Here is a 51457-nt window from a genome sequence, read left to right on the forward strand (position 1 = left end):
GCCAGGTGCTCGACGGCCTCGGAGCGGTCACCACGGTCGGCGGCCGCGCCCGCCAGCGCGGCCGCGTCGTCGGCGCGCACCGCCAGCTCGAGGGTGACCGGTCGCAGCGACCGGTCGAGGGCCTCGGCCTCGGTGGCGTGGGCGACGGCGCGGGCGGCAGCACGGTCGGCCAGCACCAGGATCGGTCGGTCGATCAGTCCCATGTCGAGCTCCTCGGACGAGGTGTGTCCCCCCACCGCGTACGCCGGGCACGCTAGCGCGACGGGCGGGCGGTGTCCCGGGAACCGCGAGATCGACGGCCGAGTCCGCGCCGGAGCCCCGCCCGTGCGTCCGCTGTGGGTTCGCTACGGTCGGTTCACGACCTGCACACCGACGTTCGGGGGAGCGATGGCGGAGGACGGACGAGGGCTCGAGATCGACGGCGTCTCCAAGCGGTACGGCGAGGTGACGGCGCTGGCGGACATGACCTTCACGGTCGCGCCGGGGGAGCTGTTCGGCTTCGTCGGCAGCAACGGTGCCGGCAAGACCACCACGATGCGGATCGCGCTGGGGGTGCTGGCGGCCGACGCCGGGGAGGTCCGGCTGGGCGGGCGGCCGGTCGACCTCGAGGTGCGGCGCCGGATCGGCTACATGCCCGAGGAGCGGGGGCTGTACCCCAAGATGAAGGTCGGCGCGCAGCTGGCCTACCTGGCGGAGCTCCACGGGCTGATGCGCGCCGACGCCCGGGCCGCCGTCGCCCGGTGGACCGAGCGCCTCGACATCGCCCACCGCGTCGACGACGCCGTGGAGTCGCTCAGCCTGGGCAACCAGCAGCGGGTGCAGCTCGCCGCCGCCCTGGTCCACGACCCCGACGTGCTGGTGCTCGACGAGCCGTTCAGCGGCCTCGACCCCGTCGCGGTCGACGTGATGAGCGACGTGCTGGCCGAGAAGCGCTCCGAGGGGGTGCCGGTGATCTTCTCCAGCCACCAGCTCGACCTCGTCGAGCGCATCTGCGACCGCGTCGGCATCGTCGTCGCCGGCCGGATGAGCGCCGTCGGCACCGTCGAGGAGCTCCGCCACGCGGGCGCCGTCCAGGTCGAGGTGCACGCGCCGCAGGCGCCGCCCGGGTGGGTCGACGCCGTCCCGGGGGCCCGCGTCGTCCAGGAGACCGACGGCCGGACCCTCGTCGAGCTGGGCCCCGACGGCGACGACCAGGCCCTGCTCGCCGCGGCGCTGCGCACCGGTCCGGTGCACTCCTTCACCCGCCGCCGGCCGTCGCTGACCGAGCTGTTCCGAGAGGTGGTGTCGGCGTGAGCGCTCCCGCCAGCCTGACCGCGCGCCGCGCGATCGCCCTGGTCGCCCGGCGCGAGTTCGTCGTGCAGGTCGTCAAGAAGAGCTTCCTGGTCAGCAACGCCGTCGTCGTGCTCGCGATCATCGGCGGCATCGTCGCCTTCGGCGTCTTCTCCGGCGACGACGAGGGCGAGAAGGTCGGCCTGGTCGCCGAGGCCGGCGCGCTCGCCGGCCCGCTCGCCGCGACCGGGGAGTCGCTCGGCACCCCGGTCGACACCAGCGAGGTCGCCGACGCCGACGAGGCGCGCGCCCAGGTCGCCGACGGCGACCTCGAGGTCGCCCTGCTGCCCGCCCCGGACGGCTCCGGCGGCGTCGTCGCGGTGACCGAGTCGGAGCTCGAGCCCGAGCTGCGGGCCGTCGTCGAGACCACCGTGACGGCCCTGGCCCAGCGCGCCGCCCTCGACGAGGCCGGCGTCGACCCCGACGCGGTCGCCGCCCGCGTCGCGGAGGCGGGCGTGAGGGTCGACGCCCTCGACCCGCCCGAGCCCGACAGCGGCCAGCGCACCTTCCTCGCCTTCACGGCGGTGATCCTGATGTTCGGCCAGCTGATCGGCTTCGGGACCTACGTCGCCATGGGCGTGGTCGAGGAGAAGTCCAGCCGCGTCGTCGAGCTGCTGCTGTCGACCATCCGACCGCTCCACCTGCTGTGGGGCAAGATCCTCGGCATCGGCGCCGTCGGCCTGCTCCAGCTCGCCGTGTACGGCGTCGCGGGCATCGCCGCCGGCACCGCGACCGGCGTCCTGACGGTCACCGGCGCCGCCGTCGGGGTCTTCGTGTCGGTGCTCGGCTGGTTCGTGCTCGGCTTCGCGCTCTTCGCGGTGCTCTACGCCGCGGCCGGCTCGATGGTCTCCCGCCAGGAGGACGTCAACTCCACCACCGGCCCGCTGCTGCTGCTCATCCTCGCCATGTACGGCGTGGGGTTCGCCGCGGTCGGCGACCCCGACGGCACCCTGAGCGCCGTGCTGAGCTGGGTCCCGCCGTTCTCGGCGGTCCTGATGCCGCTGCGCGTCGCGGCCGGTGTCGCCCCGCTCTCCCAGGTGGTCGGGACGGTCCTGCTGATGCTCCTCGTCACCGCGGTCCTCGCCTGGGGCGCCTCGAAGGTCTACCAGCGCTCCGTGCTCCGCACCGGCTCCCAGGTCGCCTGGCGCGAGGCGCTGGGCCTGGCCCGGAGGACCTGATTCCTCGGGCGGAGCCGGGTAGTTGATCCAGAATCACTTTCCGACATTCGTGAATTGCCTTCATGATAGCGAAAGCCAGACATTCCGGAAAATGCGCAAGAATGTCGAAAGTCGGTGAGTGATCACTGGTCATGCCGCCCCTGTGCTGACATTTTTCAGCCAGGCACGAGCGGCATGGGGGCTGCACATGAACGTTGTCGGACGCTGGATCTCACTTTCCACCTCGACATTGGTGGTGACGGGACTGCTGGCCGGGGTTCAGGGCGCCGCCGCGGAGCCCGAACCAGTCGTGGCCGAGCCATCGACCCTGGCGGAGTCGTTCCCGACCTTGTTCGCACCGTCGACGGATCCGGCGAACGCAGCGACGCTCGGCACCGTGCTGCCGACGGGCGACGTGCCGATCCTCAACGCCCCGGGCGACGGATCGATCTCCCTCGACTCGGGGCAGGGGATGAGGTTCGAGCTCGCGACCGGGGAGACCATCGGGGTCACCCGCTCCGGTTCGGCCTCTCCTGGCATCGCCGGTGAGACTGCCGTGACCTACAGCAGCCCCCAGGGCGACTGGGCCGCGAGGCCCACGGCCGACGGTGGCGGCGAGATCATCGACGAGCTGCCCGCCGGCACCACCGAGACCACCTACGACTTCGACCTCCCGGAGGGCACCCGGTTGGTCGAGCTGGAGAAGGGTGACGTCGCCGTCGTCCGGGACGGCGCGACGCCCATGCCCGAGATCGCCGCTGCGGCACAGGAGCTGAGTGACGCCGAGGAGCAGGTGGTGGAGGCCTCGACGGACCAGCTGCTGGCGGCTGAGGAGGACGAGGCGCTGAACGACGAGCTCGAGGAGCTGAGCAGCGGGCCGGAGGACCTCCTGGCCTCGAGCGCCGAGGAGCCGGTGACCGATCTCCCCGCGGCCGACGACTCCCCGGCGTACCTGGAACCGGACGCTCCTCTCGACGTGCTCCGGGCGGCGGCCGACGACCTGGAGTCGGGTCTGCCCGAGAGCAGCTTCGTGGAGGCCACCCAGGACATCGTCAGCTCCGCACGGGCGAGCGCCGCGGACGCGCGGACCGCTGACGAGCTCGAGCCGGTGGCCAACGACGCTGCCGTGGAGTCGGCCAGCGCCGTCGACGCGAACCAGGCGCTGGAGGAGGTCTTCGGGACCGAGCCGCGGGAGGACACGGCCGCCGTACTCGCCGCTGAGCTCGACCTCGGCGACCCGTCGGCGGAGGTGGACCGGGCGGTGGACGCCGTGGTCGAGGCGCAGTCCGAGGTCGGGTCCGACGGCCGTGTGGAGGGCGTGTTCTCGGCACCCATCTCGAAGACCCTCGACACCCACGCCCCTGTCCCGTCGGTGATGAGCGTGTCGAGCCCGACCAGCGTCGACGTCACCGTCCCCGATACCGGCGAGGACGTCGTCGTCGATCCCTTCTTCGTCCCGGTCCTGCTCATCGTCGCTCGCGTCGCCGCCCAGCGGGTCCTGCCCGTGGTGGTCAAGGCAGCCGCCAAGTACGTCGCGAAGAAGGCTGTCAAGAGCGGGTTCAAGGCGGCCGTCGACCGCGCCCGAGCGGCCGCGGCGCACCAGCTCACGATGAGGGCGCAGCAGGCCGCCCGCGCCCTCCAGCAGGCTCGGATCTGGGCGGCCCAGCAGGCCAGGGCTCGGGTCGCCCAGGCGGCCCAGGCGGCCGCCCGCGCGCGTGCGCACGCGGCACGGCTGCGAGAGCTGGCACGGCAGAGCGCCATCCGGGCGCGGGAGCACGCGGTCAGCGCCGCGAGAGCGCTCGCGCAGCGGGCGGCAGTCCTCCGCAACGCGACCCGCGCTGCGGGTCGCGTCGTCGTGAAGCGCGCAGTGACGGCGGGTCGTGCGGTCGTCCAGAAGGTCGTGCGCGCCGTCCAGGTGGGGACGAAGGCGGTCGCCGACGCGAAGCGCGCCGTCTCCGAAGCCGTCCGGCGGGGGGTCGAACGCGCCCGTCGTGCGCTCGAGCGCGCCGCAGAGGCCGCGCGCAGGCGCCTGTCCGAGGCTTCACAGCGAGCACGGGAGACCCTGGAGCGCGCGGTCGAGCGAGCCAGGCAGAATCCGGACCTCGTCGACGACGTGTCGGGGGAGGCTGCCGATCTCCTGTTCGACGCGGTGACCGGCGCCGACCCCTGTGTGCCCTTCGACGAGGTGGATGTGCTGGACCCACCGACGACGCGGCAGCAGGTGATGGTCAAGGCGGTAGGCCTCGGTGTCCGCGCGGCGTGGTGCGTGGCGGACAGGGTGACCGACGGTGAACGGGACGAGCAGGGGGAGGAGCAGGCAGCGGCCGACGACGTCGACACCTACCGCAACGCCCAGGCCGAGGCACGGGATCGGGCGGTCGAGTTCGAGGTCTCTGCCAGCTCGGAGCCTTCCGCCGATCTCCTGACGGTCACGATCCCGTCGTCGTTCCCCGTGGGCAAGCAGCGCTTCATCCAGTTCCGGGCGTCCAACTTCGGCGCGGCGCTCCCGCTGTCCGAGACGTTCATCTACTCCGCGGCCGGCATCCCGGGCGCATCGAGCGGCACCCTGGACAGCGGCCGGAAGGTCGTGCTGACCGACGAGAACGGTGACGGCGTGTGGAGCAAGGGCGAGGTCGCGACGGGGATCGTCGGTGTGACACCGGCGGTGACGACGTCGAGGATCGAGCGGATGTCCACCACGTTCATCACCTCGGGCCGCGTCTTCGGTCCGACGGCGTCCTTCCAGCTCTCGGTCGCCGGCACACCGGAGCCCGTCCAGCCGACGGCCGGGTCCGGGACCTCCGGTGCCGTGAGGCTGACGTGGCCGGCTCCGTCCGCCGGCGGGGAGCCGATCTCGTCGTACGAGGTGAGGCGGTCCGACACGGGGGCGGTCGCGCGCGTGACGTCGACGAGCCACACGTGGTCGGGTCTGAGCAACGGCACGACCTACACGTTCACCGCGCGCGCCTGCAGCTCCCTGGGGTGCGGTCCGTGGTCGAGCGGTGTCAGCGGCAAGCCCTACACGGTCCCCGGCACGCCGGCGCGGCCGTCGATCTCCAGCCTCGACAACGCGGTGCGGCTCGCCTGGTCCGCCCCGAGCAACGGAGGTTCGTCCATCGTGCGTTTCGAGGTCGCTGGCTCGTTGTCGGGGTCGACCACTGGTACGTCCTACACCTTCGGGCGCGGCCAGAACGCCGACGCGCAGTCCATGAAGGTGAGGGCCTGCAACGCGGCCGGCTGTGGGCCCTACTCGTCCGCCTCGGCGTCACTGCGCCCCAAGGTCATCCAGTTGGTTCGCGGCACGCGGGCGAAGTACGGGTACCACTACGACACGAGGGTCTTCGGTCCCGCCGGCTGGCGGCCGACGATCACGTGCAACGACGGCCAGTACCGCAACTGGGCGGGCCTGACGATCACCCTCGACGGGAACGGCTACTGGCGCAGCGCCACGCGGTGCTACTCCGGGTTCGCCAACCCCCACTGGGTGAACGCCGGTGGTCTGAAGTCCAACAGCATCAGCTGGTAGCGGGCGGTCATCGCAGGAACACGACGGTCTGCTGGGATGTTCGCCCAGCAGACCGCCGTACCTCTGTGGAAGGACCCGCATGCTCGACCTGCCCGGCGCCGTCGCCGCGGACGCCCCCGACTCCGGGGTCGCCGCCCACTACGGCTCCTTCAACGGCGAGCAGCGGACGCTCGAGTCCGGCGGGGGCTTCGTCGACCTGTCGCACCGCGACGTGCTGCGCGTGACCGGTCCGGACCGGCTCACCTGGCTGCACTCGCTGACCACCCAGCACCTCGAGCAGCTGCCGCCCGGCCGCTGGACCGGCGTGCTCGTGCTCAGCCCGCAGGGTCACGTTGAGCACGCCATGACCGGTTACGACGACGGCGAGTCGTTCTGGGCCCACACCGAGCCCGGCGCGGGCGCGGCCCTGGTCACCTGGCTGGACCGGATGCGCTTCATGATGCGCGTGGAGGTCGCCGACGTCACCGCCGAGCAGGCCGTCGCGTGGCGCGCCTCCAAGGCCGTCGGCGCCGACGAGAGCGCCGAGAGCTGGTACGCCGGCTACGAGCTCGTGCCGCGCGACCAGCTCGCCACGTATGCCGAGGCCGCGGGCCCGGCCTGCGGGCTGTGGGCGTTCGAGGCGCTCCGCATCGCGCGCGGTGAGCCGCGCCACGGCCTCGACACCGACCAGCGCACCATCCCCAACGAGGCCGGCTGGATCGGCCCGGCCGTCCACCTCGAGAAAGGCTGCTACCGCGGCCAGGAGACCGTCGCCCGGGTCCACACCCTCGGTCGGCCCCCGCGGCGCCTCACCATGCTCCACCTCGACGGCTCCGAGAACCGCCTGCCGGCCCGCGGCACGGAGCTCCGGGTCGGCGACAGGACCGTCGGCTTCGTCGGCACCTCCGCCCGCCACCACGAGCTGGGACCGATCGCGCTCGCGATGGTCAAGCGCAACGTCGACCTGGGCCTGACCCTCGACGCGGACGGCATCCCCGCCGCCCAGGAGGTCCTCGTGGATCCCGAGGTCGGTCTGCACGTACGACCCAAGCTGCGCTGAGGGTGCCCAGGCTCGACGGGCCCGGCCAGTCGAGGCGGATCGGGCGTGGGAACCCCCGCTCACATCTACGCTGTCCCGCGGGCGTGGACGTGGGGACCGGGCCGGGGGGTGACGACGGATGACGGCCGAGGGACGTCAGGTGTCAGGAGCCCGCCCGGGCCTGCTGCGCCTCGCGCTGGTGGTGCTCGCGACCGCGCTGTCGTCCTACGCGACCCTGCTCAGCTTCTACGGACCGGAGCAGGTCGCGCTTGCGGCCCCGCTCGCCGGGGTGGCCGTGGTCGTGGCCCTCACCGCGACGCCGCGCTCGCTCCCCACGGACGCCGTCGCCGTCGCCGCGACCAGCCTCGTCACGATCACCCTGCAGGTGTCGGACTGGCGCCTGGGCACGGTCGGAGCGGTCACGACGTCGGTCCAGGGCGCGGCCGTCGTGCTCACCTACCGACTCGTCGGTCGGTGGCCGGGGCGCGGCCGGACCGCGATGCGCAGCCTCGGCGACGTGACGGTCCTCGGGCTGGCCGTCGCGGCCGCGGCGGTCTCGTCGTCCGCCCTGAGGTGGACCGGGCTGGGCCTGATCGATGTCTCGGACCTCGCCAACGTCGAGCTGCTCCTCGTCCGGACCGTGGTCTGGGCCTTCGTCGGTGGGGCCCTCGGCGCGCTCGCGCTCGCCGGGCTCGGCGCGCGGGCCTCGTCCGGCGTGCACGTCGTGCGCCCCCGTACGGCGGGGCCGGTCGAGGTGCTGCTGGGGCTGCTGGCCACGGCGACCGTGCTCGCGTTCGCGTTCGCGGGCGACGAGCCCCTGCCGGTGATCTTCCCGCTGTTCCTCGTGGTGGTCTGGGCCTCGCTGCGACTGTCGGCCCTCGGGGCGGTCGCGGTGACCTCGCTCGCGGGCGCGTTCGCCGTCGTCTGCACGGTCGTCGGGCTCGGGAGCTTCGCGCAGGTGGACGACGCCCGGGTCGCCGCGATCCTCGTGCAGGCCTTCTTCCTGTCGATGGTGGTCGTGGCGCTGACGCTGTCCCTGTCGGTCCAGGATCGCGACCGGTCGCTGACCCTGCTGCGGGAGGCGACCCTCGAGGCGCAGGAGCGGTCGCGGGAGCGCGACCTCGTGCTGGCCAACCTCGAGGAGGGGGTGGTCCTCCTCGGCGAGGACGGGACGACGCTGATGCGCAACGAGGCGGCCGGCCGCCTGTTGGGTGACGCCCTGCCCGCGGTCGCCGGCAGCGGGGCCGGCACGGTGACCGTGCAGGACGCCCGCGGGGAGCCGGTCGCCGACGACCTGTGGTCCCGGGCGGTCGCCGACCGTGGCTCGGGCCCTCGCCAGCAGGTGCTGGTGCTGCGTCCCGAGCACGGTGACGCCCGCACGGTCGAGATGCGATCGGTGGCGGCCGACGACTCGTCCGGCGGCGTCCTGGTGGTGGTGACGCTGCGCGACGTGACCGCGCAGCGCCGGCACACCGCCGAGCTTGCGGCGTTCGCCGGGGTCGTCGCGCACGACCTGGCCCGGCCGTTGACGGTGATCACCGGGTGGGCCGAGCTGCTGGACTCGGCGGCCGAGGACGGCGAGGCGGTGCCCGGCGAGCTCACGCGGCGCTACACGGGTCGGATCCTCGGCGCGGCGTCGTCCATGCGCACGCTGCTCGACGACCTCCTGACGTTGACGCTGGCCCCGGACCGTGACCTGCACCCGACCGAGGTGGACGTCTCGGCGCTCTGCGAGGCGTGGACGCGCGGACACGTCGGCCTGGACGCGGGCGTCGGCACCGGGCGGGTCCTCGGTGCCGCGTCGACGGCGAGGGTCGAGGTGGAGGACGGGATCGTCGCCCGCGGCGACGAGACGCTCCTGCGCCAGCTCTTCGAGAACCTGCTGGCCAACGCCGTCAAGTACGTCGCGCCGGGCACCACGCCCCGGGTCGTGGTGAGTCGCGGGCCGTCCTCGCCGGACCAGCTGGTGGTCCGGGTGACCGACAACGGCATCGGCATCCCGGAGGCCGAGGCCTCGCGGGTCTTCGACGAGTTCTACCGCGGTCGCGACGGCCGCGACTTCCAGGGCACGGGGATCGGCCTGGCGATCTGCCAGCGGGTGGTCACCCGCCACGGCGGCAGCATCCGGGTCACGCCGGGCCCCGACGGCACCGGTTCCTGCTTCGAGGTGCGCCTGCCGACCGGGACCGCAGGACCGCAGGACGCCGACGGGGCCGACGGACCCTGAGGTCCGCCGGCCCCGCCCGGTCGGTGCTGCGTCGTCTCAGCGTCGCAGCGTGCGCTCCCGGCTGGTCGCGGGGAGGTAGTCGCCCAGGCCGGACGACGTCGCCGTGACCTGCAGGCGCCGGGCCGAGGCCGGGACGGCGACGGTGAACGTCACCCGACCGCCCGCGCCGACGTCCTGGGTCACCGTGCGGCTGACGGCCCCGCGGATCCGGAGCGTGACCCGCCCGTCGGTGGGCCGGGCGTAGCCGGTCCCGCCGAGCTGGACCGCCGCGCGGACCTGGCGCCCGCCGTTGGCGAAGCCCAGGGAGCGGAACCCGGTGGTGCTGGGCCGGCGGGCGACGACGAGCGGCGCCTCCGCGGTCTCCGAGGGCGCGATGTCCTCGGTGCCGAGGTAGGTCGCGCCCACCGTGTAGGACCCCGCGGCCAGGCCGGCGGGCAGGGCGAGGACGGCGGTGCCGTCGTCACCGACGGCGACGGTGCGGGTCTGCGAGCCGTAGGTGATCTCGACCTCCCCGGCGTCGGCCCCCGGGACGTCCCCGGTGTCCACGGTCGCGGTGACCGTGGCGGGGGTGCCGTGGACGGGGGAGTCGCTGATCTCCAGCGCCACCGTCGACGCGCCTGGCGCCAGGGTGAGCGCGACCGGGGCCGAGGTCGACCCCGACGTGAGGTCGTCGCCGGAGTACGTCGCGCTCAGGGTGTGGTCGCCGGCCCCGAAGCCGCCCGGCACCTCGAGGGAGGCCACGCCGTCGACCACGTCGGCCGTGCCCACGACGGTCTCGCCGTCGGCGAACTCCACGGTGCCGTTCGCCTCGTCGCCTGCGGTGACGGTGGCCGTCAGGGTGACGGCCTCACGCAGGGCTGGGGCCTCCGGGTCCAGCGTCAGCGCGACCGCGCTGGTGCCGAGGACCGCGGTGGTGCCGGTGGCGACCCGCTCCGTGGCGAACCCGGTGGCGGTGACGGCGAGCTCGCCGAGCGCGGCGTCCGCCGGGACGGCGAGCTCCGCGGCGGCCAGGCCGTCGCCGTCGGCGACCGCGGTCACCGAGGTCAGGCCGGGGGCGGAGAACACGACGGCCTCGCCGGGGCGGAACCCGCCGGCGCTGACCGGGAGGGACCCCTCCGGCGCGACGTCGGCGGGCGCGGTGACCTCGCCGCCCGCCAGGAACGCGTCCAGCTCCTCGCAGACCGCGCCGGGGGTGCCGACGGGCGGCAGCTCCACGGCGGTGCCGGTGACGCCGTCGTCCTCACGCAGGACCGTGGTGACGATGGCCCGCTCGCCCATGACGGCACCGCTGGTGTCGACGACGCTGGCCTTCACCGCCGACCCGTTGGAGGCGCCGGCGACGCGGTCGCCCTGGACGGCGGCGGACACGACCCGGCAGGTCTCGCCCGGGGCGAAGGTGACCGGCTCCATCGTGGCGCCCGCGCGGCTGGTGGCCGAGCCGAGCAGCGAGACGTAGCCGGAGACGGCCTCGGCGGCGGGCTCGTCGAGGTAGACGGCGACGTCGACCGTGCCGGGTGCGCTGCCCTCGTCGGTCTTCGGCGCGAAGACCGACATCGTGGGCCGGGTCCCGGGGTCGGGGGTGCCGACCCCCGACCGCTCGAGGGCCAGGTCGGACAGGTGCACCCCGCCGGCGTTGCTGCCGTCGGCGTTGGGCAGGGAGGTCAGGCGGACCTCCCGCAGGTCGCTCACGTCGAGACCGGCGGCGACGAGGTCGGCGACGGGGACGTTGACCTGCTGCAGGACCACCTTCTTCAGCGTCGTCACGGCGGCGCTGCTCTCCGAGCTGGGCAGGCGGGTCAGCGCCAGCGGGTTGAACTCGGAGACCGGCGCGGCGTACGCGGTGCCGGCGCCGTCGGTGACGGTCACGGTCATGTCGACCGCGGTCGGCACGGTCTCGTCCGCGGCCAGCTTGATCGCCAGCCGGTCGTACGACGTGGCGTCGCGGCGCGCGGCCGGCAGCCCGACGCGCACCTCGGCGCTGGTGGTGGCCGAGGTCAGCGACCAGCTGAGGCGGCCGGTGGGGGTGGCGGGGACGTTGCCGGCGTTGGAGGCCGGGGTCCAGTGCGGGACCTGCGAGCTGGCCAGGGTGCTGGCGCAGGGGGTGAGGTCCTGCGGGGTGGTGCGGCCGGCGAGGCTGGCGCAGGTGACGAGGGTGGCGTTGGCCACCCGCACCAGCGACGAGCTGCGCTCGAACGAGGCGATCGTGGCCCGCTCCGAGGCGGGCGCGGTGGCGACGGTGCGGACGTCGACGTCCCCCAGCGCGGCGGGCACGCCGCCGGTGCCGTCGAACATCGGCGTGAACTCGTCCTGCCCGCCGAGGGTCATCAGGAACCAGGCCGCCATGTAGGAGGCGCCCTGCTGGTACTGCTCGGCGGGGCTCAGGCGGATCGAGGTCCCGGCGGTCGAGGGGGCGGTGCCGCAGGTCGGCTCGGTCGCGCGGGCGCTGGCCGGGTTGGTGCCGCTCCAGTCGTCGGAGACGCTGAAGGCGTACTCACCCGGGGTCCACACGGTGTTGTAGAAGTTGTGGTTGGCGCCCATCACCCAGGTGCCGGAGCGCAGGACGTCGTCGCCGAAGGCGTAGCGGGAGTCGTCGAGCATGTGCTGGCCCTGCTGGTTGGAGACGTCGCCGTCGCAGTAGGGGAGCACCACGTTCATCGGCACGTCGGGCACGGTCATGCGGCCGAAGTCGACGGGGGCCAGCGGCAGGACCGACTCGATGGCCCACGGGTCCTCGAGCGCCGCGTTGAGGGTGACGGCCGCGGTGACGCCCTCGCCGCCGCGGGAGTGGCCCATCATGCCGATGGTGCTGAGGTCGAAGCGCCCCACGAGGTCGGCCGCGGTCACGATGTCGAGCGGCGGGGCGCCGTTGACGAAGCCGTCGGAGCGGGTGCCGTAGGAACGGGTGCCCTCGACCAGGGCCTGGTCGAGGTCGAGGGTGCGGTCCCGCCAGGCGTCGTAGTACGACACGGGGCGGCCGGCGCTCGCGTCGTCGAGCATCTCGACGGTGTCGAGCATCAGCCGGCCGCGGGCGACCGCACCCTGGTCGGCGGCGAGCTGGTTGTCGTTGGAGTTGATCGCGTTGGCCGAGACCGAGACCACGGCGTAGCCGTTGCCGGCCAGGATCCGCGCCAGCGCGTCGTACCCGGCGTAGCTGGGGATGGAGCGGCGGTCCTCGAGGTCGGGGGAGACCGCGCAGGGCCAGCGGTTCGGGTTCGCCGTGCCGGGGCCGTAGCAGGAGGTGTGGCGGCCGTGGAGCAGCATCACGGTGGGACGGGCGCCGCCGGTGGTGGGCAGGTAGATCTTGCCCTCGAGCTCGCCGCGGACGCCGCCGATGGCTGAGAGCGGGACGGCCTGGTCGCCGAAGCGGTAGATGGACTCGGTCCACTCGTAGTCGCCGGGGGCGGCGGGGTCGACGTCGATCGGGTCGACCGCGCGCTCCTCGGGGACCTCCACGGCGGTGCCGGTGGCCGCGGAGCGGCCGGCGGGGGCCTCGGTCTGCGAGGCCCAGCCGGCGCGGACGGTCGAGGTGCTGGTGACCGTGGGGTCGGTGGTGAAGACGCTCAGCCCGAGGCCGTCGGCGTCCTCGGTGGCGATGCCGATGGTCTGGCCGTCGACGACGATCGTCGGGGCGTCGGACTTCACGGGCAGCGGCTCGGGGAGGCTCAGGGAGACCTCGTATCCGCCGGCGGCGCGGGTGACCTGCCACTCGCGGCCGGCGGTGCCGCCGGAGTCGAGCAGGGCGCTGCCGGCCGCGGCCGGGTCGTCGGGGGCGGCGAGCGCGGGGGCGGCGGCGGTGAGCGCGGCACCGGCGAGGACGGTGAGGCTGAGCAGCGTGGTGCCGAGGCGTCGTACGGCTCGGCGGCGGGGTGGTGGCACGGACCCTCCTGGGTCGGCGGGCCCCGTCGGGGATCGGGTCCCGACGCGGGCGTGGTGCAGGGGCGCGCCGAACCTAGGCAGCGCATGTTTCGCCGCTGTCGCCGTCGTGTGTCGACCGACGCTCCGGGCGGTCACGGTTCGGCATCGGGTGCGACGCGGTCGCCGGATCGGCTCGGGAGCGGGACCGAACGGGGCCCAGCCTTGCGGCTTTCCCCTGCCGCAGCAGAGATTCGGGACCTAGGCTCGTCGTGCGCGGCGGGCGAGCGACGGGAGGCTCATGGACGGCGTCGAGGTCTCCGACCGACTGTGGCGGCTCACTCTGGAGCACTCCCCGGTCGGCATGACGATCGTGTCTCCCGAGGGCCGGTTCCTCGCGGTCAACGCGGCGCTGTGCGCGATGCTCGGCCGCGACTCGGCGACGCTGCGCTCGACGACGTTCCAGGAGATCACCCACCCCGACGACCTCGCGCTCGACCTCCAGCTGCTCGCGCGCCTGCTCGCCGACGACGTGCCGTCGTACCGGATGGTCAAGCGGTTCCTACGGCCCGACGGCAGCGTCGTGTGGGGTGACCTGTCGGTCGCACTGGTGCGCGACGACGACGGCACCCCGCTGCACCTGGTCAGCCAGGTCATCGACGTCACCCAGCAGCACGACGACCGCGCGCGGCTGGCGGAGGCCGAGGCCCGCCTCGACCGTCAGCTGCGCCGCGCCGAGGCCATCTTCGACACCATCGACGTCGGCCTGGTGCTGATCGACGCGCACGGCCACTACGAGTCGATGAACCGCCACCACGAGGCCCTGATGCGCATCGCCTTCCCCGACGGTCATGCGGGCCGCGCCGGTCAGCTCGGGGAGGTGTACGGCGAGGACGCCCGCACGCCCCTGACCAGCGAGCAGATGCCGACCACGCGCGCCCACCAGGGCGAGGAGTACGACGACCTGCGGATCTGGATCGGTCCGCCCGGCGGCGAGCAGCGAGCCCTGTCGGTCTCGGCCCGCTCGGTCCACGACGCCGAGGGGCACTTCACCGGGGCGGCGCTGGTCTACAAGGACGTCACCGACTACCTGCGGGCCCTCGCGGTCAAGGACGAGTTCCTGGCCTCGGTCTCCCACGAGCTGCGCACCCCGCTGACCTCGGTGCTCGGCCACCTCGAGATCGCCGCGTCCCACCCGGAGGTGACCGACGAGCTGGCCCGGCGACTCGGGGTCGTCGAGCGCAACGCCCAGCGTCTCGACGCGCTCGTCGCCGACCTCCTCGAGGTCGCGCGGCAGCGCGAGGGCCGGATGCCGGTCGAGCGGATCGAGACCGACCTCACCCCGGTCGTGCTCCAGGCGGTCGAGGCCGCGCGGCCCGCGGCGGAGGCGCGCGGCCTGACGCTCGAGGCCGATCTCCCCCTGAGCGCGGTGGCCCGCGTCGACGCCGGCCGGATCCGGCAGGTCCTCGACAACCTGCTGTCCAACGCCGTGAAGTACTCCACCCCGCCCGGCAGCGTCTGCTTAGGTCTCGTCGACACCGGTGACGAGCTGGTGATCCGGATCGCCGACACCGGCCTCGGCATCGCCCCCGACGAGGTCGACCAGCTCTTCAGCCGCTTCTTCCGCGGCGCCGAGGCCCGCTCCCGCCAGATCCCCGGCACCGGCCTCGGCCTGGTCATCGTCCGCTCGATCGTCGAGGCCCACGGCGGCACCGTGGACCTCACCAGCGAGGTCGGCGCCGGCACCACCGTCACCGTCCGCCTCCCCACCTGACCCCCACCCCACCCGGTGGTCGAGGTGCTCCGCAGCCCTCGGAGGTCGAGGTGCTTCCCGTAGCGGCCCCCGGAGGTCGAGGTGCTCCGTAGCGACGCAGGAGCGGCGGAGCCACGAGACCCGGTGACCCGCAGCCCCGCGCCGACGGACCGTCAGCTCACGGCCGCAGCTCGGCCGGCACGTCGCTCTGGCCCCAGCGGTTGTCACCCCAGCACCGCACACCGCCGGCGGTGGTCACGACGCAGCCCGAGGCCACGCCGACCGCCACGGAGTCGACCGGCCCCAGGTCCTGCGGGACGTCGAGGACGTCGTCCTCCCGGTAGGTCGGGTCACCCCAGCAGCGGGTCTCACCGGCGACGGTGACCGCGCAGATGTGGGCCGTCCCGAGACTGCCCCCGGCGTCGAGGGACCTCACGGGTCCGAGGTCCGCGGGGGTCTCGCGCTGCCCGTCGCCGCCGTCACCCCAGCAGCGGGCCGAGCCGGCGGTCGTCACCGCGCAGGAGACGGGCCCGCCCGAGATGACCGACCGCACGGTGCCCAGGTCGGCGGGGGGAGCGGTGCGGCCGAAGAAGTCGGCACCCCAGCAGCGGGCCGCACCCCCGGTTGTGACCGCGCAGGTGTGGATCTCACCGGCATCGACCTGGCTGACGGGACCGAGGTCGTCCGGCACCGTGAACTGCCCGAAGTTGGACACGTTGCGCCGACCTCCCCAGCAGCGAGCCGTGGGGGTGCGGACCCCCGCGGCGCAGGTGTAGTTGTCGCCGGAGCTGATGGTGGTGACCTGACCGAGATCGGTCGGGACCACGGTCTCGCCGTAGCCGTCGGGACCCCAGCAGCGGGCGGTCCCCCCGGTGGTGATGCCGCAGGTGTGGGCGGGCCCGGCGCTGATCGAGGTGAACGCGCTCTGGGGGACGTCGGTCGTCGCGTCCGCACCCCAGCAGCGGACGAGGTGGTCCGCGGTCAGGGCGCAGGCCTGGACCGACCCGACGGTCACCTGGACGACCCGAGCGCTGGCATCCCGCGCCTCGACGGCGGGGCGGGGAGCGGACGAGGCCGTGCGCGTGCCGTAGCGGTTGCTGGCGGTGACGTCGACGGTGATGGTCCGTCCGACGGTGTCGACGGGGATCACCAGGCGCTCGCCCACGGCTCCGGTGAGGGGGGTGCAGCCGGCGCCAGTGTCGCAGGACCGCCAGGCGTACGTGTACGTCGCAGCGGTCCCGGCCCATTCGCCGGTGGAGGCCGTGACGGACCCGCCCGCGCGCAGGGCACCGTTGATCGTGGGTGCGGCCAGGAGGGCCGGTGCGCCGACCACGGGGCCGGCGTTGGTGGGGACCGCGCGTGATCCCGCGGCGTTGGCGGCCGTGACGCGGGCGCGGACCGAGCGGCCGAGCTGGGCGGGCTTGAGCCTGATCGAGGCGCCGGTGCCGATCTGGCGGCACCCGGTGACGCCGCCCGTCGCGGCGCGGCCGCAGGCGTCCCAGGCGAAGGCGTAGCGCGTCGGCTTGCCCGTCCACCGGCCGCGGTCGACCCGCAGCGTCGAGCCCACCTGGTGGCTGCCGGTGATCGTGGGTCGCGCCGCCAGGGCCGGTCGCTGCCGGGCGGCCTCGGCGGCGGACTTGGTGGCCGCCGACGTGGCCGTCGACGTGGCCGCCCCCGCGGCGCTCGAGGCGGTGGTGGCGCCGTACGCCCCCGCGACGGTCGCCGGACCGCTCGCCACCACGACGAGGGCCATGAGGCCGAGGGCCGCGCGCCGGGGCCACGACGACCGGTGCGCAGGGGAGGGGAGGGGGTGGTGGCGCAGCGGCACTCGGGTGTCCAGTTCTCTCGGCGCCCACGGCGTGAGCAGGCTCAGGCTGGGCGTCCACCCGCAGTTGCGCAACCGCAAAGGCGACCTGACGTCGGATCTTGCGCCGATCTCCGGGTTCGCGGGCGCGGGACCCGCCCCCGCGGGGCCGCCGTACCTTCCCGCCTACGCTCGGCGGGTGACCCCACCTCCCCGAGCACGGCGCCCCCTGCTCGGACTGCTGGTCGCCTACGCCCTCGTGCTCGCCGTCGTCCTGCTCTTCCCCCGCGGGGAGATGCCGACTACCGCCAACGCCTTCATCACCACGCTGGTGCAGCGGTTCGGGGCGGACCCGACGCTGGTGACGCCGGAGCGGATGGAGGTGGTGCTCAACGTCCTGATCATGGTGCCGCTGGCGCTACTGGGCCGGCTGCTCCGTCCCGGTTACAGCTGGCGGGACTGGACCGCGGTCGGGTTCGTGCTCGCCGCCTCGGTCGAGCTGTTCCAGGGGCTCTTCCTGCCCGAGAGGTCCGCGAGCGCCCTCGACATTGTCGCCAACACCACCGGGGTGGGCCTGGGCGCCATCGTAGGATCACTGCTGCGCATCCCGATCCGGCGTCGGGAGGCGCGACGCCGTTCTGAGACTCCAGGCCGCCATGACGACGGCGTCCGATCAGACCTCGGCGGGCGGAGCCGGCGCTGAGGGGCGCCGGCCCCACCCGGCCGAGATCGTCGGGTGCCCAGGCGTCAGTCGCGCCGTCGAGCAGTCGTCCGAGCGGCAGCGAACTGCCCGTTCTCGACGAATCGGACCGCGAGTCCACGCCGGGGCTTCACCCCCGCAGGGAGTCTGACGGTCGCTCGTCCCGCGGTGAGCCGGGCTCCTACAGGGCCGCCGCGAGGGGAGGACACCAGGATGCGGCCTCGTGGCCTCCCGCCAGGAGACGTCGCCACCACCGAGACGACCGCGCGCCCTCCCACGACGCGGTAGGTCGCACGCAACATGGGCTTCTGACGGAGCCGGACGGGCAGCTCAGCCCGCTGGCCGGCGTCGCCCTGCACCGTCACCACGTAGGTGCCGGGTCGAGCCGAGCGCGGGGGAGTGATGGAGACCGTCCGACGCTCCGCCGACCAGCTGCTGGCGGCGGGCACGGATGTCGTGCCCCTCGACAGACTGGCGATGAACGAGCTGTCGGAGGCCGGGAGCCGCACCTGGACGGGCCGGCCGGCGAGCGGCGTGCGGGTGAGGACGCGGCTACCTTCCAGGGCGACGGTCGGGGGCGTCGACAGCGAGTCCGACGTTGCGGTGGCGATCTCGATGGATCCCGTCGAGGCCCGCCCATCGCCGTCGACGACCCGCACGTTGACGACATGGACCCCCGGGGTGAGATCGAGGTACTGCACGGGGTCGCTGCCTGAGACGTCGTACACCCCGTCGCCGTCGACGTCGAAGTCGTAGGTGGCCGGCTCCGTGGACACGGTGCTGCCCGTGGCGGAGACCATGGTGGGTGTGCCCGCGACTGAGGGCGACGCGGAGAGGACCACCGTGGGCGCTGAGGCGGTGGAGTCGACGACCTCCTCCATCAGCTCACCGACGGACCCGTCGGCCCCGATGTCGAAGACGTCCCCTCCGACCTGCTCGGCGAGGTCAGCGAGCTGTGAGCTGAGCGGCCCGTTGTCCGAGAGGCCGTAGATCCGCGGCACGCCGTCCGAGGATCGGGAGGACGACGGCGACGGCGCGGTCCGCCCGGACGGGCGGCGAGCCGGCCCGGTGGCGACTGCCCGCAGCCGCTCGACCGTGGTCTGCCAGGTGTACCCGGTCACGTCCTCCGGGTCGTGGGCAGGGGCGTCTCCGATCACCGCGATGGATCGCGAGCTGCCGGGCGACCACGAGGCGGCTGCCGCCTCGTAGATCCCGCTGTACACGGCCTCGGGCTCGTCTCCTCCCTGGTCGGGATCCAGCGAGGAGAGGGCGTCCTCGACCGCATCGACGTCCCGGGTCAGGCCCTGGACGGTCCGAGCGACGAAGTCGTCACCGTGGTCGCGGAACTCCACGACACCGACCGCGCTCCCGGGGCTAATGACGAGCACGCGGGCTGTCATGTCGCGCGCCGAGTCCACCGCGTCGTCGATGTAGGGGCCCATCGAGCCCGTCGAGTCGATCGCGAACATGATCTCGACGTCACGTCGCACCGGTTCCGGGGGTGGCGGCGCGGTGGCCGCCGCGTAGGCCGAGGCGGTGATGGAGGCGAGCTTGGCGCCTTCGGTGCGCTTCTCCGTTTCCTCCGTGAAGTAGTTCAGATGGGGGCCGAGCAGGGGCGTGCCGAGGTCGCAGATCGGGTCGTTGTTATGACACAGAGACGTGGCCGATGCGGGCTTCCGGTCGTAGTAGGCGTCCAGCGACGTGCGCAGACTGGGCCAGTTGAAGCGATAGAAGCCGCTGCCGTTGCGCCCGCCCCCGCGGACTCCCGCGCCGTACGGCTTCTGGAACGGGTCGCCCAGCAGGTAGAGCGAGGAGACCCAGGCGGAGCCGACGGCCTCGTACGTTGAGCGTGCCGCCATGGCGCCCTGCGAATAGCCGACGAGGATCCACTTCGTTCGCTTGCACGGTGATGGTTGATCGCGCTGGAAGCTCCCCATCTTGCGGATAGCCGCGATGGCGCCCTCGTTGGCGCCGTTCCAGACGGCCGAGTCGGTGGGGAACTCCGCGAAGAAGTCGCCTGCGCCCGCGTCCGGGGCCTCGTAGCCGTCGGTCTCGGACAGCCCGACGATCGGCACGCCGGCCAGGTCTCCCGTGTACGACGAGGAGGAGGCGTAGGCGCGGAAGGCACGCTTCAGCGTCGGGCCCTCCCAACCGTTGCTGGTCTGAGACTTGTACGACTGGGGCCCGACGGGGTCCTCGCCCGACCCCCGGAACGCCATGATGGCGACGGGCGTGCACGAGCTGCTCGCCGCGGTCGCCGTGGCGGCGGTGCTGGCTGTGCTGCCCGCGCCGACCACCGTGGAGAGCGCCACGGTGAGCCCCAGCCCGGCGGTGACCGCCGCCCGGCGTCGGCGGGTGCGGCCCCCAGCGCCTCTGTCTGTCCTTGCCATCGTTCCCCCATGAGCTCGGCGTGTGTCCTTGGCTGTCCCGACGGTGAGGGTCGGGGCAGCTCGATCATGTGCGGCGGCAGCGCGCCGTGTCGCAAGGTCGCCGCAAGGACGCTCAGGGCTTCCGCCAAGCCGAACCTCTCCCGGCCCGGGCCGAAAGGGTCTTGACATCACGCGTGCGGGCGGAGGTCTAGACCGACCTCGGCGCCGTTCGGCCGCGGGGCCCTCGTCACCTAGACTCCCGCACGTCACATGGGGCCGACGTTCGCGTCGGAAAGTGCAGGGAGGTGCCGGACGGTGCTGTCCACGTTGCTGTCGCCGCCCGACGTCGGCGAGCTCGAGCAGCAGGCCGTCCTGCGGGCGATGCAGTCCGGCTGGGTCGCCCCGGCCGGCCCGGACCTCAACGCCTTCGAGGCCGAGGTCGCGGAGCGCGTCGACGTCGGCCATGCCGTGGCGCTGGCGTCCGGCACCGCCGCCCTCCACCTCGCGCTCGTCTCCTGGGGCGTGGGTCCGGGCGACGTCGTCCCCGTCTCCACGCTGACCTTCGCCGCCACGGTCAACGCGATCCGCTACGTCGGCGCCGAGCCTCACTTCGTCGACGCGCGGTCCGACGACGGCAACATCGACGTCGACCTGCTCGCGCGGGCGGTCGAGGAGCTGCAGGCCGCCGGGCGCCGCGTGCCCGCGATCGTGCCCGTGGACCTGCTCGGCCGCTGCGTCGAGCTCGACGCGGTCACCAAGATCGCCGAGTCCGCCGGCGCCAGGCTGCTCTGCGACAGCGCCGAGTCCTTCGGCGCCACCCACCGAGGGCGCCCGGCGGGCGCCTGGGGCGACGCGTCCGTCCTGTCGTTCAACGGCAACAAGATCATGACCACCTCCGGCGGCGGGATGCTGCTCACGGACGACGGCGCGATGGCGGCGCACGTGCGCAAGCTGTCGACGCAGGCCCGCGAGGCCGTGCCCCACTACGAGCACACCGAGATCGGCTACAACTACCGGCTCTCCAACATCCTCGCCGCCATGGGCCGCGCCCAGCTCAGCCGCCTCGACGTGATGATCGGCCGCCGCCGCGAGTGGCGCCGGCGCTACCGCGAGCTGGTCGCCGACCGCCCCGGCGTACGCGTGCTCGGCTCCGACGACCCGGCCGACGACGCCCACGACAACTGCTGGCTCACCGCGCTCGTCGTGGACCCGGAGCACGCGGGCACGACGGCACGCGACGTCGGCCAGGCACTCCTGACCGCCGGCATCGAGAGCCGCCCGGTCTGGAAGCCCATGCACCTGCAGCCGGTCTACGCCGACCACTCGTCCACGCTCGACGGCACCGCCGAGCGGCTCTTCGACCGGGGGCTCACCCTCCCCTCGGGCTCCGGCATGGGTGAGGCGCAGTTCGACGAGGTCCTCGACGTCCTCGGGAAGGCCCTCGCGTGAGGCGCGCCTACGACGGCCCGAAGCGGCTGATCGACTTCATCGGGGCCCTGGCCCTGATGGTCGTCACGGCACCCGTCACCGCGGTCGTCGCCCTGCTGGTGCGCCGCAACCTCGGCTCGCCCGTGCTGTTTCGCCAGCAGCGCCCCGGGAAGGACGGCGAGATCTTCGAGCTGGTGAAGTTCCGCTCGATGACCGACGTCGACCCCGCTCGCGGGCTCGTCACCGACGCCGACCGCCTCACACCGTTCGGGCAGCGGTTGCGCTCGACGAGCATGGACGAGCTGCCCACCTTGTGGAACGTCGTCCGCGGCCACATGAGCCTCGTCGGCCCTCGCCCGCTCCTGGTCTCCTACCTCGACCGCTACACCCCCGAGCAGGCCCGGCGACACGAGGTGCGCCCCGGAGTCACCGGGCTCGTGCAGGTCAGTGGCCGCAACGCCCTGACCTGGGAGGACAAGTTCGCCCTCGACGTCGAGTACGTCGACCGTCGCAGCCTCCGCCTTGACGTCAGCATCCTCGTGCGGACACTGCTCAGGGTCGCCAAGCGCGACGGGATCGCCGACGCCGGCGGCGTGACCATGGCGGAGTTCATGGGCGCCGGGCTCGGTGGTCGCCGTGCCTGATCGACTGCTGGTCGTCGGCGCCGGTGGATTCGGCCGCGAGACGATCGACGTCGCAGACGCCATGACGGACGTCGCTGGCGCGCCCCGTTGGGAGGTCGTCGGTGTCGCTGACGACTCGCCGAGCGAGCTGAACCTCGCTCGCCTCGCGACACGGGGGATTACCTACCTCGGAACCCTCGACAAGGCCCTCGCCTCGGTCAAGGGCGCGCAGTACGTCATCGGCATCGGATCGCCGAGCGTCCGACGCGGTATCGCCGGCCGTCTCGATAGCGCTGGCTGGTCCGCGGCCACCCTCGTTCACCCCGCGGCCACGCTGGGCTCAGAGGTAGATCTCGGCCCGGGGACGGTCGTCTGCGCCGGAGCGCGCCTCACGACCAACATCCGCCTCGGGCGGCACGTCCATGTCAACCCCAACGCGACAGTCGGCCACGACACGACTCTTGGCGATTTCGTCAGCCTGAACCCGAGCGCATCTATCTCTGGCGACTGCGTGATCGAGAGCGACGCTCTGGTGGGAGTCCAGGGGGTCGTGCTGAACCGGCTCCGGGTGCGGGCTGGCGCGCTCGTCGGTGCCGCGGCCTGCGTAACAACGGACGTGGCGGCAGCGACCACGGTCGTCGGAGTTCCCGCCCGTCCACTGACGCAAGGAAAAAGAGAATGAAAAAAGTCATGGTCGTCTACGGGACCCGGCCTGAAGCCATCAAGGTTGCGCCAGTGATCGGTGCGCTCATGGCCGACGACCGCTTCACCGTGGTGCCGGTGGTCACGGGGCAGCACCGGGAGATGCTCGACCAGGTCAACACCTTGTTCGGGATCGAGCCCGTGGCCGACCTCGACCTCATGCGACCGGGCGCCAGCCTCACGCAATTGTCCGTCGCGTCGCTTGCCGCCCTCGAACCCGTGCTGCGGGAGCACGCTCCGGATGCGGTGGTGGTCCAGGGGGACACCTCGACCGCCTTCATCGCGGCGCTCGCGGCGTTTTACCAGGGCATCCCCGTGGTGCACCTCGAAGCGGGTCTAAGGACCTACGACCTCGACGCCCCGTTCCCTGAGGAGGCTAACCGCCAGCTCCTGAGCCGGGTGGCCGCGCTGCACCTCGCGCCGACCCCGTCTGCCCGGGAGAATCTTGCCCAAGAGCACACGTCGCCGGCCAGCATCGCCGTAACCGGCAACACCGTTATCGACGCCCTGATGCAGGCCATCCAGCAGGAGCCGACCTACACCGAACCGGCAGTGGCGCAGATGGTGTCGAGCGGGGAGCGCTTCGTCCTGGTCACAGCCCACCGCCGGGAGTCGTGGGGCCAGCCGATGCGAAACGCCATGACCGCCGTCCGACGGGTGGCCGAGAAGCACCCCGAGCTGCGGTGGGTGGTGCCCATGCACAGGAACCCCGTCGTCCGTGACGTCGTCCGCGACACGTTGGAGGGTCTCGACCGGGTCCTCCTGTGCGAGCCGCTGGACTATCACGAGTTCTGCCACGTGATGAAGGCCGCGTATCTCGTCCTCTCGGACTCGGGAGGTGTGCAGGAGGAGGGCCCCAGCCTTGCCTCCCCGGTCCTGGTCATGCGGGACACGACCGAACGGCCGGAGGCCGTGGACGCGGGTGCGGTCCGCCTGGTCGGCACGGACACCAACGTCGTCGCCGATGCGCTGAGCGAGCTGATCGAGAACGTCGAGGTGCACGCGTCCATGGCTCGCGCGGTGAACCCGTACGGCGACGGTGTCGCGGCCCGGCGATCGGTCGCCGCGATCGCCCACCACTTCGGTCTCGGAGACCGCGAACCCGACTTCGACCCCCACCACCACGGAGACTGAACATGTTCGACAACGGAATCGTCGTCGTCGGCCTGGGCTACATCGGCCTGCCGACCAGCGCTGCGATCGCGACGCAGGGGGTGTCGGTCACCGGGATCGACGTCCGGCGGGACGTCGTCGACGCCATCAACCTGGGCAAGGTCCCGATCGTCGAGCCCGACCTCGACGTTGCCGTCGCCGGTGCGGTGGCGCTGGGCACCCTGCGGGCGACGACGGAGGTCCCCTCGGCCGACGCCTTCATGCTCGCGGTGCCCACCCCGAGCGACGCGGGCAAGGCCCCCGACCTGTCCTACGTGAAGGCCGCGGCGGAGTCCATCGCGCCCGTGCTGAAGGCCGGTGACGTCGTCATCCTCGAGTCGACCTCACCCCCGGGCACGACGCGCCGTGTCAGCGAGTGGATCGCGGCGGCGAGGCCGGACCTGTCCCTCCCGCACCAGGGCGAGGGGCGGCACGACATTTATGTCGCGCACTGCCCGGAGCGGGTGCTCCCCGGGCGGATCATGGTCGAGATCGTCGAGAACGACCGTCTGGTCGGAGGGATCACCCGCGCGTGCGCGGAGCGCGCTGCCGAGGTCTACTCCCTGTTCTGCCGCGGCGAGATCGTGCTGACCGATGCCACCACGGCCGAGATGGCCAAGCTGGTGGAGAACTCGTTCAGGGACGTCAACATCGCGTTCGCCAACGAGCTGGCGGGGATCTGCGACCACCTCGACCTCGACGTGTGGGAGGTCATCGACCTCGCGAACAAGCACCCGCGGGTGAACATCCTGAAGCCTGGACCGGGTGTTGGCGGCCACTGCATCGCCGTGGACCCCTGGTTCATCGTGGCGGCGGCCCCGGAGCAGTCCCGCATCATCCGGACCGCCCGGGAGATCAACGACGCCCGCCCGCACGCCGTCGTGGCCCAGACCGTCTCCCTGGCCAAGCCCGACTCCACGATCGCGGTGCTGGGGCTCGCCTTCAAGGCCAACGTGGACGACCTGCGGGAGAGCCCTGCGATCCAGATCGTCGAGCTGCTGGACGAGGCCCTGCCCGACGCCCGACTGCTCGCCGTCGAGCCCCACGTGGACGCCCTGCCGCCGTCCTTGGCAGGGCGGGACTCCGTCTCGCTCGCCCCGCTCGGTACGGCGCTTGCTGCGGCCGATGTGGTCCTCCTCCTGGTCGACCACCAGGCGTTCATGGACCTGACGCTCGCCGACCTGCGTGACAAGCAGGTCGTCGACACCCGAGGCCTGCTCAAGGCCGCGACCAACCCCCTCGAGAGGACTTCGTGAAGCAGATCGTCCAGTCCATCGGCGACGGCAGCCTCCAGGTGGTCGACGTCCCCTCCCCGACCGCAGGGCCGGCCGAGGTGCTGGTCTCGACGCGGCGCTCACTGCTGTCGACGGGCACCGAGAAGGCCGTGCGCGAGCTGGCCAGCGCGAGCCTGTTCGAGAAGGCCAAGGCACGTCCCGACCTGGTGCGCCAGGTTGTGCGCAAGGCCCGCACCGAGGGGCTCCGGAACACCGTGCAGGCCGTGCGGACCCGCCTCGACGAGGACATGCCCCTCGGCTACAGCGCGGTCGGCGAGGTCATAGAGGTGGGCGACGCGGTCTCCGGGATCACGCCCGGCATGCGCGTGGCCACGGCGTCGGCCGGTCATGCGGAGATCCAGGCCGTGCCCGGGCTGCTCGCCATCCCGGTCCCTGACGGCGTCTCGGACGAGTCCGCCGCGTTCGGGGCCGTCGCAGCCATCGCGCTCCAGGGCATCCGGCAGGCCGGGGTCGACCCGGGGGGCAGCGTGCTCGTCGTGGGCCTGGGCCTGGTCGGCCAGTTGACGGCTCGCCTCGCCCTGGCCGCCGGGTACGACGTCATCGGAGTGGACCTGCGCGCCTGGACGGCAGAGATGGTGACCGCCGCCGGTGGTCTGGGGCTCGAGGAGTCTGGTGCCGCGACGACGGACGCCATCCTCGACCGCACCCGCGGTCGCGGGGTCGACGCCGTCCTGGTCACGGCGTCCACGAAGTCGTCGGACCCGGTGATGTTGGCCGTCGACCGCGTGCGGGACCGCGGCGTCGTCGTCGTCGTCGGTGACGTCGGCCTCGAGCTGTCGCGCACCCCCTTCTACCTGAAGGAGGTGGACCTGCGGTTCGCCCGTTCCTACGGCCCCGGGCGCTACGAGCGCTCGTACGAGGAGTACGCCGTTGACTACCCCGTCGGCCAGGTGCGCTGGACCGAGGGCCGCAACATCGAGGCGTTCCTCGACCTGGTCGCGCGGGGTCGTCTGACTGTCGATGACCTGGTCACCCACTCCTTCCCGATCACGGACCACGAGCGCGCCTACGAGACGATCAGCGCGGACGACCGCGCTCTGGCGGTGCAGTTCACCTACGACCCGGCTGCGGTGTCGCGCGGGACCGTCGAGCTCCGTCCTCGGTCGGCCTCGTCGGGAGACATCGGCCTGGTCGGTGCGGGCAACTACGCCAAGATGACGTTGGTCCCGGCGATGAAGTCGGTGGGGATGTCCATCGCGGCGGTGACCTCGACGGGTGGTCTCAGCGCCCGGCACCTCGCGCAGCGCCACGACATCGCCACGGTGGTCCCAGGGGTGGACGACCTCGTGTCCGACCCGGCGCTCGGGACGATCTTCGTGCTGTCGCGGCACGACTCGCACGCCGAGATCACGAGCAAGGCGCTCCGCGCCGGCAAGAACGTGTTCGTCGAGAAGCCGCTCGCGCTGTCTGAGGACGAGCTGGACGACGTCGTCGATTCGCTCTCCTCCGGCGACGGCCAGTTGTGGGGTGGGTTCAACCGACGCCACAGCCCGGCCGTCGTGGAGGCCCGCCGCGCCCTCGGCCGGGACGGCGGCCCGCTCGTCCTGGCCTATCGGGTCAGTGCGGGACGGCTCCCGGACGCCCACTGGTACAAGGACCGCCGGCAGGGCGGACGTCTGCTCGGCGAGGTCTGCCACTTCATCGACCTCGCCGCCTGGATCGTGGGTCAGCCCGCCGAGGAGGTCGTGGCTTTGGGCTCCCGGCGCGCCGAGACCCTCCTGCAGGAGGACCTGGCCGTGACCCTCCGCTTCCCTGACGGCTCGCTGGCGAGCATCACCTACGCCGAGCACCCGCACCCGGCGACGACGAAGGAGCGCCTCGAGATCCTCGGCCGAGGACGTAGCGTGGTCGTGGACGACTTCGCTCGTGTGGTGGTCGACGGCAAGGACGTCAAGCTCCCGTCGTCCGGCAAGGGACACGTCGAGAACCTGCGCGCGTTCCAGCAGTCCCTCGCGTCCGCGGTCGACGACGCCGACCTGCGAGCGACGATCACGAGCACGGCGACGAGCCTGGCCGCTGCCAGGTCCCTGAGCACCGGGCACGTGGTCCGCCCTGACCTGCGCGTCTCGGCGGACCCGTTCCAGTGAGGCTGAGCACTGCTGTCAGCGACCTGCGAGCCCTAGGTAGCTCGGCCCCGCTGCGGGCGGCGTATGAGCTCTCGAAGCGCAGCGGCGGACACACGCTGCTCTTTCGGGAGGTGCCGGACCGCGGAGCGCGCTCGCGCGCCATCGGCCTCGGCAGCGCGGTACCGCGTTCCGACGCGGCCAGGGACCGGTGCCTGGCGGACGCAGCCGAGATCCTCGCCAGCGGCGTCCGTGTCTTCGGGACCCGGGTGCCCACCGGTGTCCACGCGCCCTGGAACGTGGACCCGCTCTCGGGGAACGTGTGGCCGGAGTCGACCCCCTGGTGGCAGATCGACATCCGGAGCGGTGCTCGACTTTCGGACGTCAAGTGGGTGTGGGAGGCCGGTCGCCATCGCGACCTGGTGGTCCTGGCACGCGCCTCTGTCCTGGACCCCGACGGCCCGTGGCTCGATGAGCTGCACGCGATGCTGCGGGCATGGTTCGCACAGTGCCGTCCCGAGAGGGGCGTGCACTGGTACTCAAGCCTGGAGCTCGCCCTCCGTGCGATCTCCTGGGCCCAGGTCATCAGCCTGCTGGACGGCGAGATCGACGCCGACGTCCGTGCGCGGATGGACCACCAGCTCGTGGCCAGCGCCCGTCACATCCTCGTCGAGCTGCCGTACACGGTCAGCAGCATGAAGAACAACCACCTGCTGGGGGACGGACTCGGGCTGGTCGTGCTCGCCCGGATGTTTCCCGACTTCCGCGGGTCCCGTCGCTGGGCACGGATCGGCGACGCGCTCCTCCTCAAGCAGCTGTCGCGTCACATGCGTGACGACGGGTCGATGATCGAGGACTCCCTCTCCTACCACCGCTTCGTGATGGAGATGCTCCTTGTCCGGTCGCTCCTGGGATCGGTCCCGGCAGAGGTGAGCCGGGCGCTCCACGGGGCCGGTCGTTCCATGCGTGACCTCGGTGTGCTGGACGGCGCCGTCCCCCAGTTCGGGGACTGGGACGAAGGCCGAGTCCTCGCGGACTCCTCCCCGGCGGGATCAGTCGCCGGATCGACGACGGCCGCCCTCGTCGCCTCGGGCGAGGCCCTCGGAGGCGACCACGGCCGGTACGACGAGGTGTGCTGGTACCTGGCGCCAGCGGAAACCCCTACCCCGGCCCCGGTCGACCGCGCTACCCCTGGCGGCGCCCACCGCCGGACGGGAGGCTTCGACGTCGTCCAGCACGGGGACTGGCGTGTCTGGGTCAAGACGGGCACGGGGCCGTCACACCAGCACGCTGACGTGGGGTCGGTCTGGATCAGGTCGCGAGACCGCTGGGTCACGGAGGACCCGGGCACCGGAACGTACAACGGGCCGCTCAATGTGCGGAACGGGTTCCGCACGTCGGCCGCTCATCCGGTGTGGCGCCCGGACGGCGAGGACCAGCTGGGCCCGCACCGCGCCTTCCGATGGATGCGCGGTTTTGAGCCGTCGCGCGTCGTTGACGAGGGTCCAGGGCGAACCACCGTGCTCTCGGTGCACGCTGCGTTCGTCGGGCTCGGGCTCGGGCGTGTCGCGCGGGTGGTCGAGGTGTCCGCCGAGGGCGTGCTAGTGGTCGACTTCGTCGAACAGACCGGGGACGGGACCACGCGTTGGGTCATGAACGTCCCGCGCGGCGCTCACGCCGAGGGACTGGACTTGGACGGTGTTGAAGTGACCGGCGCCAAGGAGCCCTTCCGCGGATGGTTCAGCCCGACCTACGGTGCGTGGGAGCCCCGCCCGTGGTCGGCGTGCGTCCTGGACGGCTCGGCGTTCACCTGGTCAGCCGGACGGTCCCGGGGAGCCGTCGAGTCCGAGGGGTCCGTGTCCGCGGACGGTCGGGTTTTCCAAATCAGTTGGCGGGAGGACGGGGTCGTCGTCGATGTCACGGGCTCCGAGGACGCCCAACGGTTGGAGATTCGCGGTGCCTGAGAACCGTCGTGTGCTGGTCCTGAACCACTTCGCCGTCGGAGCGGGGCAAGCTGGCGGGACGCGGCACGTTGAGTTGTTCGGACGTCTAACCGGTTGGGACCACCTTATCGTCGCCGCCGACCTCAACCCTCAGACGGGCGAGCGAATGACGAGCGAGCCGGGTCTCACCCTGGTCCCGGTGCCGACCTTTAGCTCCAACGGACCCCGTCGCGTCGTCAATTGGGCTGCCTACGCTGGTCGCGCTTTCGTAACGGGCATGGGACAGGAAGATGTCGACCTCGTCTACGGTTCATCACCCCACCTGCTTGCGGCGGCCGCAGCATGGGGGGTGTCGTTCCTCAAGCGCAAACCGTTTGTGATGGAGGTTCGGGACCTCTGGCCTCAAGTACTTGTCGACATGGGCTCGCTTGACGAACAATCGACAATCTACCGGGCGCTGTCGGCGCTGGAATCGTTCCTTTATAGCCGAGCTGCCGCGATAGTCACGATGGCGGAAGGCACCGAGGAAAGCCTTTTAAGCCGTGGCCTCCCCGAGTCGAAGATCAAGTTCATCCCGAACGGCGCCGACCGACACGAGCCCGTGGGGGCCTTTGAGCGCCAAGAACTGCGCGCCACGTACAAATTCACGCGCTTCACTGCGGTCTACACCGGTGCTCACGGACCAGCCAACAACCTCGCAGCCCTGCTAGACGCTGCGCGGCAACTCGGCTCGGAGGAAATTGACCTCGTCCTCGTCGGCGGCGGCCTAGAGAAGGAGCAGCTGATCCGACGCGCGACCGACGATGGCCTCACAAACGTGCGGTTCATGGATCCAGTACCGAAGTCGGAGATGCCAGCGCTGCTCGCCGCTGCTGACTTGGGTCTTCACATCCTCGCGGATGTCGATCTTTTTCAAACCGCGATAAGCCCCAATAAGGTGTTCGACTACATGGCAGCGGGCCTTCCCGTCCTCACAAACAATCGGGGACGGATTGGGGACTTGGTCGCATCGTCAGCTGCAGGGTGGAGTTGTCCGACGGCGGACCTGGCAGAAGGTATCAAGAAGGTTTCTGCGATGACTGCTCGGGAGCGTAACCAGGTTGGCGAGAGTGGGGCGCGTTGGCTCGAGAGTAATCAAAGTCGTACGATGATGGCAGATCGGCTAAGGAGTGTCTTGCAATCTCTCGTCTAGATTACGCCGCTTAGTGCACCTTCTGCTCAACCTTTTCACGCAATAGCATCGAGTTCATCAGGAAGCGCATGTCGCCGGATACTTCAGGCATTATCGAGTATTGGTGAAACAAGAACTCGAATTACAGGCAATTGTCGACGAAATCACTCAGCATGAATGTCGTTTGCTGCGACGATGCGTCGTGGCCGTGGTCGTGGCCGTGGCCGTGGCCGTCGACTTCGACGCCGACGCGACAACCCCTTAGCATCACCAAACGGGTCGGCAGTCAGAGATTGACGGGACCCAATCACCCACACAACCGCATAGACGGCGATACCAGTATTCAAGAGGTATACAGGCGTCCCCGCGACCCACGTTCCAATGGTCGCAAAAACACCCGCAATGCCGATCAACTCGAGCGTGTTTCGCTCTTTAGAGCGTGTGCCGAGGCGGGTCACACCAGCAAAAATCATGGCAAGAATGACCGGGGCCACAGCAATGCCAGAGTAGCCGAAGTTATAGTAGATCGAACCCCAAAGTGATGGGGGAGATGTGCCGCGATCACTGCCATAGAGAACAGCGAAGATCTCATTAGCAAGAGTGCTTCCGGCCGAACCAGGAAGCAGTCCCTGAAGCGATTCCAGCCACTCCCCGCCGAAAGTTTCTTGCGGTCCCCGGCGGTAAATGTATCGCCAACCAACGACGGACGAGGTTTGGTTGGAAGCTAAGATGCGCTGAAGGAACTCACCCAAAAGTCCGAGTACGCTAGAGTTCCCCGCACCGCTTCGGCCAAGAACGGCGGTAGCAAGGGTAATGACAGGAACAAAAACGAAAAAAACGGCAAAGACTGTCTTGCCCGTCACTCTGCGACCCGAAACGAGATACGCGAAAGTCGCAAGAACAATTGCAAAGAGCACGAGAGGGCTGCGTTGCCCGGTTCCGAGCAAACTGAAAATTGCGGCCAGCACCAACACTCCTGATACTAGGCGCCGATTCTTTGTGGATCGACCCCAGTACGCGACAAGCACTACTACTAACGCGGGGAATAAGACATTCTTGAATTGGTTCACATACCCTGGGAATAAGTACCGGGAGCCCGCATAGGATTCAAGACGAAGCGTAGCAACATCTTGTTCTTGGCCCGAGATCAGGCCTGAAAGCCCGGAGAAGAAAGCGCTGTAACCGACCGCCGAGTAATATACAACGACAACAACACCGGAAATCACTAGCCAAATGAAGAATTTTGCGCCGGGCCGGAAAGATGTAATAGATCTGCGTTCAATACTCGGAGAACGTTGACCAGAGTTCCAAGACCACTGGACCAGAGCACTCGCACACATGTAGGCCACTAGCGTGTATGCCATCACGTAGCCATGGATGCTGTCCGCGGCGCCATAGATGCTGTCCAGAAGCGGCAAGGACCCAAGGAACATAAGCAATTGCAAGTAGACGAACAGACTGTCGGCTGTAAACAATCCGGTTCGCTGTATAACTCCGAGGTAGTAGGCGACGAATACAGGCACCACCAGGATGGCCAGCCACGTCACGATGACTCCGCACCAACTTCAGGTGCCGTTGCGCCAACTCTTGGCACCGCGTTACTTCGTCCTGCCATCGAGGGCTGAGCTAGCACGTCCGCGACAAATTCACTGAGAACCCCGCGGAGCGAGTAGCTAGTTCGGACAGATAAGTGGAGACCATCCCTGTAGATCCAATTGCCACCACGAAGCGTGGAGCAAATATTCTCGGGGCAGATCAGTCGGGTCAGGTCCAAGAGTGACACCGATGCCCCGCGCGCAACTGAACGCTCGGAAGCAAGGGCACGACCTTGCCGCAACCTCTCTGACTGCACCGAAACCTCCTGAGCACACGACGATTGGTCAGAAGCAAGACGGAGAAAAGTGCACTGATCAAGGTTCCACCAGCCACCGTCGCCGTTGGTGAAGTGCGGAATCGTGCCGATGATGGCGGCACGGTGACCGCTCGCTTCGACGCTATAGATCACCCTTCTCAAGCCTGCCGCCCACAGTTTGGCTTTGTCGGAAGGCGTGGTCGCCGTCTGGCCGGACTGCGGGTCGTGCAGGACGACGTCGCTGCTCGCAATGGCCTCGTTTGCAGCACCGAGGAGCACAAGACGCGGCTGTTGGGTTCGGAGCCAGTTGAGTGCGCCAGTCACATACCCTGCACACGCCTCGTTTACTTGGCCCCTAGTTTCGATGTCAACATCGACCAGCGGGCAACCATTAGCCGTAGCCAGAACTAGATTGTACTGCCCATCGCCTACTCCGGGGAGCAAGCCATCGGAGTACTGACCAGCATTTGAGTCACCCATGAGGATAACAGTTGGCAGCCTTGGACTCGCCAAGAATGTGCACGGGGTCAAGTCGCGGTCGGGAATTGGAGTTGTGGTATGACAACCGATGTCGTAACCGGCGGGCGAAGCCTCAACAGCCGCGCGGGTTCTTGCGACCGAATCGATACCCCAAGAACGTTGGCTGCCAATTGCGACCGCGAGCGAGAGTGCCAGCGGTATGGCAATCATCAAGGTCAGCAAAAAGTGTGGTGCACGGCCCCTCTCCCGGGCGCTACGTCGCAGCGGATTCTCAATAAACTTAAAGCTCAGCCACGCAGGGACTGAAGCGACGGCAGCGCCAATCAGTGGAGCAACAACCGCATCGGGGTAAAGAAGTGTGGCGAACACAATGAACGGCCAATGCCAGAGGTAGAGGCTGTAAGAAAGATCTCCAATCTTCACCGAGGTTCTCGCAGACAAGACCCTGAGAGGCGGCGAGTGAGGGTTGGATAAACCCGACACGAGCAAGAGGACTGTTGCAGTGACAGGGACAGTGGCGTGCCAGCCGGGATAATTGCTCGATGAGTCAGTTATCAGCACTGCGGTGATCAAAGCGCCGACGCCGATAGACGCTAGAGCGGTTGAGCGCTTTGCCCCAACTCCCCGAAGCCGTTCCTCGAAGAAGACGATAAGAGCCCCCGCGCAGAACTCCCAGGCGCGAGCCGGTGCGAGATAGAAGGCGGCACTTACGGGATCGAAAGGCCCCGTCGGCGAGAGGAACGAGAGCCAGAGCTGAAAAAGAAGTGAGATGACTGCTAGCCCGATGATAAAGATGAGAACGGCGGTTCGCGGCTCTCTGTGACGCCAGCGGGCAAGAATCCAGACGACCAATATGGCCACTGGAAAAGCCAGATAAAACTGCTCCTCAACACTTAAAGACCACATATGCAGCAACGGAATGCCTTCTGCGGGGCCGTCAAAATAACCGCCCGTCACGACCAGCAGTGCAAGATTTGCGACCCAGAGCAATCCCGCGAGACCGACGATTGCGGTATCAGTTTGGGCGCCAATGGGTGATTGCAGCACTGCGCTTGCCAAAAGCGTCACCGCGATCATAACTGCAGCCGCGGGTATAAGTCGGGTGATGCGCCTGGCGTAGAAAACGCTTAAACGCAACGTCCCGGATTCTTTCAGACCAGCAAGCAGCATTCGACATATGACGAACCCGGAGATCACAAAGAAGACGTCTACCCCCACGAAGCCCCCAGAGAGTGGCAAGCCCGCGTGGTAAGCAATAACCAGTAGCACGGCAACGGCGCGCAATCCTTGAATGTGATCGAATCGAGCCGAGGTGTCGGGAACCCCGGACGCTCTAGCCGTTGCGTCTAGGGAGCGCGTCAAGGCCATGCCTTCCGTCATCCGCGCGCCGCAGTCACTGTGCTGGACCTGACCCGCGTCAGCACAGCCTCAAAGTTTTGCTCCCAGACGAGCTCGGCTTGGCCCACCTCGAAGCAGTGGGCGGCCCACTCGGTCGAGGGCTTTTCTTGCGCCAACTTGATGAGCTCTGCGCACAGGCTCTCGACATTCACGTCGACGAGTATGCCCACGTCATACTTTTCAATGAATCGTCGATTCTCGGTCAAGTTGCCGGCGAGAACGGGCCTCCCGCTAGATACGACCTCCAGCAGCTTATTCGAGAGGGAATCGTTGTTGTCTTGCGAGGGCTCGTAAAGAGCGAGCCCAATATGCCCCCGCCGGTACGTTTCTGCAACGCGACTGTTGTCAAGCGGCCCATGCAGAGAAATGATGTCGGTCGCTCGGTTTCGCTCTATCCGCGCTCGAAGGGTGTTGACGTACTCGTCCGAGCCAGATCCGTAAATATCCAGGTTCAGCCGGGCGCCGCTATCAACGGCCATCGAGGCGGCATCGATCATCATTTCGAAAGCGCGATGCTCAAAAACCGTACCAATGGTCACAATTCTCAGGCGTTCTTGCGGTGACTGCGACGGTGCCGCGAAGTTCCCGGCCCACGAGCGAAGGGGGCCGTTAACAACCACTTGAATATCTCGAAAACCGTAGTGACGTTCAAGAATGTCGGCATGCCCTCTGCAGACCACCGTGACTATTTCAGCCTGTCGACGAAGTATCCGTAGCGTAAGTGGTTCGAGTCGCGCGGCGATCCCGAAGGCGGAACCGGAATTGCCGGAGGACCCAGGCCTCTCGTTGACATCAAGAACAATGTGAGATCCATGCCGCCATTTGTGCAACAGTGCGAGCGGCGCCAAAGCGGTTCCAGTGACGTGAACCACTGCTGCCGGGCTTTTCAGTGCTCGGTGGGCCATGCGCATGAGGGCTGGGACGTAAGAAAATGCGACGTTCCAAGCTACGGTTAGCAATCCTGATCGGGTACGTGGGTTGCGCACACGGACGGCGTGGAAACGTACATTCCCTTCCTGCGTCACCCCTGGTGAGACGCGTTTCCCTGTGCGCCCAACTCCCTGAAGGGACAGAAAGATCACGGGTCCCAGCTCCGCATAAGACTTGGCCGCCTTGCGAGTTCGCGTGGCAAATTCGCGGGGTGCCATCGACAGGACGAGGACTCGCTGAGCTTGGCGACTTGATCGTGCGCTTTTCATGACCGAGGGGCCCCAATTGCTTTGAAGGTAAACAGAATGGCCAAAGCGGTTCGGATTGTTATGCCCAGGAGTGAACCAGCGATCGCGGCGGTGAGAGTTCCGGCGGGCAGGAATAGGAGGAAGGCCCCGATCTGAGCTGGCAGAGTAATCAGGGTGCACACGCCAAAGGCGCCAAGCTGGGGAGGCGAGCAGAGGCCTCCGCTCAGCGCGCTAGGGACGACGTAGAAAAGTCGTACCGCTCCGTAAATACTGAAGAACGACACGGTCCATGCATCAAGCTGAATATCAAAGATAAGCTTGACTCCACCGAGTGCAATGGGAAAGGCTAGTAGTCCCAGGCCTGCTGCCAGGCCCCCCGTTACGAACAACAGTTTTGCAGCAATCTGGGCAGAAATCTCGTCGCGCCTTGCGGCGACCCAGGGAAGCGCCAAGAATCCCAGAACACTTCCGAGCGACAGCATTGGGTAAACGGCAACGAGTTTGGCTTGACTATATATCCCCGTTGCGGCCAGGTCGGCCTGCTGCGCAACGAGCAACTGATCGACCCAGTCTGTTGCTGCCAACGTGAGCATCCCCAACGCGAACGCATAGCCAAGTCGTCCAACGGTGGATTGTTGAATGGGCGAAGTCAGGTTTGGGCTGAGAAGTTTGGCTGACCAGAAGAGAGAAAGGGTGGCTACGACTAGCGCGCTGCCCGCAAGTAGGTAACCGCCAGTGTTTGCTGTCAACAGGCCCGAGAAGCACACCAAACCTAAGCCGGTGAGGAGACGGTGGCCTTGCTGAGCGAAAGCGGCCCTAGAGTCATAGCTGGCTGCCCGCAGGACACCGGACACCACCGTCGATACGGCGACACCGAGCGTGGCAGCGACGAGCGCGGCCGCGTACGACAATCCAAGGTCCAGGTAGCTCCAGAGGATTAGGCCTGTAATGGCGCCGAGGGTTACGGCTCGCGCGCTGACCCACAACGCTCTGAGCCCGAAGCGTGGGAAGTAGGCGGCGGCCGCTGCCTCGCGGGTAAGCGCCTGATCGAACCCCAGGAGACCAAGGGCCACCACCAAGGGGAGTGCATTGCGAATTAGCGCGTACGACCCGAATGACTCGGGTTGAACAGCAGTAGCGAGGACAACTTCGCCGACAAGCAGGGCCACGATTGAGGCCGCATAGATGCCCGCTACGCGAGGTACTCTGCGAAGAAAGTCCCTCGGGGACGAATCGTGGGGCCGGGTCACAAGAGTTCTCGCTCTTGGACGCAAGTATCTTCTGCGCCTCGACCGCTTCGATGTGCTGACATCCTGCCCGGACTCCCCATAGTCGCGTTGATGGGCACACTCTAGGTCCTGGCGCGGCGGTAGACAGTCCGCGTCTCGGCTCAGCGAGTCAGGGCGTGCACGGAGAGGGACAGCGGTGACATACGGTCGTTAACTCGCAGGCTGGCTGTCGGTTTTGAACAAGTGACTCGTCGCGGTCCGTCCCCTCTCGGCGCTGGATGTGCCACGGCTGGGGCACTCGGGGTCAGCGCCCCAGAGCGCGGTACTTCCGAGTGCAAAGCAGGCCGAAGATGACGGCGATGCCGAGGGTCCAGGCCAGGGACTGCAGGACGAGGCTGGTGGTGTCGGAGCCGCCGAGGAGGACCTCGCGCTGGGCGGCGGTGGCGGAGTCGCCGAGGATGAGCGAGCGGGCGGCGTTGATGACCACGCTGACCGGCTGGTGGGTGGCGAAGCCCTGCAGCCAGTCGGGCATGGTCGCGACCGGCACGAACGCCGAGGAGGCGAAGGTCAGCGGGAAGATGATCGGGAAGGTCGCGGCGTTCACCGCCTCCGCGGAGCGCACGGTCAGCCCGATCAGGGCGTAACCCAGGCTGACGGCCAGGGCAAAGACCAGCAGCAGCACGCAGGCGAGCAGCAGGCCCAGGAAGTTCTCGGGGCGGAAGCCGACGGCGAAGCCGGTGGCCAGCAGCACCAGGAGGCCGACGGCGTTGTTGATGGAGTCGGCGTACACGCGACCGCCGAAGACCGCGGAGCGCGACATCGGCAGCGAGCGCAGCCGGTCGACGAAGCCCTTCTGCATGTCGTCGGCGAGCGCGAAGCCGGTGACGCCGGCGCTGAACAGGACGGTCTGCACGGCGATGCCGGGGATCAGGTAGTTGACGTAGTTGATGCCCTCGAGGCCCTGGATCGCGCCGCCGAAGACGTAGCGGAACAGCAGCACGAACATCAGCGGGCTGACCAGGTTGAACACGACCTGCTCGGGCTGGCGCATCAGGCGGCGCAGGTTGCGCGTCGCCATGGCCTGGGTGTCCTTCAGGGCCCAGACCAGCGAGCTGCCCGATCCGCCGGCCTTCGAGGTGCTCGTCGTCGTGCTCATGCGGGCTGCTCCTGCTGGTCTGCGTCGGGGGCCTGGCCGGTGAGGGAGAGGAAGACGTCGTCGAGACTGGGCTCGCGGGAGGCGAGGCCGCGGGCGGTGATCCCGGCGCCGTCGAGGGTGCGGACGACGTCGGCGAGGGTGCGGGTGCCGTCGGGCGCCGGGACGCGGACGAGGTCGTCCTCGACCGTGGCCTCGCGCTCGGCCAGGAGCTGCTGCACGCGGGTGGCCTCCTCGGGGCTGTCGAGGCGGACCTCGACGACCGCGGCGCCCAGGGTGGCCTTGAGCTCGCTTGAGGTGCCCTCGGCGATCACCCGCCCGTGGTCGATGACCGAGATCCGGTCGGCGAGGCGGTCGGCCTCCTCGAGGTACTGCGTGGTCAGCAGGAGCGTCGTGCCGTCGCGGACCAGCTGCTCGATGACGCCCCACAGCCCGATGCGGCTGCGCGGGTCGAGCCCGGTCGTCGGCTCGTCGAGGAACAGCACGGGGGGACGGGCGACGAGGGCGGCCGCCAGGTCGAGGCGTCGTCGCATGCCGCCGGAGTAGGTCTTGGCGGGCCGGCCGGCGGCGTCGGAGAGCTCGAACTGGTCCAGCAGCTCCGTGGCGCGGGTGCGGGCGTCCTTCGTGGCCATGTGGTTGAGACGGCCGACGAGCTCGAGGTTCTCGGTGCCGGTGAGCATCTCGTCGACGGCGGCGTACTGACCGGCGAGCCCGATCCGGCGCCGCGCCTCCGCGGGGTCGGCCAGCACGTCGACGCCCGCGACGACCGCACGACCCGAGTCGGGCCGCAGGAGCGTGGTGAGCACGTTGACCGTCGTGGTCTTCCCCGCGCCGTTGGGCCCGAGCAGACCCAGCACCGTGCCTGGCTGGACCTCCAGCGAGACGCCCTCGAGCGCCTTCACGTCTTTGCCGAACGTCTTGCGCAGGTCCTCCGCGACCACCGCGGGACCCGTCGTACCTGCTCCTGGCTGCGCCATCCGCACCCCTCCCTCTCGTCCGCCCAACCTAGGACCAGTCGGGGACACCGGACTCATCGGTGAGGTGCCCGTGGTCGAAGGGCGAACCGCCCGGTGACAGCAGGTGTTCCCGGGCGGGACGCAGGCGAGGGTCCCTGTGGGCGGGACCGGTCGCGGAGCGGCTCGCTAGGGTCGACGGACGAGTCGGGGAGGGCGCGCACGCGCCCAGGAGGAGGAGCGGTCATGGGCGTGGACACCAGCAACCTGAGGCGGATCGTGGCGGCCAGCGCCGCCGGGATCGCCGCGCTGCAGGGAGCCACGGCGGTGAAGGCGCTGCGGGACGGTCGCCGCGACTACGTCGACCCGATCTGGGGTCCGGGTCTCGGGGTCGCGGCCGTGACCAGCGCCGCGCTCGGCTCGGGCGACCCCGTACGCCGCTGGACCCTCGCTGCGGTGACCTCGGCGTGGGCGGCGCGACTGGCGAAGCACACGCTGGCCAGCGTGCGGTCCAAGGACGAGGAGGACCAGCGCTACACCGAGTACCTCGGCGACGCAGGCCCGGCCGAGGTCGTGCGGAAGGTCTTCGTGACCCAGGGAGTCGCCCAGCTGCTCGTCTCCGCGCCGATCCAGCTCGCGGCGGCCAGCACGCTGCCGGCGTCGGCGCGGCGGTGGCTGTTCCCGGCCGGGATCGCGCTGATGGTGGCCGGCACGGCCATCGAGGCGACCGCCGACCGGCAGAAGGAGGCCTTCATGGCCCGGGACCGCGACGAGCGGCCCGACGTCCTGGACACCGGTCTGTGGGCTTACTCGCGCCACCCCAACTACTTCGGCGACTCCTGCGTGTGGGTCGGCGCGTGGGTGGCCTCCGCGGCCTCCCCGCCGGCCTGGACGACGCTGCCCGCGCCGGCCGCCATGTGCTACTTCCTGGTCTTCGCCACCGGCGCCAAGCGCACCGAGCGGCGGATGCAGGACCGCCCGGCGTTCCAGGACTACCAGCGCCGAGTGTCGTTTTTTGTGCCGCTGCCGCCGAAGAAGGGGTAGTCGGCGCGGCGTCCGGGGGGTCTCGACGGACGCTCCCTCGCTGGCGCTCGGTCGCTGCTCGACCACCGGTGGGACTGGCGCTCGGTCGCTGCTCGACCACCGGTGGACCGGCGCTTGTCTGCTGCTCGACCAGCGGTGGGTGCGGAGTCGTCGGCGCTCGTCCGCTGCTCGACCAGTGGCGAAGCAGGGGTCAGAGGGTCCAGAGGGCGCCGGGGGTGCCGCCGTCGGACTCGGAGGCGGCGGAGATCGCCTCGTCCGCGTAGCCGGCGGCGGCGGCGACCGCGCCGCGGGCGAGGGCGTGGCCGCGGAGGGTGTCGGCGAGCAGCGACCAGGCCTCGACCAGCAGCGTGCCGTCGACGCCGCGGGCCAGCAGCACGCGGGCGAGCCAGGCGTGGGCCTCGAGCAGGATCGTCTCGTCACCGGTCACGAGCGACGCCGAGAGGCAACCGACGAGGTGGTCGGTGAGGCCGGTGAGCTCGGCGTGCCAGTCGCGGGAGCGCTCCCACAGCGCGTCGGGGAAGACGGCGACGCGGTGCATGCCGGTGACGACGTGGGCGACGAGCTCGGCGCGGTGCTCCTCGATCCAGTAGGCGTCGTCGTCGGAGGGGGTGGGGTCGTCGACGGGGGAGCGGTCGCCGCGCAGCGGCAGCTCGCGCAGCAGGCGCACCGCCCCGGCCGGGTCCTTCGCCCAGGCGGTCGCACCGAGCGCGAGCGCGCGTCGGGGGTCGTCGCCGAACCCCTGGCCGCCGACGATGATCGGCAGGCCGAGCGAGTGCATCTGGTTGAGCATCCGCTTCTGGCGCGCCAGCGCCGAGGTGAGCGAGGCGCTGAAGAGCACGGCACGCGGCTTGAGCCGCAGGACCTGTCGGAGCATGTCGCCGGGGTCGGGGGAGGGGCCGAGGTAGCTGACGCGGTGGTCGGCCGCGACCAGGTGCTCCGCGACGACGAGCGCCGGCAGGGAGTGCCACTCCTGCTCCATGCAGGCGACGACGACCAGCGGACGGTCCTGCTCGGGCGGGTCGCTGAACGATCCCAGCCAGCGCACCAGACCCTCGCTGACCGCGGTGGTGGCGTGCTCCTGCGTGACCGACATGGCACCGGTGAGCCAGAGATGACCCACCTCGCGCTGGGCCGGGAGGATGTGACCCTGGATGATCTCGTCGGCGGTCAGGCCCGCGGCGCGCAGCCGCTTCACGGCGGTGAGCGACTGGTGTCGGTCGCCGCCGCTCAGGGCCTGCCAGAGCTGAGGGTCCATGGGGTCCCGCCCGATCGAGGGTGGTTCACGATGACAGTACCCCGTCCGACCCCGGTTTGGCCCCTCCGTCCTGTGCAGACTTCTGGTGTAAACCTCGACACGCTGTCGAGGACGGGGTGGCGTCGAGGTGCTAGGACCATTGTCCGTCTGGCGCTCGGACGGGCGGTCCGACAACGGTGGGGGACCAGACCGTCCCCCAAGCCCCGGAGGCCCGCATGTCCGACACTGCACCCACCACGCACGCCGCCGCCCGCCCTCCTACCGGACGGCCCCGCCGGGCTGTCCGCTCCGCCGCCCTCGCCGGCTCGGCGCTCCTGGTCACCCTCGGCGTCGCGCTCGCCCCCGGCGCCGGTGCGATCGCCGGCGACGACCGCGTCGAGCGCAGCGGCTCCTGCAGCGGACCGGGGGCCGCGCGCTGGGACCTGAAGGTCAAGACCGACGACGGCGGCCTCGAGGTCGAGGGCGAGGTCGACAGCAACCGGTCGGGGCAGACCTGGCGCTGGGTGATCCGTCGCAACGGCGAGCGCGTCGCCGGCGGGGTCGCGACGACGACGGGACCCAGCGGGTCGTTCTCCGTCGAGCGGCGCACGGGCGACGCCGCCGGTCCGGACCGGATCGTCTTCCGGGCCACCCGGGGCGACTCCGGTCAGGTCTGCCGGGGGAGTCTCACCTTCTGAGAGCGTCGCGCGACGCCCCCCGACGCCCCCCGACGCCCCCCGACGCCCCTGACGCGCGAACGGCGATGGCCCGCCGCCCCACGAGGGGACGACGGGCCGTCGTACGCGCGCCCGGACGGGCCGGGACGGGTGGCTCAGGTGCGGTCGTTGATCATGCCCGCGCCGACGGTGACGCCGGTGGCCTCGTCGATGAGGATGAAGGAGCCGGTGGTGCGGTTCTTGGAGTACGGGTCGCACAGCAGCGGCACCGTGGTGCGCAGCTGGACGCGGCCGATCTCGTTGACCCCGAGCTCCTTGGTCTCCTGGTCGCGGTGCAGCGAGTTGACGTCGAGGCGGTACTGGATGTCCTTGACCAGCGCGCGGCCCGTGCGGGTCGTGTGCTTGATCGCCAGCTTCTGCCGCGGCTTCAGCGGGGTGGTGGTCATCCAGCAGATCATCGCGTCGATGTCCTGCGTCGGCGTCGGGGCGTTGTTGACGCGGGCGATCATGTCGCCGCGCGAGACGTCGACGTCGTCGGCGAGACGCACGGTGACCGACATCGGCGGGAAGGCCTCGTGGAGCTCGCGGTCGAACAGGTCGATGCCCTCGATCGTCGAGGTCATCCCCGAGGGCAGGACGACGACCTCGTCGCCCGGCTTCAGCACGCCCCCGGCGACCTGGCCGCCGTACCCGCGGTAGTCGTGGTGCGCGTCGGACTTGGGCCGCACGACGTACTGCACCGGGAAACGTGCGTCGATCAGGTCGCGGTCGGAGGCGACGTGCACGTTCTCGAGGTGGTGCATGAGCGTGGGACCGGAGTACCAGTCCATCTTCTCCGAGCGGGTGACCACGTTGTCGCCCTGGAGCGCCGAGATCGGGATGACCTCGAGGTCCGGGATGTTGAGCTTGGTCGCGAACTGCGTGAACTCGTCGTGGATGCGCTGGTAGGTGGCCTGGTCGAAGTCGACGAGGTCCATCTTGTTGACGGCCAGCACGAGGTGCGGGACGCGCAGCAGCGACAGGATCACCGCGTGGCGGCGCGACTGCTCGGTCAGGCCCTGGCGGGCGTCGACGAGCACGAGGCCGAGGTCGGCGGTCGAGGCGCCGGTGACCATGTTGCGCGTGTACTGCACGTGGCCGGGGGTGTCGGCGATGATGAACTTGCGCTGCGGCGTCGCGAAGTAGCGGTAGGCCACGTCGATCGTGATGCCCTGCTCGCGCTCCGAGCGCAGGCCGTCGGTCAGCAGCGCCAGGTCGGTGTAGTCGTAGCCCTTCGACTGGCTGGTGGCCTCGACGGCCTCGAGCTGGTCGGAGAAGATCGACTTCGAGTCGAGCAGCAGGCGCCCGATCAGGGTCGACTTGCCGTCGTCCACGGAGCCGGCCGTCGCGAAGCGCAGCAGGTCCATGTTGGTCGCGGTGCTCTCCTGGGTGGTGGTGCTCATCAGAAGTAGCCCTCCTTCTTGCGGTCCTCCATGGCGGCCTCGGAGAACCGGTCGTCGCCGCGGGTGGCGCCACGCTCGGTGACCGTGGACATGGCGACCTCGGCGATGATCTCGGGGATGGTCGACGCGCTCGACTCCACGCAGCCGGTCAGCGTCAGGTCGCCGACGGTGCGGAAGCGGACGGTGCGCTCCTCGACGGTCTCCCCGGAGCGGGTGGGGTTGAAGTCCGACTCGCTCAGCAGCATGCCGTCGCGCTCGAACACGCGGCGCTGGTGGGAGTAGTAGATGGAGGGGATCTCGATGCCCTCGCGACCGATGTAGTCCCAGATGTCGAGCTCGGTCCAGTTGCTGATCGGGAAGATCCGCATGTGCTCGCCCTCGTGGAGCCGGCCGTTGTAGAGGCTCCAGAGCTCGGGGCGCTGCATCTTCGGGTCCCACTGGCCGAACTCGTCGCGGTGGGAGTAGACGCGCTCCTTGGCGCGGGCCTTCTCCTCGTCGCGGCGACCGCCACCGAACGCGGCGGTGAAGCCCTCGGTCTCGATGGCGTTGAGCAGGGTGCCGATCTGCAGGCGGTTGCGGCTGGTCTTGCCGTCGTCGACGACGACGCCGTCGGCGATCGCCTGCTCGACGGAGGCGACGACCAGGCGCACGCCCAGACGGTCGACCCAGGAGTCGCGGCAGTCGAGGACCTCGGGGAAGTCGTAGCCGGTGTCGACCTGCAGGACGGGGAACGGGATCTTCGCCGGGTGGAAGGCCTTCTCGGCCAGGCGCAGCATGACGATGGAGTCCTTGCCGCCCGAGAACATCAGGACCGGCTTCTCGAACTCCGCCGCCACCTCCCGGAAGATGTGGATCGACTCCGCCTCCAGCTGGTCGAGCTGGCTCAGCCGGTAGTCGGCGTGGGTGTCAGGCATGGTGAAACTAAGGCCTCTCGTCGGGAGCAGCCCACATCGTAGCGACGGCGAGGCCTCACGGCGCATCGACGCCACGGGCGTGGGCGGGTCGTGATGCGTGTCTCGATGAGTTTGCTGCACTTTGGGCCCGACGCGGCGCCGCGAGCGCCACATCGGCCCCACAGCGGGGGCACTGTTAGCGTCGAGCGCTCGACGCCGCCGAATTGCAAGGATCCTCGTGGCCGACCAGCCGACGACCCCGCCGACCGACACGGCCCCCGAGCCCCGACCCCGCCGCGCCGGGTTCCGCGACGACATCCAGGGGATGCGGGCGCTCGCGGTGCTCGCGATCATGGTGTTCCACGCGGGCCTGAGCCCCTATCCCGGCGGCTTCGTCACCCTCGACGTCTTCTTCGTCGTCTCGGGCTTCCTCATCACCTTCCTGCTCCTGCGCGAGATCGACCGCGACGGGACGGTCTCGCTGACGCGGTTCTACGCACGGCGGGCGCGGCGGATCCTCCCGGCCGCGACCGTGGTGACCCTCGCCGTGCTCGGCGCCTCCGCGCTGTGGCTCGACGTGGTGGCGGCGCGCGACGCGGCCGTGGACGCGCTCTGGGCGGCGTTCTTCGCGGCGAACGTCCGCTTCGCCGTCCAGGAGACCGACTACTTCGCCGAGGACGCGGCCGTCTCGCCGTTCCAGCACTATTGGTCGCTCGCGGTGGAGGAGCAGTTCTACCTCGTGCTGCCGCTGCTGATGGTCGCCTGCGTGGTGCTTGCGCTGCGCCTGGCCCCCCGCGGTCGCCACCTCGGGCTCGGCTCCCCGCGTCGGATGGTCGGGGTCGCCGTCGCGCTGATGACCCTGGCCAGCTTCGCCTGGTCGGTGCACGCGTCAATCGCGAGCCCGGCGACGGCGTACTTCTCGACGTTCACCCGCACGTGGGAGTTCGGCGTCGGCGCCCTGCTCGCGCTCGCCGCGCCGGCGGCCGCGCGGCTGCCCGCCGCCGCCCGCAACCTCCTCGCCGGCGGGGGGCTGCTCGCGATCGCCGTGGCCTGCTTCGTGGTCACCGAGGCCACGCCGTTCCCCGGGTACGCCGCGCTGCTGCCGGTGCTCGGCACCGGGGCGGTGATGGTGGCGGGCGCCGGCGTCACCGGTCGCCCGCCGACCGTGCAGCGGGCACTCGGCGTCGCGCCGCTGCGCCTGGTGGGCGACATGTCCTACTCGTTGTACCTGTGGCACTGGCCGATGCTGACCATCGCCGCGGCGTACGCCGGCCGCGACCTGCGCCTGACCGAGACCGCCGTCGTGCTGGGGCTGTGCGTGGCGCTGTCGTGGGCGACGTACCGGTGGGTCGAGACGCCGTTCCGCACCTACGCGCCGCGTCGCCTCAGCCGGACGCTGGTGCTCTACCCGGTCTCGCTGGCCGTGGTGCTGGCCGGCTCCGGGGTCGCGACCGCGTGGGTCGGGGACGGCGTCGACACCCGCGGCGACGCCATCACCACCCGGGAGTGGGACCGCGCCCCCGGGGACCGCCCGCTGTCGGACGACGAGACCGTGGCGCTGGTGCAGGCGTCGGTGGTCGCGGCCCGCCAGGGCGCCGAGATCCCACGGCGGCTGGACCCGCCGCTGGTCGACCTCGCCGCGCAGCGGGCGGCGGTCGGCACCTGCGACTACGAGGACGCGCCGCCGTGGACGCTGTGCCGTCGCGGCGACGTCGGCGCCGACCGGTCGATCGTGGTGCTCGGCAACTCCCACGGCCGCCATTGGATCCCGGCGGTGGAGAGGATCGCCCAGCAGGAGGGCTTCGAGACCCACTACCTGACCAAGCAGGCGTGCACCCCGGCGCGGGTGCAGTCGATCTCGCGCGACTCCGAGCGGCCGTGGCGGGAGTGCACGCAGTTCAACGCGTGGGCCCAGGAGCAGGTCGAGAGGCTCGAGCCCGACATCGTGATCGCGGTCGGCTCGGCGCCCCGCGGGCTGTTCGTCGACGGCGAGCTCGTCAAGGACACCGACGAGCGCACCGAGGAGATGGGCCGCGGCTTCTCGCGACTGATCGCCGACCTCGAGCCCCACGCCGGCGAGGTGGTGATCCTCGGCGACGTGCCGCGGCGCGACGACCAGCCGGGGGAGTGCCTCGGCCGGCCCCGCGCGAGCCTCGCACGCTGCCTGGCGACGCCCGACGCCCGCGCCGCCGGCGTCGTGGAGGTGAGCCGCGAGGCGACCGTGGGGACCACGGCGCGGTTCATCGACACCGAGCCGTGGTTCTGCGCGGACGGCCGCTGCCCGGCCGTCGTGGGCGACATGATCACCATGCGCGACCAGGGCCACGTGACCAACGTGTACTCCGCCCACCTCGCCGACGCGCTCGCCCGGGCGCTGGGGGTGCGGGGCCGGCGCTGAGCCGGCATCGAGTCGGCCCGGATGCGCAGGTTTCCGGCGTCGAGTCGGCCCGGATGCGCACGTTTCCAGCGTCGAGTCGGCCCGGATGCGCAGGTCAGTGGGTGATCCGGGCCGCCGCGCGGCGCCGGGCCTCGGCGAGACCGGCGAGCAGCATCGGTGCCAGCTCGTCGCGCCGGTCGCCGTACAGGTGCTCGCGTCGTACGACGACGAACACCCAGCCGTGGACGTCCTGAAGATGGCTCCGGCGACGGCGGTCGTGCTCCTGCTGCTCGGGCGTGGAGTGCCACTCGACCCCGTCGTACTCCACGGCGAGGCGGAGCGCGGCGCACGCGAGGTCGAGCCGGCCGAGCAACCGCCCGTCCTCGCGCACCTCGACCTGTGGCTCCAGGAAGCCGAGCCCGAGCTCGACGCACTCCATCCGCAGCACGGACTCCGGTGGCGACTCGGCGCGCGGGTCGACGAGCGGTGCCACGGCGCGGAGGGTGCTCACCCACCGCATCCCGCGGTAGCGGTCCACCCCGCGACGCAGCTGGTCGAGGTCGAAGCGCCCGAGGCGCGCGACGGCGTCCATCGCGGGCAGCGCCACGCGCGGGTTGCGGACGCGCCCCAGGTCGTGGGCGGTGCGCAGGGCCGTCGTGACCCGGATGCCGTGGGCCACGGTGACGTCCTCGGGGCGCAGGTTGCGCTCGCCGCCGTCCGCGAGGCCCCGCTTGAGCCGGCCGTGACCCGAGGGTCGGAAGACGGAGACCGGCCGCAGCTCGACGTGCTCCCCGGGCGCGAGGGCCATCTCGGCGCCCAGCAGCCAGCCGGCGTGGCGGTCGCAGACGACGCTGTCCGGGGGGACGACCAGCCGCAGCGCCTGCGCGCGCAGCAGCAGCGAGTCCCCGGCCTCGGCCGCCAGGTAGACGCCGGGCACGGGGCGCCGGAGCGTCCCCGCCCTGCACAGGCGCGTCAGCTCGCGGGCGCCGACGCCGCTGGCGAGGGCCTGCGCGCGAGTGAAGGGCTCGTCACGCGGCAGCGGGAAGCAGGCGGGGAGGAAGGGGGCGGCGGATGGTGTCGGCATGCCGCTCGTCTGCCCGCGGTGCGGCCCGTCGTACCGATGAATCTCGGAGCTGTGGAGAACCTGCGCACGCGGGCCGACTCGGCGTCATCACGCTGCGCATCCGGGCCGACTCGGCGTCATCACGCGTGCGCATCCGGGCCGACTCGGGGTCAGTCGGCGTCGTGGAGGGCGCGGTCCTTGTGGCGGTCCGGCAGGCGCCAGGCGGCGGCGTTGTTGTCGAACGCCGGGAGCCCGCGGGTCTGGCGGACGAAGCCCCAGGCGAGCGGGCCGAGCAGCAGCAGGCCGGCGCCGATGATGCCGACGGCCTCGGGGGAGAGGCCGAGCATCTTCAGGCCGGTCAGCGACAGCACGATCACGATGCCGCGGCGGATGACGGACTGGCTGACCCAGGAGGCCATGCGGGCACCGAGGAAGGTGCCGGGGGTGCCGCCCAGGATCAGCGGGATCAGCACGCCCCAGTCGACGCCGGAGACGACGACGTGGCCGATCGCCGCGGCGATGACCAGCGGCACCGCCTGCAGCAGGTCGGTGCCGACGAGGCGCAGCGCCGAGAGGGTCGGGTAGAGCAGGAGCAGCGCGACCATGATCAGCGACCCGGACCCCACCGAGGTGATGCCGACGAGCAGGCCGCCGACCGCGCCGACGAGCAGGGTGGGGACGGCGCGGACGACGACCTCCTCCTGCCGGGCCTCGTTGCCGGAGGTCACGGCGCGCAGCTGCAGGTACATCCGCAGCGCATAGCTCGCGGCCGCGAACAGCAGCGCGACGCCGATGGCCTTGAGCAGGAACTCCTCGGTGGACTCGCCGCCGAGATACTGCACGAGGAACCCGCCGGCGGCCGCGAACGGCACCGAGCCCGCGATCAGGAACCCGGCGAGCCGCAGGTTGGGCTTGCCGTGACGCCAGTGGACGGCGGCGCCGACGGTCTTGTTGGCCGCGGCGGCGACGAGGTCGTTGGCCACCGCGGCGGTCGGCGGGATCCCGAGGAAGATCAGCGCCGGCGTCATCAGGGCGCCGCCGCCCATGCCCGTCAGGCCGACGACGATGCCGACGCCGAAGCTGACGACGAGCACGGCCAGCGCGGCGGTGGTGAGGACGTCGTCCATCAGCGCTCCCGGAGGGTCGGGTCGAGCACGGGCAGCAGGGTGGAGAGCATCGAGGTGACGGTAGCGGCGCAGCGCGCCGCCGCCTCGGGCCCGCGCCGGTAGGGGTCGTCGACGTCCTCGGCAGGGTCCGCGGTCGCGCGGGCGCGGGACAGCTCGACGACGGCGTCGCGGCCGCGGGCCTCGGGGTCGACCTGGGTCGCGGCCGCGGCCGCCTGGCCGAGGGTGAGGACCTTCCGGAAGGCCGTCGGGTGGTCGTCGAGCAGGAAGGTGCGGTGCGACCGCTCGGCGGTGAGCACGAGGTCGGCCTCGTCCAGCATCGCGGCGGTGACGCGCCGCGAGCGGAAGGTGTCCGCGTCCACCCCGAGCTCGGCCAGGGCCGGGCGCATCTCGTCGGCCATCGGCGAGCCGCGGTAGCCCTGGGTTCCGGCGCTCGCGAAGCGCAGCGGGCTGTCGGGCCCGGCCGCGTGCCGCGACCACAGCTCCATGAAGGGAGAGCGGCAGATGTTGGCGGTGCAGACGTAGAGGACCGCCAGCTCGCCGGGCTCCCGCATCAGGCCTCCTCGAGGTAGCCCGCGCGCACCAGCGCCGACCACACGTCGTCCACCGCGTCGGCGATGGTGCGACCGGTGGTGTCGACGCGGACCTCCGCGTCGGTCGGCTCCTCGTAGGGCGAGGAGATGCCGGTGAAGTCGGGGATCTCGCCGCGACGGGCCTTGGCGTACAGGCCCTTGCGGTCGCGACGCTCGCACTCCTCGAGCGGCGTGGCGACGTGGACCAGCACGAACGCCGCCCCGGCGTCCTCCGCCATGGCGCGCACCTGCGCGCGGGTCTCGGCGTACGGCGCGATGGGACTGCAAACCGCGAGGCCGCCGTGGCGGCCGATCTCGGCGGCCACCCAGCCGATGCGGCGGATGTTGGTCTTCCGGTCCTCCCGCGAGAAGCCGAGCCCGGCCGACAGGTGCCGGCGCACGACGTCGCCGTCGAGGCTGGTGACGGTGCGCGCTCCGGTCTCGAGCACCCGGTCCATCAGGGCCCGGGCCAGCGTCGACTTCCCGGAGCCCGACAGCCCGGAGAACAGCAGCACCAGACCCTGGTGGGAGCGGTCGGGCCGGTCGCCCAGCACGATCCGTGCGACCTCGCCGCTGACCTCGGTCGGCGCGCCGAGCTCGACCACCTCGTCGTCGCCGGCGTACGCCGCGAGGACGGCGGCGCGCAGCTCGACGTCGAGTCCCGGGGCCGCGGGGTGGGCGGCGAGCGGCACGGCGACGACGGCCGCGTCGGGCAGCTGCGCGGCCACGGCCAGGCACGCGCGCAGCAGCGCGGGGGCCGACAGGTCCGGGGTGCCGGTGCCGACGAGGGCGAGCAGGAGCACGGGTCGGCCGTCGGCGGCCAGCGCGGCGACCTGCTCGTCGCCCGGCGCGTCGGTGACCGGGACGACGCGGCGACCGGCGTGCTGCTCGCGCGCCTGGGCCGGGGTCAGGTACAGGCGACGGAACGGCCCGAACTCCGGGCGGCTCAGCGCGCTCAGCCCGCCGTCCGGGGCGAGCCGGGCCAGGGGCAGCCCCTCCGGGTCGACCAGCTCGAGGCCGTCCCGGGCCGCGGCCTCCGCGACGGCGGGGGGCAGGTCGAGCGTGAGCTCGCCGCCGGGGCCGTCGAACCCGTGGCGCGGCACCAGGGCGCCGACGAGCAGCAGCTCGAGGTCGTCGAGCTCAGCGGCGGATGGGCAGTGCTGGATCAGGTCGGGCACCGCAAGATGGTCCCATCCCCTCGCCGAGACGGGATCAGGACACCTCGACGGTGTAGGTGAGCAGGGTGCCGCCGCCCTCCAGGTCGGTCCCGCTGATGATGACCGTGGTGGCGGGGTCGTCGGACCGCAGGACGACCGGCTGCGGCTGGTTGCCCTCGGCGGACACCTCCGTCGAGCCCTCGAAGCCCTCGGCCGCGACGAGCTCCGCGGCCTCCTGCAGCGTCGGCACCGTCTCGCCGTCGGACGGCATGACGACAGAGAAGGCGGTCAGTCCGTCGTACTCGCTGACCGAGCCGGTGGCCTCGGAGTCGTCGAGGATCGGCACGTCGTCGGGGAAGCCCGGCGGAACGCTCTGGTAGACCCGGCTCTGGCCGTCCTCGGACACGACGCCGCCGTCGGCCGACGCGTCGTCCGACGAGGGAGCGTCGGCGGAGGAACCCGAGGGCGAGGGACTCGACTCGGGCTCGTCGTCACCGCTGCAGCCGGCCAGGACGGCCGTCAGGGCGAGGCTGGACGCCGCGAGGGCGAGGGTCTGCTTGCTGCGCACGGTGGCTCCCCATGGCGGGCCCGGACTCACCCGGGCCGTTCCGCGGCACTGTAACCGCCGCCCTAGGCTCCCGGAGCATGTCGTCCAGCGCCGTCGTGCCCCCCGCGAGCCCCTCCGACCACCGCCCCGCCGACCTGCCCGTCCTGGCCGAGGTGGTCCGCTCCGGCTTCGTCGAGGGGCACCACCGCGGCTCGGTCGTGGCCCTCGCCGCGGACGGGACCGTCGCCTGGTCCGTCGGCGACACGACCTCTCCGGTGCTCCCGCGGTCGTGCAACAAGCCGATCCAGGCGCTCGGGATGGTCCGGGCGGGCCTCGACCTCCCGCCGGACCTGCTCGCGCTCGCGTCGGCCTCCCACTCCGGGGAGCCGTTCCACCTCGACGGCGTACGCCGGATCCTCGACTCCGCCGGGCTGGCCGAGGACGCGCTCGCCACCCCGCCGGACTGGCCGCTCGACGACGAGGCCCGCGACGACGTGATCCGCGCCGGCGGGGCGAAGGCCCCGATCCTCATGAACTGCTCGGGCAAGCACGCCGCCATGCTCGCGACCTGCGTCCTCCGCGGCTGGCCCACCGAGGGCTACACGGCCGCCGACCACCCCCTCCAGGTCGCGATCGCCGCGACCTTCGCCGAGCTCACCGGTGAGAGGGTCGGGACCGTCGCGGTCGACGGCTGCGGGGCGCCGCTGCTGTCCACCTCGCTGACCGGGCTGGCCCGGGCCTTCGCCCGGCTCGCCACCGCCGCGCCGGGGTCGGCCGAGGCCCGGGTCGCCGACGCGATCCGTCGCCACCCCGAGATGGTCTCCGGGTCCCGGCGCGACGAGGCCCGCCTCCTGCGCGCCGTGCCCGGCGCGATCGGCAAGGCCGGGGCCGAGTCCTGCCACGCCATGTCGCTGCCCGACGGCCGGGCCTTCGCGTTGAAGGTGGACGACGGGTCGCCGCGAGCACGCGCGG

At 70.8% G+C, this 51457-nt stretch carries 37 protein-coding genes (1 of these 37 running past the window's edge); 19 read left to right on the top strand and 18 right to left on the bottom strand.

What is annotated here, in order from left to right:
• Positions 1-203, bottom strand: partial view of a hypothetical protein gene (locus ABD158_RS08360; protein WP_344006039.1) — the 5' portion only. Its footprint begins 88 nt before the window's first position; 203 of the gene's 291 nt are visible here — the first part of the coding sequence; its start codon is at positions 201-203; the stop codon falls past the left edge of the window.
• Between the two features lie 184 nt (positions 204-387).
• Between ABD158_RS08360 and ABD158_RS08365 the strand changes: the two genes are divergently transcribed.
• The 5 genes from ABD158_RS08365 to ABD158_RS08385 all read left to right on the top strand — a co-directional run bounded on the left by ABD158_RS08365 (position 388) and on the right by ABD158_RS08385 (position 9257).
• Positions 388-1293, top strand: coding sequence for an ABC transporter ATP-binding protein (locus ABD158_RS08365; RefSeq protein WP_344006041.1), 906 nt, complete (start codon positions 388-390; stop codon positions 1291-1293).
• Entirely contained in the window at positions 1290-2507 is a 1218-nt protein-coding gene (locus tag ABD158_RS08370) for an ABC transporter permease (RefSeq protein ID WP_344006043.1), read from the top strand. The genes ABD158_RS08365 and ABD158_RS08370 overlap by 4 nt, the downstream gene beginning before the upstream one ends.
• Positions 2508-2625: 118 nt before the next feature.
• On the top strand, positions 2626-6012 hold the full coding sequence (locus ABD158_RS08375) for a fibronectin type III domain-containing protein (RefSeq protein ID WP_344006045.1): 3387 nt from the start codon (positions 2626-2628) through the stop codon (positions 6010-6012).
• A gap of 79 nt (positions 6013-6091) precedes the next feature.
• Positions 6092-7051, top strand: a complete 960-nt coding sequence (ygfZ, locus tag ABD158_RS08380) for a CAF17-like 4Fe-4S cluster assembly/insertion protein YgfZ (protein ID WP_344006047.1) — start codon at positions 6092-6094, stop codon at positions 7049-7051.
• A gap of 139 nt (positions 7052-7190) precedes the next feature.
• Positions 7191-9257, top strand: a complete 2067-nt coding sequence (locus ABD158_RS08385) for an ATP-binding protein (protein ID WP_344006048.1) — start codon at positions 7191-7193, stop codon at positions 9255-9257.
• A 36-nt stretch (positions 9258-9293) separates the two neighbouring features.
• Here the strand turns inward: ABD158_RS08385 and ABD158_RS08390 are convergent, their stop codons facing one another.
• The gene (locus ABD158_RS08390) at positions 9294-13133 is read right to left on the bottom strand and encodes an Ig-like domain repeat protein (RefSeq protein WP_344006050.1); all 3840 of its coding nucleotides are present in this window, start codon (positions 13131-13133) and stop codon (positions 9294-9296) included.
• Positions 13134-13410: 277 nt separating this feature from the next.
• Here ABD158_RS08390 and ABD158_RS08395 point away from each other — a divergent pair, with 277 nt between their 5' ends.
• Positions 13411-14883, top strand: a complete 1473-nt coding sequence (locus ABD158_RS08395) for a PAS domain-containing sensor histidine kinase (RefSeq protein WP_344006052.1) — start codon at positions 13411-13413, stop codon at positions 14881-14883.
• 157 nt (positions 14884-15040) lie between these two features.
• Here the strand turns inward: ABD158_RS08395 and ABD158_RS08400 are convergent, their stop codons facing one another.
• Positions 15041-16615 carry an RCC1 domain-containing protein gene (locus tag ABD158_RS08400; protein ID WP_344006054.1) on the bottom strand — a complete coding sequence of 525 codons (1575 nt, stop codon included), beginning with the start codon at positions 16613-16615 and terminating at the stop codon, positions 15041-15043.
• Between the two features lie 250 nt (positions 16616-16865).
• On the opposite strand from ABD158_RS08400, the gene ABD158_RS08405 reads away from it, so the two are divergent.
• Positions 16866-17369, top strand: a complete 504-nt coding sequence (locus ABD158_RS08405; RefSeq protein ID WP_344006056.1) for a VanZ family protein — start codon at positions 16866-16868, stop codon at positions 17367-17369.
• Positions 17370-17413: 44 nt separating this feature from the next.
• On the opposite strand, the gene ABD158_RS08410 is transcribed toward ABD158_RS08405, so the two are convergent.
• Positions 17414-19924, bottom strand: coding sequence for a cutinase family protein (locus tag ABD158_RS08410; RefSeq protein WP_344006058.1), 2511 nt, complete (start codon positions 19922-19924; stop codon positions 17414-17416).
• A 126-nt stretch (positions 19925-20050) separates the two neighbouring features.
• On the opposite strand from ABD158_RS08410, the gene ABD158_RS08415 reads away from it, so the two are divergent.
• From ABD158_RS08415 to ABD158_RS08450, 8 genes are read left to right on the top strand one after another with little or no spacing between them, the layout of a single operon-like run.
• Positions 20051-21184, top strand: a complete 1134-nt coding sequence (locus tag ABD158_RS08415; RefSeq protein WP_344006060.1) for a DegT/DnrJ/EryC1/StrS family aminotransferase — start codon at positions 20051-20053, stop codon at positions 21182-21184.
• The gene (locus ABD158_RS08420; RefSeq protein ID WP_344006062.1) at positions 21181-21807 is read left to right on the top strand and encodes a sugar transferase; all 627 of its coding nucleotides are present in this window, start codon (positions 21181-21183) and stop codon (positions 21805-21807) included. The genes ABD158_RS08415 and ABD158_RS08420 overlap by 4 nt, the downstream gene beginning before the upstream one ends.
• Positions 21800-22468, top strand: coding sequence for an acetyltransferase (locus ABD158_RS08425; protein ID WP_344006064.1), 669 nt, complete (start codon positions 21800-21802; stop codon positions 22466-22468). The genes ABD158_RS08420 and ABD158_RS08425 overlap by 8 nt, the downstream gene beginning before the upstream one ends.
• Positions 22465-23622 carry a non-hydrolyzing UDP-N-acetylglucosamine 2-epimerase gene (wecB, locus tag ABD158_RS08430; protein WP_344006066.1) on the top strand — a complete coding sequence of 386 codons (1158 nt, stop codon included), beginning with the start codon at positions 22465-22467 and terminating at the stop codon, positions 23620-23622. Before ABD158_RS08425 ends, wecB begins: the two co-directional genes overlap by 4 nt.
• A 2-nt stretch (positions 23623-23624) precedes the next feature.
• The gene (wecC, locus tag ABD158_RS08435) at positions 23625-24896 is read left to right on the top strand and encodes a UDP-N-acetyl-D-mannosamine dehydrogenase (protein WP_344006068.1); all 1272 of its coding nucleotides are present in this window, start codon (positions 23625-23627) and stop codon (positions 24894-24896) included.
• A complete protein-coding gene (locus tag ABD158_RS08440) occupies positions 24893-27022 on the top strand; it encodes a bi-domain-containing oxidoreductase (RefSeq protein ID WP_344006069.1) in 2130 nt (709 codons plus the stop codon). The genes wecC and ABD158_RS08440 overlap by 4 nt, the downstream gene beginning before the upstream one ends.
• Positions 27019-28962, top strand: coding sequence for a heparinase II/III domain-containing protein (locus ABD158_RS08445; protein WP_344006071.1), 1944 nt, complete (start codon positions 27019-27021; stop codon positions 28960-28962). Before ABD158_RS08440 ends, ABD158_RS08445 begins: the two co-directional genes overlap by 4 nt.
• Positions 28955-30133: a glycosyltransferase family 4 protein gene (locus tag ABD158_RS08450; RefSeq protein WP_344006073.1), complete on the top strand. Its 1179-nt coding sequence runs from the start codon at positions 28955-28957 to the stop codon at positions 30131-30133. Before ABD158_RS08445 ends, ABD158_RS08450 begins: the two co-directional genes overlap by 8 nt.
• A 143-nt stretch (positions 30134-30276) precedes the next feature.
• Here the strand turns inward: ABD158_RS08450 and ABD158_RS08455 are convergent, their stop codons facing one another.
• The 6 genes from ABD158_RS08455 to ABD158_RS08480 form a co-directional block, all read right to left on the bottom strand.
• On the bottom strand, positions 30277-31659 hold the full coding sequence (locus ABD158_RS08455) for an O-antigen polymerase (RefSeq protein ID WP_344006075.1): 1383 nt from the start codon (positions 31657-31659) through the stop codon (positions 30277-30279).
• Positions 31656-33812, bottom strand: a complete 2157-nt coding sequence (locus tag ABD158_RS08460) for an acyltransferase family protein (RefSeq protein ID WP_344006076.1) — start codon at positions 33810-33812, stop codon at positions 31656-31658. The genes ABD158_RS08455 and ABD158_RS08460 overlap by 4 nt, the downstream gene beginning before the upstream one ends.
• An 8-nt stretch (positions 33813-33820) precedes the next feature.
• Positions 33821-34924 carry a glycosyltransferase family 4 protein gene (locus tag ABD158_RS08465; protein WP_344006078.1) on the bottom strand — a complete coding sequence of 368 codons (1104 nt, stop codon included), beginning with the start codon at positions 34922-34924 and terminating at the stop codon, positions 33821-33823.
• A gap of 113 nt (positions 34925-35037) precedes the next feature.
• Entirely contained in the window at positions 35038-36189 is a 1152-nt protein-coding gene (locus ABD158_RS08470; protein WP_344006080.1) for an oligosaccharide flippase family protein, read from the bottom strand.
• Between the two features lie 364 nt (positions 36190-36553).
• Positions 36554-37405 (bottom strand): ABC transporter permease, encoded by an 852-nt coding sequence (locus ABD158_RS08475; protein WP_344006082.1) that lies wholly within the window; start codon positions 37403-37405, stop codon positions 36554-36556.
• Positions 37402-38379 (bottom strand): ATP-binding cassette domain-containing protein, encoded by a 978-nt coding sequence (locus tag ABD158_RS08480; protein WP_344006084.1) that lies wholly within the window; start codon positions 38377-38379, stop codon positions 37402-37404. Before ABD158_RS08480 ends, ABD158_RS08475 begins: the two co-directional genes overlap by 4 nt.
• Before the next feature lie 222 nt (positions 38380-38601).
• On the opposite strand from ABD158_RS08480, the gene ABD158_RS08485 reads away from it, so the two are divergent.
• The gene (locus ABD158_RS08485) at positions 38602-39399 is read left to right on the top strand and encodes a DUF1295 domain-containing protein (RefSeq protein ID WP_344006086.1); all 798 of its coding nucleotides are present in this window, start codon (positions 38602-38604) and stop codon (positions 39397-39399) included.
• 190 nt (positions 39400-39589) lie between these two features.
• Here the strand turns inward: ABD158_RS08485 and ABD158_RS08490 are convergent, their stop codons facing one another.
• The gene (locus ABD158_RS08490; protein ID WP_344006088.1) at positions 39590-40654 is read right to left on the bottom strand and encodes a cobalamin B12-binding domain-containing protein; all 1065 of its coding nucleotides are present in this window, start codon (positions 40652-40654) and stop codon (positions 39590-39592) included.
• Between the two features lie 215 nt (positions 40655-40869).
• Here ABD158_RS08490 and ABD158_RS08495 point away from each other — a divergent pair, with 215 nt between their 5' ends.
• A complete protein-coding gene (locus ABD158_RS08495; protein ID WP_344006090.1) occupies positions 40870-41331 on the top strand; it encodes a hypothetical protein in 462 nt (153 codons plus the stop codon).
• A gap of 134 nt (positions 41332-41465) precedes the next feature.
• On the opposite strand, the gene ABD158_RS08500 is transcribed toward ABD158_RS08495, so the two are convergent.
• Together ABD158_RS08500 and cysD are read right to left on the bottom strand one after the other, a co-directional pair.
• A complete protein-coding gene (locus tag ABD158_RS08500; protein ID WP_344006092.1) occupies positions 41466-42752 on the bottom strand; it encodes a sulfate adenylyltransferase subunit 1 in 1287 nt (428 codons plus the stop codon).
• Entirely contained in the window at positions 42752-43666 is a 915-nt protein-coding gene (cysD, locus tag ABD158_RS08505) for a sulfate adenylyltransferase subunit CysD (RefSeq protein WP_344006094.1), read from the bottom strand. The genes ABD158_RS08500 and cysD overlap by 1 nt, the downstream gene beginning before the upstream one ends.
• A gap of 217 nt (positions 43667-43883) precedes the next feature.
• Between cysD and ABD158_RS08510 the strand changes: the two genes are divergently transcribed.
• Positions 43884-46043, top strand: a complete 2160-nt coding sequence (locus ABD158_RS08510) for an acyltransferase family protein (RefSeq protein ID WP_344006096.1) — start codon at positions 43884-43886, stop codon at positions 46041-46043.
• A 94-nt stretch (positions 46044-46137) separates the two neighbouring features.
• On the opposite strand, the gene ABD158_RS08515 is transcribed toward ABD158_RS08510, so the two are convergent.
• The 5 genes from ABD158_RS08515 to ABD158_RS08535 all read right to left on the bottom strand — a co-directional run bounded on the left by ABD158_RS08515 (position 46138) and on the right by ABD158_RS08535 (position 50506).
• Complete coding sequence (locus tag ABD158_RS08515; protein WP_344006098.1) at positions 46138-47106, bottom strand: type IV toxin-antitoxin system AbiEi family antitoxin domain-containing protein; 969 nt, start codon at positions 47104-47106, stop codon at positions 46138-46140.
• A 149-nt stretch (positions 47107-47255) separates the two neighbouring features.
• Positions 47256-48212 (bottom strand): sulfite exporter TauE/SafE family protein, encoded by a 957-nt coding sequence (locus ABD158_RS08520; protein WP_344006100.1) that lies wholly within the window; start codon positions 48210-48212, stop codon positions 47256-47258.
• Positions 48212-48763 carry an arsenate reductase/protein-tyrosine-phosphatase family protein gene (locus ABD158_RS08525; protein ID WP_344006102.1) on the bottom strand — a complete coding sequence of 184 codons (552 nt, stop codon included), beginning with the start codon at positions 48761-48763 and terminating at the stop codon, positions 48212-48214. The genes ABD158_RS08520 and ABD158_RS08525 overlap by 1 nt, the downstream gene beginning before the upstream one ends.
• Positions 48763-49959 (bottom strand): adenylyl-sulfate kinase, encoded by a 1197-nt coding sequence (gene cysC, locus ABD158_RS08530; RefSeq protein ID WP_344006104.1) that lies wholly within the window; start codon positions 49957-49959, stop codon positions 48763-48765. The genes ABD158_RS08525 and cysC overlap by 1 nt, the downstream gene beginning before the upstream one ends.
• Positions 49960-49993: 34 nt before the next feature.
• On the bottom strand, positions 49994-50506 hold the full coding sequence (locus ABD158_RS08535) for a hypothetical protein (RefSeq protein ID WP_344006106.1): 513 nt from the start codon (positions 50504-50506) through the stop codon (positions 49994-49996).
• A gap of 77 nt (positions 50507-50583) precedes the next feature.
• Between ABD158_RS08535 and ABD158_RS08540 the strand changes: the two genes are divergently transcribed.
• Positions 50584-51457 (top strand): asparaginase (locus ABD158_RS08540; protein ID WP_344006108.1); only part of this gene is annotated, 874 nt, incomplete at its 3' end.

The sequence above is a fragment of the Nocardioides lentus genome (assembly GCF_039529515.1).
Classification (GTDB): Bacteria; Actinomycetota; Actinomycetes; order Propionibacteriales; family Nocardioidaceae; genus Nocardioides; species Nocardioides lentus.

Bases quoted from the DNA above. Each gene is read 5' to 3' on its own strand.
- ABD158_RS08365 (WP_344006041.1), top strand. From the start codon at position 388: ATGGCGGAGGACGGACGAGGGCTCGAGATCGACGGCGTCTCCAAGCGG.
- ygfZ (WP_344006047.1), top strand. From the start codon at position 6,092: ATGCTCGACCTGCCCGGCGCCGTCGCCGCGGACGCCCCCGACTCCGGG.
- ABD158_RS08395 (WP_344006052.1), top strand. From the start codon at position 13,411: ATGGACGGCGTCGAGGTCTCCGACCGACTGTGGCGGCTCACTCTGGAG.
- ABD158_RS08400 (WP_344006054.1), bottom strand. From the start codon at position 16,615: ATGGCCCTCGTCGTGGTGGCGAGCGGTCCGGCGACCGTCGCGGGGGCG.
- ABD158_RS08410 (WP_344006058.1), bottom strand. From the start codon at position 19,924: ATGTCAAGACCCTTTCGGCCCGGGCCGGGAGAGGTTCGGCTTGGCGGA.
- wecB (WP_344006066.1), top strand. From the start codon at position 22,465: ATGAAAAAAGTCATGGTCGTCTACGGGACCCGGCCTGAAGCCATCAAG.
- wecC (WP_344006068.1), top strand. From the start codon at position 23,625: ATGTTCGACAACGGAATCGTCGTCGTCGGCCTGGGCTACATCGGCCTG.
- ABD158_RS08460 (WP_344006076.1), bottom strand. From the start codon at position 33,812: ATGGCCTTGACGCGCTCCCTAGACGCAACGGCTAGAGCGTCCGGGGTT.
- ABD158_RS08475 (WP_344006082.1), bottom strand. From the start codon at position 37,405: ATGAGCACGACGACGAGCACCTCGAAGGCCGGCGGATCGGGCAGCTCG.
- ABD158_RS08480 (WP_344006084.1), bottom strand. From the start codon at position 38,379: ATGGCGCAGCCAGGAGCAGGTACGACGGGTCCCGCGGTGGTCGCGGAG.
- ABD158_RS08485 (WP_344006086.1), top strand. From the start codon at position 38,602: ATGGGCGTGGACACCAGCAACCTGAGGCGGATCGTGGCGGCCAGCGCC.
- ABD158_RS08490 (WP_344006088.1), bottom strand. From the start codon at position 40,654: ATGGACCCTCAGCTCTGGCAGGCCCTGAGCGGCGGCGACCGACACCAG.
- ABD158_RS08495 (WP_344006090.1), top strand. From the start codon at position 40,870: ATGTCCGACACTGCACCCACCACGCACGCCGCCGCCCGCCCTCCTACC.
- ABD158_RS08500 (WP_344006092.1), bottom strand. From the start codon at position 42,752: ATGAGCACCACCACCCAGGAGAGCACCGCGACCAACATGGACCTGCTG.
- cysD (WP_344006094.1), bottom strand. From the start codon at position 43,666: ATGCCTGACACCCACGCCGACTACCGGCTGAGCCAGCTCGACCAGCTG.
- ABD158_RS08515 (WP_344006098.1), bottom strand. From the start codon at position 47,106: ATGCCGACACCATCCGCCGCCCCCTTCCTCCCCGCCTGCTTCCCGCTG.
- ABD158_RS08520 (WP_344006100.1), bottom strand. From the start codon at position 48,212: ATGGACGACGTCCTCACCACCGCCGCGCTGGCCGTGCTCGTCGTCAGC.
- ABD158_RS08525 (WP_344006102.1), bottom strand. From the start codon at position 48,763: ATGCGGGAGCCCGGCGAGCTGGCGGTCCTCTACGTCTGCACCGCCAAC.